The sequence below is a fragment of the Bacteroides cellulolyticus genome, assembly GCF_025567135.1.
Taxonomy (GTDB): Bacteria; Bacteroidota; Bacteroidia; order Bacteroidales; family Bacteroidaceae; genus Phocaeicola; species Phocaeicola cellulolyticus.
In genome coordinates this window covers 1-57671 of record NZ_JAOQJJ010000014.1, presented here as the reverse complement: position 1 = coordinate 57671, position 57671 = coordinate 1, and the positions used below count along the sequence as shown (strand labels likewise).

Sequence of the window (57671 nt, the reverse complement as noted above, 5' to 3'; positions counted from 1 at the left end):
GACAATGCCGAGAACTCCGGACCATACGTAGTGTCAAGCACCTTACATGGGCTATACTTTACATAGAACCCTAAAGTATTGAAACCGAATGAAGCCTGAATATCAACTGTCACTGGAGTCTGATGAATATTATCATCCGTCAGTTTAAACTTTTCTCCATTCAGCTTGTAGCGTGTCTTCATACTGGCATGCGTATTGAAATTGATAATCGGTCCGAAACTGAAATTGAAGTTATTTTCCGTTTTATGAGTAAACATAACTGGAACGGACCAACTGAATACCTTGATACGAGAGAACTGAATATCAGCATCTTTAGGATAAGCACCGATAGACATATCCGTACCAGGCTCTTTTACGAAACGCTGCTTTCCGGTCATACGGTAATTACGCCAACTGCAAGCCACACCGATGGAAAAAGATGTATTTGTTCGCCATGGATAATATTCCCAACCAAACGAAGGAGTAGTAATTTCCCATGAAGAACCCATGGTTACATCCATATTGTCGGGAGCTCCCTGAACTGTGGAAAGTCCTATTTTGAAGTCCTTGACCACAAATGCATTCCGTTTACGTTTCTGTTCTTCTGTATGCTTTCTGAACGGGATATTGAAATCCCAGTCACTGTTACGTTCTTTTGTAACCGAAACATCCGAAGGGGATATTTCCACCTCACGGACATAACGGAAATCCGGATTGTCTTTCTTTCCGTCAATTTCTACCTTCATGCGGTTGTTTGACTCTGTTATTGTTACCCTATCAGGGTTATCAATACTCATTACATTCTCAACCTTCAATGAGTCTTTACTTTCAGCATACCCGCCTGCCGCAATCAGCAATGTTGCTACAAGCAAAATCATTTTCTTCATATCTTTATAATGTTTTATTTGTTTCTTCCTATTTAAACATCTGTTTCAGTTCTTCCAGGGTAACCTGTCCTTCCATATATACCACCGTAACTTCCGGTTTCTTTGTACCGTCAGAAACCACAGAGGTATTTCTGTAGAACAGATATCGGTAACTTTCATCCTGTGGCGGGAAACAATAGAAACCATAATACAACTGTGTACCAATTTTCCCAACTTCCTTGTCAACAGCCGTTTCCGCATCCTTTACAACAAGTGCCTCTATCTCATCCGACAATGCCGGAGCATCTGTTACTGTCAGACTACGGAAAAGCGTCAGATGATATTTCTTCAGTTCCTTACCTTTGATAAGAACCTCTACCGCCCTCTTGTCATGCTTGAAGCGACCGTCGAACAAGGTTTCCACATGCATACCCTTCTGTGCCGACATAGGCAGCACAGCCAGCATGGTAATTCCCAGTATAATCAATCGTCTTATCATATCTCATTATTTTTTAGTTTTCAACTGATGTTCCAATTGTCTGAAAGATGTCCGACAATTGTTCCTGAACTGTTTCCTGTGGCAAATCATGTCGCACTTTATCGATGGATTTCATAGCCTCCGAAAAAACTATTTCCTTATCAGTGTAACGCTCACCGTTGATATAGGCCACACAGACGTTAGTCCTTTCTGCCACCTGCCATACAGCAGTCAAGGCCAACACACCCGTAATAGCTGCGGCTGCCGCATAATATCTCAACCGTACTCTACGCGTACGCTGCCTGTTATGTATTGCACGTCCTGTAGCGACAAATCCCATTACGGCACGAAGCTCGTCGAACTCCTTCCCTTGCGAAGCCGGTGTGGCGAGAAAACGTGCCAATGCTTCTTCTTCAACATCTGTTGTCTGGGCTTCAAAGTAGCGTTCCGCCAACTCTTTCCACTGCTGATAAGTTCGTTCGTTTTCTTTCATCGTTCCATCTGTTTTAAATAACAATCCCTGATTTCTTTTCTTGCTCTCGACAGTTGCATCCGCACAGCCGGTTCCTGCATTCCGAGTATTTCGGCTATTTCATCATACTTTTTTCCTTCATACTCTTTCATCCGTAAAATCTGTTGTTGCAGAGGTGTCAGCCTGAGTTCTATGATACGTTCCAACGTGCGGAAACGCTCTTCTCTCTCAATACTCTCATCCGCCTGGTCGCAAACGGATTCATCTCTGTTCTCATCCAACTCTACAGTAGGAATATTGTTCCTCTTGCGCAGTGTGTCAATACACAGATTTTTCACCGTCACTACCGTAAGTGCCTCTGCTTCTTCGCGCGAACCGATCTTGTCAGCATGTCGCCACAACCGGAAGAAAGCCTCCTGAAGTGCATCGTCGGCATCCTCCTTATTGGGGAGGAAACGCATTGCAAGCCTGAGAAAATTCTTCCTCAGTTCTGTAAAAGTCGATGTCAGTGTTTCTTTACTCATGCTTTTTATCGGGTCCGTACTATTCGTTTTCAAAAAGGTAAACGTAAAGATATAGGTTTTGTAACAGAGAAGATGAATATTTTTTTATTTTTATCTGGGAATATTCGTTATTTAGCAGCAATTACATTCCTGATAAAAATATACTCAAAGCTTTGTCAAATTCAAGGAAAGAACATATATTTGCAAACGTAACACATTGATAATTAATATATTAAATATAATAATAAATAAAAATAAATATGGAATTAAAAGAGAAAATCAAGAACTTCAATTTAAGAGAACATGAAGGAATAGATAAGGATGACAAGAACGGTAAAATATCTGAAGCGTTCAAGCCTATAGCAGAAACTATATTGTCAGGCCATTTTAAAGTCACCAAGAACAACAGTGATTCTTATGTAACCGTCCACCCTACCTGTGTTGAGATGTATTACCATGAGGAAGGAGAAGGTGAGGATAAGATTAAAGACTATATTGTATATCATAGAGACAGTAATGATGGAAAAAAGATGCCTGTATTTCCAATAGGAGTATTACACAACCACGTTTCCGGAATAGACATAACTTTTGAAAAAGTAGTCGATAACTTGCCTGTTAGATTCTCCGCTTTGATAAAAGAATTTTGGATAGATAAGAGTAATAAGAAAGAGGAACAGACTGAAAAGTACGGTGAGGAAAACATCAAAGTATGCTCTGAATCAAATCCTGAAAAAAGATCCACTTACCTATATGAGGCATTATATTCTCAATATTCTGTATTTGATGGTTTTAGTGTGAAATGGGTTGACGGCAACGAGAATGACAGAAAAAAGATACGCTGTGTGAATACTAGATTAAATGTTGCTGAGTATGATCATTTTGAGAAGATACCAGCATCAAAGACTAAGGAACAACTAACAAAAAATAATAAATACAAACAATGCCAAAGAATGTGGAGATACTCAATAAACAAAGATTGATATGATACCCGATTACCAATGTAACGCAGTCTATTTCTCAGAATGGCTTAAAAACGATTATCCTGATATATACCATGGATTGGCAAGAATATTGAACAGGCATAATGTAGCTTATGACATCATTCCAAACACAAAGGATGTATGGTGCAGGGACTACATGCCGATACAGCTTGATAAAGAGAGATACCTATGCTATGAATATAAGCCAGACTACTTGATGAATAGCGCAAGCAATCGAAAATATATTACAGATTCACTGGACATATGCCGAGACATGCAATTAAAGATAAAGGACACTCCTCTAATCATAGACGGAGGTAATGTCGTTAAAGTTGGAAACAAAGCAATAATGACAGAAAAGGTCTTTGTAGAAAATCCGACAGTAAATGAGAATACTCTAAAAAATCTTCTGGAGGAACAGATGGAATGTGAAATCATCTTCATTCCTTGGGACAGAGCTGAAAAATATGGTCATTCTGACGGGATAATCAAGCCTATTTCCGACAATTCCATACTTATGACAAACTATCACGACTTTGACAAGGAATACAGCAATGAAGTGATAAATAGGCTTTCCGACAAGTTTGAGATAAAGATACTGTCCTATAACGTCAAAAAAACATCACCAGAAAGTTGGGCTTACATTAACTTCCTGACTGTAGGAAATCTAATTGTATTGCCATCTTTAGGGAAAGAAGAGGATGAGCAGGCATTGGAACAGGTTAATGCATATTACCCCTATTACACAATCGAGCAGCTCAATATTTCTGATTTGGTAAAGGATGGCGGTGGTATCAACTGCGTAAGCTGGTGCAGATATGCAAACGAACAGGAAACAAGATATCTGAAATTGTACAATAGCCTTGATTATGAAGACGATTCAACAAAAAACCGCATGTTCACCGATGAAGAGATAATCTTCATGTGTAAACATAACATAAGAAAATTTGCCGACAAATTCCCGGGAATAGCCGAATACTACATGAAATGTCTGGATGATTAAATCTTATTCTGTCCATATATAAAAAAATGAGTAACCGAAGCCTAGCAACAGTTACTCATTTTTTCGTTTCATGCTAACTCACTCAGAAACAAACAGATACAATTAAATCCAACTGTTTGGATATTTCATCAAATCGTTGGTTCAAATCAAGGGTTTTAACGAGAAATCGGTTTTTACCTATAACAACATCAAGTTCAGGAACTGTTTCCTCTTCCGTTTTTGCGTACAGCAAAACGCCTGAAACATTACCTGAATTATCACAATCCTTATTCTTAACATAAGTAAAAATCTGATACATATTTCCAGAATGAATAGTAGATTTACCAAACTGGGTTTGAGTCATACTACCATAATACTTGGTGTCAATTATAAGTGTCTTATCTCCATTATGTAATGATATATCTGTTTTCATTGAAGGCAAAAAATCAACAACAGCGCTTTCTGTATCATAAATATCCCATTCAACCATATCCGAATTTGCCTTCAAATATTTGTGATGCTTACGGTAATACTCCAACACAAAACGTTCAAAAAGCTTGTTCATGTGTTCATCAGTAAATGTAGCCATCTTAAACTCGCCTTTCTGAGTTGTCATCAAAACTCCATCAACAATAAAATAGCATATATTCATCAGCATCCTGTAATTCTGATTATTACGCTGAAATCTCAATAATTTCCATTTTACTGTCATCAGATTTAACTCATGAACATTTCCAAAGAATGGCAAAATAGAACGTAAACCTTTTTTATATTTATGACGTAAACTGTTATTCCTAATCAATAAAAGTATTGTACTTTTTATTATCTGATTGAAGATATTATCCTCTGACAACTCATCATAATCACATCCCAACAGACTTTTATGTTGTATCATACAGTTGATGGTATCTTCAATATCCAAACGTCCTTTCAACACAGGTAATATTTCATGACAATTTACATATTCTTTATATAGTCCTTGTTTCAGCTGCAACGAAACACCTTTATACAGAATTTCAGCAAATAATTCCAATATCTGCTCGAAATCCTCCTTTGCAATATCATCATAGTTGTTCTTACGTAATTCCTGAAAAGCATAAGTCAACATATAATAAATATTGCGAACCAATATGCCTTTGTCTCTAGTCATTCAATGCTGATTTTAATTTTTCAGACCATTCATTAACTTTATTCTTATTATCGAACCAATATTCTTCAAGCATTGGGATGATATCATACTCTACCACTCCCCTTAAAAAATCATCAGTAACATCCACAGGATTTTTAAAACATAAATAGCTGTGACCTATTTCAAATCCGCTTCCTAAAGAATCATCCTCTATTATCTTTTTATTAAGTTCTATTATTTTCCTGACAAGTTTTTCAAGTTTTGGATTTGTTACCAATGAACATTTCTTCTTAAAACCTTCTGTTTCAAATCCTGGTTTGATATTAAAGAAACTGAATCTTCGGCGAAGAGCATAATCTATCATAGCTAGACTTCTGTCGGCTGTGTTCATCATTCCTATTATATATAGATTTTCCGGAACATAGAACTTTTCGCCTGTATAAGCCAGTGTCATCTTATTCTTTTCGCCACGATAATCTTTTTCAATAAGCATAAGCAGTTCACCGAAAATCTTTGACAGATTACCTCTATTTATTTCATCAATTATAAAGAAGTAGTCCTTATCCCTATTATTCTTTGCAAGGGTGCAGAAATCATAGAAGATTCCTTTTCGAAGAATAAACTTATCTTCTACAGGTCTGTATCCCATTATAAAATCTTCATACGAATAATTTTGGTGAAACTGTATGAAGCATATACGACTGTCATCTTTAACTCCCATAACAGAATATGCCAATCTTTTAGCGCTGAACGTCTTTCCCACACCTGGTGCCCCTTGTAGAATTACATTCTTCTTTACTTTCAACTGGTGAGATAGTCTATCGTAATCCTTTTCATCCATGAATACTTCATTAAGGAAATCCGATTTACTGTATTTCTCCAAAGACACAACATCCGGCAACTTATTGCTTTCTCTGATAAGATCAATGATAATCTCATATTCAGCACAAGTCAATTTAAAGAAACTACCATTAGGATTAACAAGGAATTCCATATTTCTCAGTTCCGCTATTTCCTTAATAGTAGAAAAGTCTATAGGTGAAGATAATGTCTCTGTTTTCCTGAACATTATCTTTTCTCCATCATTGGCTTTTGCCACTTCGGCAAGTCCTAAAATCTGTTTTGTAGGATTTGATTCATAACATACTACAATATCACCTTCCTTGGCATCAATAAAATTCTGATAAATACGTCGCTTATTGCCGTTATCATTAAATAATGTATAGTCCTGAAGATCTCCTACCACCCATTCAGACATACTCCAGACCTTAGGGTTAGCATTAAGCCACCAATAGTTTTTGTTTTTTATGGGTACGGGAACAGATTCCATCACTTTATAATTATCAACATTAAAAATCTTCTTATTCTCACTTTTGCCAGCTATTGAGAACTTTATAGGCTTACTAATGGAATATACAAAATCGACTGTAGCAGTTTTCATATAGTGATCAGGATAACAATCACTTGTCATTACGTTTTTAAGCATATGACGCAAATCAGAATCGTACATCAACATTTCGGATATTTCATCATACAACTTATATACCATAATAACAGCTTCCGCTTTCTTGGCAAACAATTCTTTCCCATTAATTTCTTTGAATATTTTTTTCGCAACAGCCGGCTTGTATATATAATATTTATCAGGGAAACGAAGCCATAAATATATACTTATCACAGTATAACTCTGAAAATGATTTTTATTTCCATCAATATCCCATTTTGAATGAATATACTTAATTCCTTCTATAAATGACTCTATTCGTATAACCAAGTCTTGACTTTCATCATACAACATTTTAAACAACAAACGTACTTCTTCAGGATAAGATTCCGCATAGCTTCTTATCATTTTACCTGGAAAATTATTCATGAATGCCAATAAATTCCTTGTTCTTAATAAAGACGATTTTAACATTGAAGAAAAATCCTTAGCATCAATATCCCAATTATCCTGGAAGCACTTTACAGCCTTCCATTTGTATATCTCATATGGTATCGTATCATTAAATTTTTCTTTGTACTCGTGTATTAGTTCTTTCAACTTTAAATTATTCATAGTATTGATATTTAAATTTATTTATAAGGCCTTCCCCGCCAATAACGATTCATACTGATAACTTGTATTCTCATAATACATAGAACTATTATAGTCATCAATTTTAGTAATAATCCATGAATTATAGACTTTTATAAGGGCACTAATTATGTCTCCATCCGAATTATCAGCAAATTTAAGGATAATACGTTGTAGTACTTTACCAATATCCCAATGTGTAGGAATACCGTCTTCAGCCTTAGATACATTATCATAGTGTCCTAGAACTATACCATATTTATTAATAATTTCGTCTGTTACCTTATCAATATTCTCGCAATGATATACCTCTGCCAATTCATAATAATGCTCCAGTCCTTTCCGACCTAAAGCATTGACAATGACACTACGTTCATTTTTTGTTTGCCTTCCGATATATTCTATTAAACTGCATAAAAAGAACAAATCATTCTGTTTACTGTCTTCTCTTCCATTCATTTTTATTTCCTCATTATAAATGACTAAAATGCAATGTATTTCCAAAAATAATAAAAGAACTCTTTCCTTGCAAACCAAGAATAATTTTTTACCACATACATATGAAAAATGAGCAACCCAAGCCCCAGCTCCGGTTGCTCATTTTGCACATCCCGCAATATTAAAAATCAATGATTATGACACTCATGTCCGTCGTCACCATGATGACTGCATGCCTCGCCAGAGTCTTTCAACTCACCTTTGAGATAAGCCTCAACCACATCCATTACCAGACCGCTGCAACCTCTCACTACCTCGATTCCGCAAGAAGACAGTTTGTTGAGGGCACCCATACCCATATTGCCGGCAAGCATAAGTGTCACTCCGTCTTCCTGAAGCTGGTATGCTATGTTAGACTTACATCCGCATCCTTCAGGTGAAGGCATGATTTCTGTTTTTGCAACTTCATTATTGTCATTGACTGTTATAATCGTGTAGAACGCACAATGTCCGAAATGGTCGTCAATATTGCCATTTCTTGTCGGTAATGCTATTTTCTTCATATATCTATAAAATTAAAATAATACTTACATTTTTTCTCCATGACCGCACGCGAAGAACTCACTCAAAAGTTCCGGTACGGGCAGACCTTCGCATTTCAGTTTCTCCATACACTGCATGGCCTCCGTTGTGAGTGAGAAATAAATCTGACGTTTGTCTTTGTCGCCGAAATCCCTTATCAGAAATCCCTTGTCCTCTATCGAGCGAAGGACTTTAGAGAGGTGCGACGACTTGAAACCAGTGATTTGTGAAATCTCTCCTGCGGCAACTTTCCTGCTGCCAATGCTGCACATCACCATAGCCTCGTTGAGTGATATGCCGTAAATCTCCATAAGGCTATCCTCCAGTTCGGTGATAGCCTTATAAAGTTCACGCATCTTGCATATACATGATATTTTCTCCATGCGTCAGATAAACAGATTTACGTTAGACTCCTGTGCCCTGTCCATGTATGTGGCTACTCCGCCTATCGTTACATTGTCGAGCAACTCTTCTTTCTTCACTCCCATTACGTCCATCGACATCTGGCAAGCGATAAACTCTACACCATTGTCGATAGCCTGTTGTCTGAGGGATTCCAGCGATTCGATACCCTTGTTCTTCATGATGTATCTCATCATCTTCGAGCCGATACCGCCCATATTCATCTTCGATAGTTTGAGTTTCTTCGAGCTTGAAGGCAGCATCATGCCGAACATCTTACCGAAGATGTCTTTCTGAACACTCGGCTTGCGTTCCTTCTTGATGGCATTCAGTCCCCAGAATGTGAAGAAGATAGTAACCTTCTTTCCTGTGGCGGCAGCTCCGTTTGCCAGTACGAATGTGGCAAGAGCCTTGTCGAGGTCATCGCTGAAAAGGATGAATGACTTTCCGTCTGCCGAAGATTGCTGCTTTACTGCCTCTGCGGCACATGCCGTAGCCTTCTCGATTACTACCTTATATATACCTGCAGAAGGTGAAGAAGATATGAACTTATTACCCGTAGTGCGGCACCATGATTCAGCGTCTCTCGGGAAACCGGCATCTGTAGCCGATATCTCAAGTCTTTCTCCAGGTTTAAGTCCTTCCATTGTCTTTTTCAGTTTCAATATCGGACCAGGGCACTGCATACCGCATGCATCAACCTTTATGGTCTTTGCTTCGCTCTGTTCCACTACACACGAACATGCCTCTTTTGCTTCGGCAGCACACTTCATGGCATCATCGCCGGGAGTGCAGACTTTTGTCACGGCTGCCTTGTATGTCTTTACACCACCTATCAGATTGCGCACATCCTTGAACCCGTTTTCCTTCAGAATGTTCGATGCAAGATAACCTCTCAACCCTACTCCGCAATACAGGAACACAGGTTTATCTGTCGGTATCTCACCCATTCTGTTGCGCATATCGTCAAGAGGGATATTTATCGAGCCGTGTATATTGCCCAAAGAATATTCGTCAGGAGTTCTCACATCTATAAGAGTGACCTTAGAAAGATCCGCGTCACGAAGTTCACGCCAGTAAAGCGGAGTCATCTTGCCTGAAAGGATGTTTCCTGCCACATAACCTGAAACAGCTACAGGGTCTTTGGCTGACGAGAATGGTGGAGCGTACGCATGTTCCAGTCTTGTAAGGTCATATACCGTACCTCCGTTTTTCACTACCAAAGCATATTCGTCTATACGCTTGTCCACACCGTCATAACCCACAATCTGCGCTCCGTACAGACGACCGTCCTCCGGTGAGAAAGTAATCTTTATATCCATCTGCAACGCTCCGGGATAATAACCGGCGTGTGAGCCAGAATGTATTGTAGCCGAAAGATACGGTATTTCCATCTGTTTCAGACGCTTTGCTGGAAGACCTGTAGAAGCTACCGTAAGGTCGAACACCTTGGCTATGGCTGTTCCTATCGAACCTTCGTATTTAACCTTATTGCCGAACACCATATTGTCGGCCACAATTCTTGCCTGACGGTTTGCCGGTCCTGCAAGGAAGTTAAGCCAAGGCTTTCCTGTTACTGGGTGAGGGAACTCTATAGCATCTCCCACCGCATATACATCGGCATCCGATGTCTGAAGATATTCGTTCACGTAGATACCCTTCATCTCGCCCAACTTCAATCCTGCCTCTGCCGCAAGTCTTGTCTCCGCGCGAACACCGATAGAAAGTATCGCCAGTTCGGCAGTAAGCGAAATTCCGGACTTGAAGTTTACATCAAGCGAAGTGCCGTTGTCCTTGAAAGACTCAACCGCCTGTTCAAGATACAGCTTCACGCCCTGCTGCTGCAGATGTTCGTGTACGAGTGCCGCCATGGAATAGTCGATAGGTCCCATCACCTGATTTGCCATTTCCACTACAGCCACTTCCATTCCTGCATGTCTGAGGTTTTCAGCCATTTCAAGACCGATAAAACCGCCACCAACAATAACGGCACGCTTTACAGTGTTCTTGCTGATATATTCTTTGATTTTGTCAGTATCGTTTACGTTTCTCAGCGTGAATATACCCTTGCTGTCTATCCCCTGCAACGGCGGAACCACCGGCGATGCTCCCGGCGACAAAAGAAGTTTGTCGTATTGCTCACTATATTCCCTGCCATCCTTGGTACGCACAGCAACTGTCTTATTCTTAACATCGATAGATACTACTTCCGAGTTTGTTCTAACGTCGATGTTGAATCTCTTGCCGAAAGCCTCCGGAGTCTGAACGAAAAGTTTATTCCTGTCGTCTATCACTCCGCCGATATAATATGGCAATCCACAGTTGGCATACGAAATGTACTGCCCTTTCTCGAACATGATAATCTCAGCCTTCTCCGTGTTTCTGCGAATTCTTGCCGCTGCAGTGGCTCCTCCTGCCACACCTCCTACTATAAGATACTTCATAATGTATTATTGTTTTATTATTTTATTCACCACTTAAAATATTTTCCATTGGAAACTTTTGCAAAGAAATAACTATTTTCCCAATAAACAAAATGATTAACATTTATTACGGATGATATGGAAAGAATTAAACGCCCGGCAAGAAACTTACCATAGGCATGAAATAAAACATTTTTGATTTGACATTTTCTATAAATATAGATTACTTATATGTAAATACAACTTATATTTATATAGATACAACTTGTGTTTTTATAAATATAAGTTGTATTTATAGATTTTGTAAGGTTATTTGCATATTTATGACTTGAAACCATATAATAGAAAAGCCGCTGAAGAACTATCTCCAACGGCTTTAATCATATTTATCATTATATCTATCAATCTTCCATCAACTTGCGGTAACGTACCCTCTTAGGTTCCACATTACCCATGCGCTTCATCTTGTTTTCTTCGTATTCTGTGTATGAACCTTCGAAGTAGAACACTTCGCTGTTGCCTTCGAAAGCGAGGATATGAGTACAGATACGGTCGAGGAACCAACGGTCGTGACTGATTACTACGGCACATCCTGCAAAATCCTCAAGACCTTCTTCAAGGGCACGGAGAGTATTTACGTCGATATCGTTGGTAGGCTCGTCGAGAAGCAATACATTACCTTCTTCCTTCAGTGCCATTGCAAGGTGAAGACGGTTTCTCTCACCACCTGAAAGCATTCCGCAAAGTTTTTCCTGGTCGGCACCTGAGAAATTGAAGCGGCTCAGGTATGCGCGTGCATTGACATCTCGGTTACCCATGCGGATAAGCTCGTTTCCTCCGCTTATCACCTGATATACAGTCTTGTTAGGGTCGATATCCTTGTGCTGCTGGTCAACGTATGCCACTTTTACAGTCTCTCCTACTTCGAATTCTCCCTTGTCAGGAGTTTCAAGTCCCATAATCAGACGGAAAAGGGTTGTCTTACCGGCACCGTTAGGACCGATGACACCTACTATACCGTTAGGCGGAAGCATGAAGTTGAGGTCGTCGAACAGAAGCTTCTCGCCATATGCCTTAGCCACGTGCTTGGCTTCAATAACCTTGTTACCGAGACGTGGTCCGTTAGGAATGAAGATTTCAAGTTTTTCTTCCTTAGCCTTAACGTCCTCGTTAAGAAGTTTGTCGTATGAGTTAAGACGTGCCTTACCTTTAGCCTGACGTGCCTTAGGAGCCATGCGTACCCATTCAAGCTCGCGTTCGAGAGTCTTGCGACGCTTGCTGGCAGTCTTTTCTTCCATCTCCATACGTTTTGTCTTCTGTTCAAGCCAGCTTGAATAGTTACCCTTCCATGGAATACCTTCGCCACGGTCGAGTTCAAGAATCCATCCTGCAACGTGGTCGAGGAAGTAACGGTCGTGGGTAACGGCAATTACAGTACCTTCATACTGCTGCAAATGCTGTTCCAGCCAGTCGATACTTTCAGCATCAAGGTGGTTGGTAGGCTCGTCAAGAAGGAGGATATCAGGTTTCTGAAGAAGGAGACGGCACAATGCCACACGGCGGCGTTCACCTCCGGAGAGATTCTTCACCAACTGGTCTTCAGGTGGACAGCGCAGTGCGTCCATGGCACGTTCCAGCTTGCTGTCGAGGTTCCATGCGTCTGTAGCATCGATAATATCCTGCAGTTCTGCCTGGCGCGCAAAGAGTGCATCCATCTTCTCAGGGTCTTCGTAATATTCCGGCAGACCGAATTTATTGTTGATTTCTTCATACTCTGCCAGTGTATCTACGACCTGCTGAACACCTTCCATTACTACTTCTTTCACAGTCTTTGTATCGTCCAGCTGCGGTTCCTGAGCAAGATATCCCACTGAATATCCCGGAGAGAATACCACTTCGCCCTGGTAGCTTTTCTCGATACCGGCAATGATTTTCATCAAAGTTGACTTACCGGAACCATTCAAACCTATGATACCGATTTTGGCTCCATAGAAAAAGGATAGGTAGATGTCTTTCAATACCTGCTTGTTGTTCTGGAATGACTTGCTCACTCCGACCATTGAAAAGATAATTTTTTTGTCGTCTGCCATATTCTTTATTTATTTAATTGTTGAATTGCTTAGTGTTCTTTTCTGATAATATCTGCGTGTAAACAGAAGATAGCCTAACAGACCTGCCATACATATTCCGCCTGCCAGTGTCAACGGATCTGATTGATAATATCTGCATACAAAAAATCCTAATGCTACTCCCATCATTATACCTATTTCCCACATCAGCTGATATGTATGATATCCCGTACCGCGTTCGCAATGTTTCGGCAACTTTATCATTATCTTCAGGTACTGGCACATGGCGGAAGCCACACCAAGTCCCATCATTACTCCGGCAGCACAGAGGACTATATGATGCTGATATGACGAAACCAGATAAACTGACAATGTAATGAATATATATCCTGTCACAATCCGCACTATATCATCGGCTTTCCTCTTTATCTGCTTGGGGATGAACCAGAAGATTGCAAACCCAAGAACAATACAAAGATAGAAAAAATAATCGGGTTTACCGGCAACTACCGTTCCCAAAACAAAAGGTACAGTCATCATATTTATTCCCGGAGGGATATTGCGGAAAAGGATAAACCTGTCGAAAGAAAACAATGGTGGTTCAAGCGGGGCACGGAAACAGATTTCTATCATCGACACAAGAAACAATGCCACTCCGGCAAAGGCTGCCGAAATGTACATCATATTGTTCAACGAGAAAATGGAAGACAGATACAGTCCTCCAGACAACCCCAGCAACATACCGACTCCTCCCGAAAAGGCAAATACCCAATTGGCCTTGCTTCTGAACGAGCTAGGTGTGACATCAATTACCAGAGTGCTTCCTGTCACCATAAGCGCTATGGCAAACAATGCTCCCTGAAGGGCTCGCAAGGCATATACCATCCATATCTGATCAGCGTACGGATAAAGCAATCCGAGAAGCGCAAACAGCATTATGCTCCTTGTACATACACTTTTACGCTTAAATGTATCTACAAGGTAGTTGTTGACTGCTCCTGGTAAAAACAATGCTATGCCGAACAAAGATGACACCAAAGATGCACCTGTAGGAGAATATCCCCATTTGCCTACAATCCAAGTCTGCAACACCGGAAAGAGCATGTAAACGCTTATGTACAATAATACATTGGAAAGAATAAGAAGTATGAAGTTCTTATTCCAGAAAACCTGTTCCGAAGTATTGTAAGAAGTACTAAACATACATTATATCTTATAAAAAAACACAGGACCAATAAATGAAGATATCCAGCCTATGAAACAAGGCTTTACGTTCTTCATTTATTAGTCCTTTTCTTATATTTTAGAATTAGTATTGTTCTGATTCATTAGGGAAATCACTTGATTTCACATCACTTACGTACTGACCTATAGCATCTGTCATGACAGTATGAAGGTCAGCATAACGGCGAAGGAACTTAGGGCTGAAACCTTTTGTCATTCCAAGCATATCGGTAACTACCAATACCTGTCCGTCAACTCCACCTCCTGCACCGATACCTATTACAGGAATTGTAATTTCCGAAGCTACTCTCTTGGCAAGTTCAGCCGGAATTTTTTCAAGTACAAGTGCGAAGCATCCTGCTTCTTCAAGAAGATGAGCGTCGCGGATAAGCTTTTCAGCTTCTGCATCTTCCTTTGCACGCACTGTATATGTTCCGTATTTGTTGATAGACTGAGGCATAAGTCCCAGATGTCCCATCACTGGCATTCCGGCACCGATAATCTTCTTTACAGTGTCAATGATTTCTTCGCCACCTTCCAGCTTCAAGGCATCAGCATGGGTTTCCTTCATGATGCGGATAGCATTGCGCACACCGTCGTATGCATCTGCCTGATATGTTCCGAAAGGCATATCCACTACCACCAAGGCACGTTTTACGCCTCTCATAACAGACTTGCCATGATAAATCATCTGTTCTATTGTGATAGGAAGTGTTGTGACGTTTCCTGCCATTACGTTTGATGCTGAGTCTCCCACAAGGATAACATCAACTCCGGCTCCGTCAACAATCTGCGCCATTGTGTAGTCGTATGAGGTAAGCATAGAAATCTTCTCGCCTCTCTGTTTCATTTCTGTCAAACGGTGTGTGGTAACCTTACGCACATCACCTGATAAATATCCTGCCATACTTTCTTTTTAATTTAAGTCAGTTTAAAAACTCGGCAAAATTAGATGTTTTATATCATTTAACCAAATTAAGTGTGATTTTACTTGCTGATGTCACTTTTCAAGCAGTGAAATCATGTCCTTATAAGTAAAACCAGTGAAGTCAGGAATAACCAGATTACATTTGTCCTTTATAGCTTCCGCAGGATTGGTAGTACTCAATCCCACAACTGCCATTTGTGCCGATGTACCTGCCTGCAAGCCATGGAACGAATCTTCGAAAACCACACAGTTGGCAGGAACTGTTTCAAAAACCTCCGCACCAAGCAGGAAACAGTCAGGTGCCGGTTTAGAGCGGGTAAACATCTCTGCCGTAAGGATCCTGTCAACCAGACTCTTCAGTTCCGGATGAGCAGAATATACATTCGCCATCTTCTTTTCGTTGGAGCTCGTCACAATAGCTATCTTGACACCATTATTGCGAAGTTCCTTCATAAAATCCGCCACGCCAGGAACATACTCATATTTCATTTCACTTTCGAACTTGTTCAGTCCGGCAGTAATCTCTGCCTGGGCAGCATCCATACCTTTAAAATAACGGTCGTATATTTGCGCTAAAGTCTGACCTTTGATCATTAATCCGAAATTCTCCATTTCCGGATGATATATACGTCCTACTTCATTCCAATATATTGTATATTGTGATTCTGTATCCATCACCACACCGTCAAAATCGAAAAGTGCGGCTATAGTTTTAGTTTTATCCATCGTCCAGTTAAAATTAATCATTGATTGGTGGTCAATAATGTCTTAAAACGATCCCATCCTACAGCTTTATACCATGAAAGGGTTTCATAGTATGAGTTCCATTTTGAATTGTTAACTCTATAAGGAATATACATACCTATGCCGCAGAAACGGTCTTCATCTAACTTCAATATATCAACTACTTTATAATTATCTCCAAATAAACCTTCCTTCGCTATTATTAGATTGTTCATCAAGTTGTCCAGACCTTCAGGGGTTTCACCGTCATTGAGAGTCTTAAAGAAATCGACTACATCCAATGAAAAATACTTGAATGAACCTACTCCATACTGTTGGACATCATCCATATCCAAAGGCAACAACTTGTCTGAATAAACATCCAGATTAGCGCCTACCCAGTCTGCCAATTCATCCATCTTGCTGCAATCTACTGCCGCACAAGTTCCCCAAGCACCCAACTGTCTGCTATAATCTATATAATCCTTGCAAATATCACCATAAGGAACATCTTTCTGATATAATTTCGGCAATACAATATCGTATGGATGTCCATATACATGAGTCTCCACAACTGCACCTATCAAATAATCTGTTACATCCTTAAATTCATAACATACTTCCGCCGTGGCCATCATACATGCATCAAAAAGAACAAAATCCAGCTGTCTGTCACTGAATACAGTTTCCAATGTCTCAGCCATCTCAGGTATATTGATATTATATCCCGCATCATCTCCAAAAGAACGTGCTGCAATTTCATTACCCGGCATCCAGCTTGTTCCGTGTGAACCGAATATTATACCATAATTTGTAGAAGGTGACAGTTTTACCATCTGGTCCAACACACGTTCCATGGTTTTCATGTCCGTTGCATTATGATTTTTCTCAATGTACGGACTGCAATACGCTTCTGCAATAACTCTTGAAGGATTAAGATCTCCACCCTGTAAACTTCTTCTATTATTTATATTGCCCTTTCCGTCGGAATTATACTGCAGCAGGCTTGGTCCTTCCAAACCATCAGCATCACCATCATAAGGACGATAATAAACCAACAATGTACATGAATCTGTAGTTTGCGAAAGGCCTGAATACATATCCACAAGATTCTGTTTCAAGTATTTATCCAAGCTTCCAGATTTATTGTTAGATATTAAATATGCCAATACAGTCCTCCCCGACTTTACCGGTACTTTCTCTTCTGGTATTTCGTCCGAACATGATACAAAAACAAATACGGACAATAACAGTAACAACAGTTTTTTCATATCAAGATAAAACGTATAAAAACAAAAAAGACGTATCGCCATGCCTGACAAAAAAAGCAAAGCGATACGTCAATCACGAAGACTAATAAAGTTCAGCCTTCTCAAATTTAAATTCAGGGTTAACATCCTTCAAAACCATGTTCTTACCCTTGTTATATTTCTCTTTCAGTTTCTGCAATTCTTTCTGCAATTTGTTCTTTTTCAAATTAAAGAACATAAAGCATGTACGGTTCTTGCCGCCTTCTTTCGTTTCAAGATAATCTTTTAGCTGTACACTATACTGTGAACGACCGACAAGGAAACCTTTTCCGTCCACTAGGGCACTGTCCAAAAACTGGATATCCGTAAAATAAACCAAAGAGTCAGTAAACGAAGCCGAAACTCCTACCATATACACTCCATATTTATCCTTATTCTTTGATTTCTTTGCTGCTGCACCTACAAATACAGATACCGCAAACAAAAAACATAATAATTTTATATATCGCATATTCAATTGTTTATAATGGGACAAAAGTAATCATTTATAGCCAATATAAGAAAAACGAAGCAATTATTTAACATACAGAAACAAAAAACAGAACCAAACCATGTTCAAGTCTGATTCTGTTATTCTTTTCGGAAACCAATCTTTATCTTATCCTAAATAAGATTTGAGCAACTTGCTACGCGAATTGTTTCTTAATCTTCTGATAGCTTTTTCCTTAATCTGACGAACGCGCTCACGTGTAAGCCCGAATTTATCGCCGATTTCTTCCAACGTCATTTCCTGCGTGTTAATACCGAAAAACATCTGGATTATATCCTTCTCTCTGTCGGTCAGCGTAGATAGTGCTCTGTCGATTTCCTTCGAAAGTGACTCATTAACCAAAGAACGGTCCGCCATAGGCGAATCATCGTTCACCAACACGTCAAGCAGACTATTGTCTTCACCCTCAACAAAAGGTGCATCTACTGAGATGTGACGTCCTGACACTTTCAGAGTATCGGATATCTTATCTACAGGGATTTCAAGTTCGTCAGCAAGCTCTTCCGGTGACGGGCGACGTTCGTTTTCTTGTTCGAACTTAGAGAAAGCCTTACTGATCTTATTCAACGAACCCACCTGGTTCAATGGCAATCTTACGATTCTTGACTGTTCTGCCAAAGCCTGAAGAATGGACTGGCGAATCCACCATACGGCATAACTGATAAATTTAAAACCACGTGTCTCGTCAAATTTCTCAGCCGCCTTGATAAGTCCAAGATTTCCTTCATTAATCAAGTCAGGCAAACTTAATCCTTGATTCTGATACTGCTTTGCAACAGATACAACAAATCGCAAATTGGCTCTAGTAAGTTTCTCCAACGCTATTCTGTCCCCCTTACGAATACGTTGAGCAAGCTCTACTTCTTCTTCGACCGTAATCAAGTCCTCACGACCAATTTCCTGCAAATACTTATCCAGAGAAGCGCTCTCTCGGTTAGTGATACTTTTGGTAATCTTTAATTGTCTCATTCCTTAAAATCGATTTGGATGCAAAGTTATAAAATATTCAAGAATACGACAATTATTCTATTGATTATTATAACTTTTTATAACAACAAACGATAAAGAGAGGCGTATATGCTATTTTTCACATAAAACGCCTCTCATAATCTTTTACCTTAAATCAATACCTATTATAATAATATCCTTTTATTATCCTGTATTATGATTATTCAGCCTGTGACAAATCTACAGCATAGTTTGCACGTTTTCCTGACGGATATACACCAGTCATGAACAATACCTGATCAGGAGACTGAGATGCAGATTTCATAACATTTTCCAAATCCTGAACTGTCTTAAGCTGTTTTCCGTTAGCTTTCAGGATAATGAATCCCTTACGGATACCGCTGTCTGCCATTCTGCCGTCAGTAACGCCTGTCACCTGAACACCGTAACCTAAGTTCAACTGGCGTTTCAATTCTTCAGGTACTTCGCGGAATGCAGCTCCAAGCATTTCCATGTCGGCTTTCTTAACCACCTTGGTATTACCCTGTGCATTCTTCAATGTTATAGTAAATTCTTTTTCCTTCTTGTCACGCAATACTGTCACCTTAACCTTTTCTCCCGGACGATACTGCGCAAGCATACCCTGAAGATCGGCCATGGTCTTGACTTTCTTGCCGTTCAGTTCAAGTATAACGTCATTAACTTTAAGGATTCCTTCGGCAGAACCTCCTTCTGAAACTTCAACCACCTGAACACCTTCGTTTGCACCAAGTTCCTTTTGTTCTTTTCTGATTTCATCCGGATAAGTTTCATCACCCATATTTCTACCACCGATTCCAAGCAATGCACGCTGTACTGTTCCATACTGCTTCAAGTCTGTTACAACCTTAGTCATAATGCTTGTAGGGATTGCAAATCCGTATCCTGAATATGCACCTGTTGGTGAGAACAACATTGCATTGATACCAACAAGCTCACCACGGGCATTAACCAATGCACCACCACTGTTACCCTGATTGATTGCGGCATCAGTCTGAATGAATGATTCTACCTGATTTGCACCAAGACCTCTTGATTTGGCACTAACTACACCGGCTGTAACAGTAGAGCCCAAATTGAACGGATTACCAACTGCCAATACCCATTCGCCTACTTTCAGTTTGTCAGAATCCCCTACCGGTATTGCAGGGAAATCATCTCCTTCAATCTTAACCAGAGCAAGGTCGGTAGTAGGGTCCGTACCTATAACTCTACCCTTGAGTTCCCTGCTATCCTGAAGCTTGACGCTGATTTCATCAGCTCCGTCAATTACGTGATTGTTTGTTACAATATAACCATCCTTAGAGATAATTACACCAGAACCAAAACCTTTCTGTTCCGGAGTCTCAATCTGACGCTGACGTCCGCGACCGTCTCCGAAGAAATAATCGAAGATATCAGGCATCTGCTGTACCGTCTGCACCTTGCTTCTTTGTGTAGCAACAATATGTACTACAGAATTCAATGAACTTTCTGCCGCCTTAGTCAGATCAACAGGCTGCATGCTGTTTGAATCCATCGCAACGGCGCGAGTCAAAGGCATTGTATTGAATGATTCGTAAAAAGTCTTACTTTCTTTCGGTTGATTATTCTGAGAAACGACGTAAGCCGTAACACCTGCAACTCCTGCACTTACTGCAACCATTGAAGCTGCTCCTATCGCAAATTTAGTTACTGTTTTCATAATCTTATCTATATTAAACTGTTAATTTCACTACTTGTTTAACATTTCATCCGCTAAAGTATAACAAATTCCATACGGTTGTACTCCTAAGTATCAGTTTTTTCTCTCTTTTAACATTGATATTATGCTGATTAACCCGTGTTAACGAGGGAAACTGCCAAATTTACATTCGTTACGAGAGACTGACAACACAAATATCAAAGTATTTCTGCCAAACCTGCCGTTTTTTCGGTTTATTTCCCTACCTTTGCAGTAAGAAAGCAGCAGACCGGTCTGTCGCTGGTATTTTATACAAGAGGAAAGTCCGGGCAACACAGAGCATCCTACTTCCTAACAGAAAGCTGTCCGCAAGGGTAGAGTAATGCAGAAGAAAATAACCGCCCCTACCGGGGTAAGGGTGAGAAGGCGGGGTAAGAGCCCACCAGCCGAATAGCGATATCCGGGCTGTGCATCTTAGGAGTTGTAAGGTCATGTAAACCGGCATTAACGAGGGTTGCTCGCCCCACGTCGGAGGGTGGACCGCTAGAGTCTGTCGGTGACGGCAGATGTAGATAAATGACAGACACCCTGCTTGTCAGGGAACAGAACCCGGCTTACAGGTTTGCTGCCTTCTTTTTCATCACGATAATCACCATTACATACATACTATGCCAAAACTTCCAATTAATAAATGGAAAAAGTTTTTCCAGAAAGATCTATGGATAGCAGATGAAGAAAAATATCCCCCAATCCTAAGATATATAATAAGAATAATCAGAATTATAATCCTTTCTACAGAACAGTTCAACAACAACAGGATAGTAGTCAGAGCCTCTGCCCTCACCTACAGCACACTGTTATCAATCATCCCCATATTCGCGATACTTTTCGCCATAGCCAGAGGATTCGGTTTCGACTCGATAATGGAAGGCCTGTTCCGAAACAATATGAGCAGCCATCAGGCAGAGCTAGTCATTACATGGATAAATTCGTATCTACAGCATACCAAAAGCGGAGTGTTTATCGGAGTAGGTATCGTAATGTTGCTTTGGACTATACTTATACTTACCGACAACATAGAGCGAAGCTTCAACACAATATGGCAGGTAAAACGGCCGCGTTCCGTTTTCAGGAAAATCACCGATTACTTCTCCATGATTTTACTGCTACCGCTACTGATAGTTTTCTCCAGCGGACTATCCATATTCATGACAACGTTCCTGAAAGAAATGGAGACCTTTGCCCTGCTGGCTCCTATTATGAAGTTTTTCATACAACTCCTTCCCTACGCCATTATCTGGGCAATGTTTATCGGCCTGTTCGTATTCATACCCAACACAAAGGTCAAATTCAGCCATGCCATAATACCAGGGATACTGGCAGGCAGCGCATTCCAGATTTTCCAATACATATATATAAACAGCCAGATCTGGGTATCAAACTACAATGCCATATACGGAAGCTTTGCGGCAATACCTATGTTCCTGCTTTGGACACAGATATCATGGAGCATATGCCTTTTCGGCGCAGAGATGAATTACGTAAGCCAGAACCTTGAGTCGTTCAAGTACGGAAAGGAATCAAAAAACATAAGCCGCAGATACCACGACTTTTTCTGCACAATCATACTGTCGAAAATCTGCAAAAGGTTTGAAAATGGCGAAGACCCCTATTCCGCCGAGGAGATAAGCAAGGAAAACAAAATACCGATCCGTCTCACAAAAGACATCTTATACGAGCTGCAGGATTTACAACTCATATACGAAGGTGTAAAAGAAAAAGGCAAAAGCGAAGAAGTGTGCTATCTGCCAGGGATGTCAACAGACAAGCTCACACTTGGAGTAATGCTGAACAAACTCGACTCAAAAGGTTTCGAAGATTTCAATATCGACAAAAGCCAGTATTCTTCATCATGGGATGCCATGATAAAAGCAAGGCAAGAATATACATCACACAACAACCAGATATTACTGAAAGATATATAATACGCAAAAACGGCTTCCTGACAATGATTGTAACAGGAAGCCGTTTTTGTGTATTACGGACTTTTATTTTATTTTGAAGTCAACTGCATCATTCTGCTAAGATACTTTCCTATAATGTCGAATTCAAGATTTACAACACTTCCAACCTTTATTGTATGGAAATTTGTATGTTCGAAAGTATAAGGGATAATAGCGACCTGGAATGAATCCTCAGTAGGATTGCATACAGTAAGACTCACACCATTTACAGTCACCGAACCTTTGTCAACAGTGAAGTAACCCCTTTTTGCCATTTCCTTGTCAAACTTGTATTTGAAAGTGAAATACCAGCTACCTTCAGCATCATCCACTGCCACACAAGTAGCGGTCTGATCGACGTGTCCCTGTACGATATGACCATCCAGACGTCCGTTCATCATCATGCTTCTTTCCACATTGACCTTATCTCCGACTTTCAGCAATCCGATATTTGAACGCTCTATTGTTTCTTTCATAGCTGTAACAGTGTATGTGCCATCCTGAATACTGACTACAGTAAGACACACTCCGTTATGAGCCACACTCTGGTCAATTTTCAGTTCGTCCACAAACGAACACTTAAGCGTAAGGTGAAGATTCTCCTGATCTTTTACCACATTTACCACTTCAGCAAATTCTTCTACGATACCTGAGAACATAAAGTATATATTTTTAAAAGTTTACCAATAAAATCAGCTTCTGTTATTCCGGAATAGGCTTGCTCCATACTGTTTCGCCGTCAGAATCAACTACAGAAATAGTTCCTCCCGCATACTGTTCAGTAAAAGCATTTCCCTTTTCCAGCATATCTTCGGCCATATGTATAGCCTTCTCCATAGTTTTTAATGAGAACCCTTTATTATCATAAGAGTCGTCATCTGAAAAATAAATGTCATAAGTTTTCATGTAAGTCAGTCTTTATTATTTTGCGTGGCAAATATACTGAATGCCTGACAAAAAGAATAGATTTAGCCGACTTTTTTCTCTGACACCATGAATTATTTTCGGTAAGGGCACAAAAAAAGAGAAACCAGCGTAAACTGATTTCTCTTTTAGAGCGGAAAACGAGACTCGAACTCGCGACCCTAACCTTGGCAAGGTTATGCTCTACCAACTGAGCTATTTCCGCAATTGTTATTTGGTGAAGGAAATGAGACTCGAACTCACACGACATAACTGTCACTACCCCCTCAAAGTAGCGCGTCTACCAATTCCGCCATTCCTCCATTCATCCTTTAAGATTTGTGCCCAGAACAGGACTCGAACCTGCATGCCTCTCGACACACGCACCTGAAACGTGCGCGTCTACCATTCCGCCACCTGGGCAAAACGCAAACCTCATTAGATTTGTTCTTGAGCGGAAAACGAGACTCGAACTCGCGACCCTAACCTTGGCAAGGTTATGCTCTACCAACTGAGCTATTTCCGCATCTTGTTCAAAATGTCAATTTTTCTTTTTTTTTGAGCGGAAAACGAGACTCGAACTCGCGACCCTAACCTTGGCAAGGTTATGCTCTACCAACTGAGCTATTTCCGCATTGTTTTTTTCAACCGTTAGTTGTTTTCCCGATTGCGAGTGCAAAGGTATAGCTTTTTTTGAAACCACCAAAACAATTGAACACTTTTTTTATTATTTTTTTCTCGAAAAGTTACAAGTTATTGAGTATCAATACATGTAAAAAAAGAACGGTTTGCAATGAAATTATGAGTTTCACCGCAAACCGCCTAAATCAGCACATTCTGTCTCTATAATCTTCGTAACGGAAAGTCTTATAAACTTCCAATTCCCCGTCAGAATGAAGTATAGCTATCGAAGGATGATGAATACCGTTGAACATATTTGTCTTAACCATTGTGTAATGTATCATATCTTCAAACACTATTCTTTCTCCTACGCACAATTCATGATCAAATTTCCAGCTGCCCATATAGTCACCGCTCAGACAACTGTTGCCGCCCAATCTGTAAACATGGTCTTCCGGCGAAGATATTTTCACCGCATCAGCAGGAAGCGACTCAGCTCCGCGAACAGCCGGCTGATATGGCATTTCCAGACAGTCCGGCATATGACATGTGAAACTTACATCAAGTATTGCTGTGCGTATTCCCTTACTTTCAACCACATCAACAACCGAAGCCAAGAGAGGCCCTGTCTGCCACGTAAACGCAGATCCCGGTTCAAGTATTATCTGAAGGTTAGGATAGCACTGTCTAAGTCCCTGAAGCAGGCCTATCAGATGATTTACATCATAATCCTTGCGAGTCATCAGGTGTCCTCCTCCCAAATTAAGCCATTTCAGCTGAGGGAACCAACGTGAGAACTTCTTCTCGATATGCTTTAATGTCCTTTCAAGTTCATACGAACTGGACTCGCAATGACAGTGACAATGAAATCCTTCAATTCCCTCCGGCAACGTTTCCGGAAGCATATCTGCAGTCACACCAAAACGTGTACCCGGAGCACACGGATTATATAATTCCACTTCCACCTCAGAATATTCAGGATTTACACGTATTCCCAATGAAACGTCTTCAGCCGAGGCTTTAGCCATAGGATAAAAGCGGTTGAATTGAGAAAGCGAGTTAAATGTTATATGACTGCTGTATTTCAGAAATGCAGGAAAATTTTCCTCAGTATATGCCGGCGAATAAGAATGAGCCTTACTTCCGAACTCTTCGAATGCCAGGCGTGCCTCATACTCCGAACTTGCCGTAGTATAATTTATATATTCGCGGAATATGGGAAATGATTTCCACATGGCAAATGCCTTGAAAGCTAAAATAATCTCCACCCCAGCCTTGTCGGCCACACTTTTTATCAGGCTCAGATTTTTCCTGAGCAGATCTTCCTCCATTACATAACATGGAGAAGGCACCTTAGTCAAATCCATAATCTTAATTATCCAATAATTTTAAAACGTGCAAATTTCAATAACAGTTGCTTGTCGCCGGCATTTTCAAATCTTACAGTCGCCTTACAGTTGTCGCCGCTGCCTTCCAGCCGCACAACCTCTCCCCTTCCGAAACGTTCATGTTCTATCAGACGACCAACTTCCACACCGTGCGTATCAGCTTTACCCGGCTCAGCACTACGGCTTACCGCCGGATTTTGTGACACCGGAACAATCCTTTTAAGATTTCTCGGAGGCACAGGTTTGACAAATCTCACCGGTTCCTGAGGCATCTCACCACCATCGAACATCGAAGGTCCGCTACTCCTGTAAGTTTCATTCCTTTCATAGCCACGCTCATAGTTACGTTTTGTATATCCTTCATTACGTACGGGAGTAAACCCACTATCAGCAGGCATCTTCAGAAAATCAGGGTTTATGTCCTTGAGGAAGCGGCTCGGATTACAGAACTCCGGCTTACCATATTTATACCTGTTCTTTGCATACGAAATGAAACAGTTCTCCTCGGCACGGGTTATGGCCACATAGAACAATCTTCTTTCTTCTTCCAAAGCCCTGGGAGAATCTGAAGACATAGGTCCCGGGAACAGGTTTTCCTCCATTCCTACGATAAAGACATTTCTGAATTCAAGTCCCTTGGCCGAATGGATAGTCATCAAAGTTACTTTCGGGACACTGTCGTCCTTTTCTCCATCCTGGTCGGTAAGCAATGAAACTTCCGAAAGATAATCAGTCAGAAACATCCTTTCATTACCTTCCTGACGGCGTATGTCACAAAAATCGTACATACCGTTCACCAGTTCGTCTATATTCTCACGTCTGCTCAAACCTTCGGGCGAAGTGTCCTGTATTATATCAGCCATAATACCTGACGCTCCAACAATCTCCTTTCCAAGATCATAGGCATTATATGTATCAACCTTACTTACAAAATCCGCTATGATATCCCTGAAGCCCTGCAGTTTGGCATGAGTACCTTTATTTATATTCAGTCCGTAATCAAGAGGAGACGAAATGACAGTCCAAAGACTCACCCCTTCCTGTGCCGCTGTAGCAATAATCTTATTCAGAGTAGTATCTCCTATCCCTCTGGCAGGATAGTTTATGACTCTTTTCAGAGCCTCCCCGTCATGCGGGTTTACTGCCAGACGGAAATATGCTATCACATCCTTAATCTCCTTACGTTGATAGAACGACAAACCACCGTATATCCTGTACGCCACAGCACGCTTTCTCAGTGCCTCCTCAAATATACGGCTCTGTGCATTTGTGCGATACAAAATAGCAAAATCACTGTAAGGACAACCATCCTTCACGTGCATGGAAGTAATCTTGTTCGCTACAATCTCTCCTTCCTCTACATCGCTGTATGCGCTCGTCACGGTTATAGGTTCCCCCACCTGATTTTCCGAGAAAACCTCTTTCCTTATCTGTTCACGGTTCTTCTCTATAAGGCTATTGGCCGCTTTCACAATCAATTGTGTAGAACGGTAGTTCTGTTCAAGCTTGAAGAGGCGGGCATCATTATACAGCCTTGTGAACTTCAATATATTGTCTATATTCGCGCCACGGAAAGAATATATACTCTGTGCATCGTCACCCACCACACATACACGCTGATGCTTGCTTGTCAATTGCAAGACTATGCTGTGCTGTGCAAAGTTAGTATCCTGATACTCATCCACCAATACATACCGGAACCTTTCGGCATATTTATCACAAATGTCGGTATGATTCTTGAATAAAAGATAAGTATTTACCAGAAGGTCGTCAAAATCCATGGCATCACTCTGTCGGCATCTTTCGCAATACCTTACATATATATCCCTCATTGCAGGAATTTTCGCCTCGGAATCAGCTCTGTAGAACTCTCCGCTTGCCGCATAAGCCTCCGGCGAAACCAAATGATTTTTTGCATTACTTATCCTCGCCTGCACCACTCCCGGCTTATACACCTTTTCATCCAGGTTAAGTTCCTTAAGGATAGATTTTATAAGACTCTTTGAATCGGATGAATCATATATAGTAAAATTCGATGTATATCCCAACGCCGCACCCTCAGTCCGCAATATCCGTGCAAAAATGGAATGAAAAGTGCCCATCCATAAATATTTTGCCTTTTCCATACCTACAGCACGTGATATACGTTCCTTCATCTCGCGCGCCGCCTTATTGGTAAAAGTCAGTGCCAGTATAGACCACGGCTCATAACCATTGTCCAGCAGATAAGCTATCTTATATGTAAGCACCCTCGTCTTTCCGGAGCCAGCCCCGGCTATTACCAGCGAAGGTCCGTCGTTATAAAGCACAGCGGCACGCTGGCTTTCATTCAGTTCATCCAGATAATTAGTCATCTTATGATATTATAGATAATTCGATATAATTTTCAGGCTGCAAATATAGACAAAAACTACAAAACTCACAGTCATCCAACCATCCATTCCTCTATCGTTCCCGTTTCAGACGAGAATACGGCTCCTACCTTATATAGTTTGCGGCTGTCAGATTCATATTCACAAGCATAACCTTTTTCTTCTATCTGTCGAACCGCCTCCTCTGCAGTACCGTCAAGTTTGAATTCAAAGATAAAAACATAATCCGATGTTTCCACTATGCAGTCCACACGACCGTAACTCTGTACCTTCTCCGTATAGACAGTATAGACACTGATAAGTCGCAGTATCAAATAGAAAGTATAGTGGAAATATCTTTCCTTCTCACGCTCGTTCTCTTTACGGCGCATTGTGTATGGGATACTTGCAAGGAAAGAAGTCATACCTGTAAGAAAGTCGTCTATCCTGCCTTCATTCAACTGATCTACCGCATTGTCAATCCATGAATTCACACTCTCTCTTGTATTGAAATAACTTGAAGCTATTACTGACAGGAATCCCTTTTTCACCTCACAGTTAGGGTAATCCAACAAAAACTTATTACGCCTCAAATCAAATTCCTTTATAGTTAGATAGCCGCTCTGATATATCATAGGCAGTGGTTGTTCCACACACGCCTTGTAATCAATAAATTCCTCAGGAGAATAGAACTTGCCTGTTATCTCGTTCATATTTTCGTTTGAATGCGACAACAGGCGAACCAGATATGTCGGAGTACCGCTCTTGAACCAATAATCATAAATTCTCCCGGAATCAAACGCATTAAGCAAGCTGAAAGGATTATACACATCCGTCATTCTGTCGCTGAAATGATAACCGTCATACTGCGCCTTCAACTTATTCATCATTTCATCTAAAGAACATCCGTAAACTTCCGCCATCTGCCCTACAGGCTTCTTGAAATAACTTTCCAATTCCTCCTGCGATATACCGCAAAGCGTCTCATACTTAGCGTGCATGCTTATATCCTTAGGCTGGTTGAAACCGCTGAACACACTGACTTGCGAAAATTTTGTTACACCTGTAAGAAATACAAACTGTAGATACTCATCAGCCCCTTTGAATGTGGAATAGAATCCTTTCAGGATATTGCGGTGTTCTTCCTCCAAATCCTTGTCATAGTCCAGAACATCAAGTATTGGCTTGTCATATTCGTCAATAAGTACCACCGCACGCATTCCGCTTTTATTATAAGCAGTCTCGATTATCTTCTTGAATCTGAAGCCAAGGTTAAGTTCTTCGTCACCACCTTCTATTCCATACAATCTTTCCCAGGCAGTAATATAACTTAGAATAGCACTTCTCAATGCACCTTTACGTGTATATTCACCTCCATTGAAATCCATATGAAACACAGGATACACATTCCAGTCCTTTTCCAGCGCATCAATCTTCAACCCCCTGAAAAGTTCCTTTCTACCGAGAAAATAGTTTTTAAGTGTTGACACAAGAAGACTCTTGCCGAAACGGCGAGGGCGGCTAAGGAAGTAAATTGAGCCTTCCGTCACCAGACTGTAAACCAAATCAGTCTTATCTACATAAACAAATCCGTCATTTATAATACGGTCAAAGCTCTGTATTCCTATGGGGTATTTCATGTAAATCAATTAATAATTAAAAATTAATAATTAAAAATGCAGTGCATGCGAATGTCACAAAGATAGTGCAAACCGAGAGAAGTACAAAGTGAAAACAAAGTTTTCAACTTTTAATTCCAAGGTGAAGCCTATCTTATCTAAAGATAGTGCAAACCGAGAGAAGTACAAAGTGAAAACAAAGTTTTCAACTTTTAATTCCAAGGTGAAGCCTATCTTATCTAAAGATAGTGCAAACAGAGAGAAGTACAAAGTGAAATATACGCACATAAAAATCCCCCTGCACAATCACTTGCACAGAGGGATTGGATTTATCAGATAAAAAAGTTGTATTTACTTGCTGCGAGTGATTACTGCACGACTCAAGCGAGGATCATCATAGAACATATTGTCCACACCACCCTTGTAGTCAATTTCAAGCTGCGATTCTGAAACACCGAATTCGTTAACCAGACAGTCACGAACAGCCTCAGCACGTTTCTTACTCAAGCGTTCGTTAGTCTTCTTGCTACCTGTTCCGGCATCAGCATAACCTGTAATTGTATATACCGCATCTGGATCGCCTGCCTTGATAGCCTCAGCAAAGAACTGAAGATTTACACGAGCTTCCTTCGACAGTTTAGCTTCGCCAATACGGAAAGTCAACAGATTGCCTGATGTAAATTTCTTGACAACTTCTGTAGGTCTGTTCTTTGCATCAGCAAGTTCACGCTGCAGACGTGCATTCTCAGCATTCAGTGCATCTATCTGGTCACTCATACGTTTCAGCGCACCGTCGTTGTTGCGTGTAATAGTCTTGCTTCTGTCCCATCCGCGCTGTTTGAACTTATATGTAAGTCCGAGAGCAGCAGTAAGCATAGGTTCACCGCCACGTCCGCCTACTTCACCGTCGAACATATCGTTGATGAATGTAGCGCGCAGGTCAAGGTTAAGATCAACAGCCTCACAAAGTCTGAAAGAGTTCATAAGTCCAAGATGACCAGTTATTTCAGCATTCTTCGGTTTAGATGTTACTCTGGCTATACCAACACCGGCATACGGACTCAGGCTGTAAACACGTTTTTCCTTGTAGCCGCCTATAATGTTCATTAGGTTGAACATAGCGTCCATGTGGAAGTTATAGAATTTGAATTTCTGTTCGTTCAGCCAGTATCCATCCCATGGTTTTCCGCTTATTGCACCACCACTCTGATATGCACCGTTCTGAGTAGCACCTTTTGCAGAAAGGCCTGAATACATAAGGCGTACACCTATACCTGGAGTGAACCATTTACCCACTGCTATATCCAGTGCCGGAGAGATACGTTCACCAAACTTGCGCTGGCGGTCATGGTCACCAAAGTAAACCTGTCCTCCTGCACCCGCGCTGATAAACCAGTTACTCCAGAAACGGTTGGTTTCCACTTTGTACTTGTCTGTACTGTATTCCACAGTTTCAGTGAAATCACTGTTGTTTTGCTCTGTCTGTGCAAAAGCACATCCACCTGCCAAAACCATGGCTGCGGTAAAAATTGTTTTCTTTATCATAATTCTCAAAAATTAAGTATCCTTTTTAATTTAACTATCATTTCGCATTAGTTACAAAATTTCCACCTATGATATTCGTGTTCATCCATTCCAAACGTTCAGAATAAGCTTTCTTCATAGAAGATATAGCCTCGTCAAAAGTCATATCCTCATCACCGTTGAAAGCAGAACCTACAGACACTTTTAATGGTGACAGCGGCCACATAGCATAATTATACTGATCTGACACTTTATTCTGTGTGGCAAGCTCATCAATCTTAGTTGCTACACTCAACAATTGCGGATAGATAACAGTCCAACGTTCCTGAACTCTGGTACGGAAATTCGCGTCTTTAAACAGAAGAGGATACCACATATAGGGCATGTCGTTTACATAATCATAACCGCCTCCCTGCCACCATGGCTTCTCTTCAGCCAATTTCGATGCACCATACAGCCATTCATTCGTATTGCGACAAGAATAAGTACCGCCATACTTGCTGTTCATGGCCTGTACCTTGTCATAATTGATAAATGTCTGCCAGTCGAAATCCCATACCGGGCCAGCAGTCAGCTTACCATCACCGTCAATAAGCATGTATACACTCTTCGGATGCTTGTATTCATCGTTGAATGTCAATTCCTGTACAAAGAAATAGTCTATCACAGAATTTATATCAAGATCGTTATAAGCAGCCTCATAGTTTCCAGCCTCCAAATTGGATTCTACGGCTTCTATTCTGGCCTTCACCTGATTGTAAATATCAGAACTATATTTACTAACCTCATCCTTGAACATACACGGCAATCCACGACCGGTACGGAACTTGTCCACTTCATCATAATTGTCGTCAAATTCAAGCAAATAACCGCAGTCGGCCATCGTTGGATTTGTATTGCCATCTCCTATGATGTCTTCAATACAGTCTTTAATATCTACACGGTCGCCGTCAATCTTGATTTGCTCACATAAGAAATAATTTCCTACATGGCGTCCGTCCATAATAACTTCCACACTATATCCGTGAGGATTCCATCCAAGTCCATCGGCATATGCATTTTCTGTCTGATGAGCTACTTCAAATGCTACAGCATTGCGCAACATAGTACGGTCCATCCAGTTAGCCAAAAGTACCCAGCGCTTGTGTTTCGGCATACCTAAAACAGAAGCCTTGCTAACCAGTTTCATGGCAAACGGTTTCTTTGGGAATTTTTGTGTAGAGTTTCCGCGCAAACGTATCCCGCAAAATGCCTCTTCCATATCCACAGAACCATCAGCGTTATATACCGCCATTTTATCTGTTTCCACCCAATCAGCATCTTTAGAGCGTACGTTAATACCAGCCTCTGCCCAACTTTCACTTCCGCCACCACTCTGTGTCAACACCACAACCGGCAGACCGGAATTAGTGACAGTAACAGTAAACGTTTTTGTTTCTTCTCCGTTAGAAAGCGTGTAAACCACAGGGTTGCTGAAATCAACTTCACTTACACCACTTGTCTGCTCTACGCCATCTATCTTAACAGTAGTACCGTCGTTCACTGCAAAGGTAGGCTTCAGATTGAAGTTATATAGATAAGGAATACAACCGGTTATCGTCTCACCGTCAACAGTCAACTCCTCCGAAGCACTGTCTACAGGCCTTGTAGCACTGCCATTGAATACCAGTTTCTTGTCCAAAATTTTGCCAGCATTATTCTTTGCCTCGAAAGAGAACGATGTAAATACAGGACGATTAGTTACCTCCATGTCGCCTTCATAGTTCTCCAGCGAAAGCGGGAATGTGTAGCAGGTGTTCGCGGCAAAATCAACCAGCGCTGTGCAGGTAAATTCAGCCTTGAACTTCTGTGTCAGGATAGTAATCTTTATCTGGTCTCCGGTGCGTATTTCTGGTGCACAGGTGATATAGCCTGTATAGCTCTTTCCGCTGGCAAGGGCAGGAGTGTCACTCCAGTTCATTGTCAGTACATTGGTTCCGGTCACATCGTCGGTCCATGTTACGGCTTTCGATGTGGCATCGAATGTGAATTCGCCTCCCAGACGTCTGCCTTCAGGCAAAGTCAGAATGATGCTTTCAAGTGCATCGCCTTCGAGTGCCGTTCCTGTAGCGTTGATGTCGAACTTGAGCAGAGAGAACAGGTGTTCGAACTCGAACTCGTATCTGCCTTCATAGGTTTTGAAAGTGGGTGTACCCACCTTATAGTCACCTTCCAGCTTGCCTGTTGTCATGTCGAAAGTCTGTGTCAGTTTCAAATTACCTTTCAGAGCGGTCACATCAGCTGCGGCATTGCTTGCGCTGTACGGATAGTAGGCATATGTGGGATATTCTCCCGCTGCCATCGTACCGTTGAATTCAGCCTCGGCCACATTGCCAGTGTTGGCAGATTCAAACATAGCGTTCTTTGTGCCTTTGTCACCATATACACCAATGATATCTTTCGGTGACCACAATATACCGGCCACACCGTCGGGTGAAGAATTGTCCACGCAGGTGCGTGTCTGTACATCACCGCCCATGTGACCGACAATCGTTACATTTCCCTTGCTTTCGTTCTGCACGAAAGAATCTTCCCTACAAGCTTCTAATCCTAACATGCAGCAGGACAAAATAGCGTAAAGTATGAAGTTGTTTTTCATTTATTGTTCTTGAGTTTTCTTTCCTATTTTTCAAAAAGGTACTTCACGGTAATACTAACCGCGAAGTACCTTTATATTCAGTGAGGATTATTCATCCCAACCTACTGCATTTCCACCATTGCTGTAGCTGGCATTGTAAGATTTAGTTCCTTCTCCACCTCCAGAAGTAGTTTTCTTACGCAAAGCAAACTTGAAGTTGTTGTCGATAATAGTCTGTAAAATCAAGTCAGACTGGAACTTCTTACCTTTTTCACCTCTATTGGCAAAATTCATAAAAATTAATCCCATACCTGCATTTTCTTCACGTTTTAGTAATTCATTCAAGCATAATTGATTAAGTTCAGCTGCTGTATATTCTATACCATTAGAATACTGAATGCCATCACTATAATTACCCCTATTGTGAGATGTCGTTCCAGAGCTAACATCTGTTTTTTCACCACCAATATCATTCATCAGCCATGTATCATGACTTTCTTTCCTATACAAGTCAACTCCCATACTAAACTGATTTGTAATAGCATCCACTTTCGACTGGAAAGTTGCTTCTGCATCACTACCTGAATCACTTGTAGTAGTCACTTCCTGATAATACCATCTTAGCTTTGAATTACCGGCGCTATTTCCATCATAAGCCTGATAATTCTGCCAATATAAAGGCATACCCCCAAACTTATCTTGATAATTAATTCCTGAGCCTTTACTAGTTTCAGGTCCATAAGGACCTTCCCATAAAGAATAAAGTATTGGAGCTGTAGCACCTGTTGTCACCATATGGTCAGAATTCACATTAGCCTTGACAATAATACGACCTCTAACATCTTCTATCGTTGTTTCTGGAGTGACTTCACTATCATAAATACGATATGATGGATCATCCGCCATTTCACTTATCTCTTCTTGAATACCATTAATCCAAATCTCCTGTTGAATCGATTCAAGCAATCCATCTTTTTTATATGTAACCATTACTAAAGCAAACTCATTCGAAACTTTTCCTTCTTTTGCAAATGCTGTTTCTGCATTCTCCAAATATTGTGCAATCTGTTTAAAAGATTCTTTTAATGTTCCTGCATTATTAACCGATACAGAATAATCCCAATGACCTTCAAAAAAACCGTCAACAACCCAATTACGTGAAGCTTGTGTATGTAAAATAAATGCACGAACGCCATCTTTATATTGCTGTTCGGTTCCGGTTGGTTGGTATGAACTTGTATTGGTAAATTTACTTCCTGGAATAGAAAGTTCAGTCAGATAAATATCCGGATCAAGCGAACTCATCCAATAATTAACATTATATTGTGTAGGCAACGTAGGTAGAGTAACACGGCTCACCTTATGTGGCAGAATTTTGAACGAATTATCAGAAGTTGTCAAAGTCTTGTGTACCGTTCCTCCACTTGTTGCTACCGTAATTTTGATATTACTACCATCTATCTCGTTTTCATTAGGAATCAAAAATGCACGAACTACAAGCTTCTTACCAGCCGCCAACTTCACATATTCAAGTACTCCTTGCTCATTTATCCACGAACAAGGTACTGAAATATTGTCTGTTACCACACCGCTCATATTAGTTTTGCACACAACTGTACTTTCGTAAGACTCCTCAGTATCACTTCCCGGATAAACTTGAGCTGTAAAGTCACCAACAATAGAAGTGCCATCAGCTTCCACATTGATATTTGTCAATGTGATAGGCTCCGTAATATTTCCAGGTGCTGAAACTTCAATCTCCAGAATAGTCGAAAGCGGCTTAAACTGCAAATCTATATCAGTTCCAACAGGTGTCTTACTTTTCTTCTGTCCACGATATGCATACATGATTGCAAACTCCGGATTGCTTACAGCCGTATAGTTACCCTCTGCATCTTGCTCAAAACGTAAGGGCCGCTGCTCCACCGGAAGAGTTAAATCAAAAAGTCCTGTTGACTCTGTACCCTTTACAAATTTAACTGGATAAAATCCATAAAATTTATGCAAATCTTCACTACCCCATTGCAAACCGGCATCACCAATTTTAGTCACTGTTTCTGCTGTAGAAGATGTACTATTAGATACTCCAATAGTATAATTTACCAACTTACTAGCCGGCATAGATGCTTGTGGGCAATAAATAGCTATTTCATCACCATTCTCCCAATATACAGGGAAAGCATCTAGTTTTTGGTCATTATCAGTATCTATTGGTGTACCATAAGCAGTACGAGTTTCTATGCCATTTTGTGGTAACGACATTCCAAAGCTAATTTCATCTCCAGTCTGTGCTGGATTATCTATAGTACTAGTAACAGTATCATCTTGACATCCAGCAGCAGTTATCATAAGCGTTAAAGCTATCAAAGAGTAAAAAACTTTTTTCATAATTATCTAACTTTAATCAAAGTGTTATATTATCCCATTTATCATCTGTAAAATCGTGAGTCTCACCAAATTCATGATTTTGAATGGTTACTCCTTTATCATGTTTACCATCTGGTTCAAATACGGAAGCTTTATTCATAATTCCTTCTTCCATTTCTACTTCCACATGCTGTGTCTGTGGAGTCTCGTAAAGTTTTTTCTTCATATTATACCTCGCTTTCAATTATTAGTTAACAATTAGTTTTTCCGTTAGTAATTTCATTTCTTTAAGTTGTCCTTTCATTTTTCCATATCTTTAATCTTTAAATTATACTCTTATTTATTTTTATTATTTCCATAACCATATCCATAACCGTAACCATAGCTTCCATATCCGTAACCATGGCGTTCCAAGTCTGCACCATTAAGAATCAAAGCCATGTTGTTAAGGACTTTCTCCTGATACAGCTTCTCTATATCAGGCAACTGACGTTTGTCAAGTCGTCCGGCACGGACTACGAAAATTGTAATATCTGCTATACGATTGGCAATAGTGGCATCTGCTACAAGGCCTACCGGCACATTATCCACTACTATGTAGTCATAACGCTTGCGCAACTCTTCCATCATACTATCCAGACGGCTGTCCATAAGAAGTTCGGCAGGATTAGGTGCTGAAGTTCCGGCATTTATGAAATCATAATCTTTACCACAATCGTGTATAATGTCATCCAGTGCTATGGTTTCGTCTGCCAGATAGTTTGTCATACCTACCCCATGCTTATGCATTCTGTGGCTGAGCGATCCTTTTCGTATATCAAGGTCTATCAGTATCACTTTCTTCTTGGTATAAGCCAGACTGTCTGCAAGATTAAACGCTACAAATGATTTACCAGCACCGGAATTGAACGAAGTAAATGTAATAACCTGCAACGGTCTGTCCTTCTTGGCCATAAAAGACATGTTTGTTCGCAAAATCCTGAATGCCTCAGTCACTACATTATCACCATATCCATATGCATTGGCCGCACCTTTACGTGATGATTTATAGTTCTTGTCAAGAGGAATCTCGCCAAGGAAAGGCACACTCACAGCACCCAGTATATCCTTACGGCTATGAATACGCGTATCCATAAACATTATTACAAGGAATGATACGGTTGGTAAAGCCAATCCCAACAATATACCAAGTGCAAGAATCTTGTTTCTGTTTGGTGATATCGGATACTTTGTAGCCTCTGCACTGTCTATAACCCTGGCATTATTATCGGCCATAGCCTGCGATAACGCATTTTCCTCACGTTTGTTTAGCAGGAAGAGGTAAAGAGACTCCTTTATTTTCTGCTGACGCTCTATTGAAAGCATCTGTCTTTCTTTTGTAGGCATAGCAGACAAGCGTTCCTGTACCCTCATCTCACGGTTCTGTGCATCATTGCGCTTCACGTTGATACTTACTATCATATTATCGACCGCACGGATAATACTCTGTTTCATTGCGCGCAGCGATGAATTCAGTTCTTCCACCACAGGGTTCTTGTCACTACTGTCAGAAATCAGTCTGTCTCGTTTCAACTTGGCTGCATTATACATACCTATCTGATTTTCGATGTTCATATCGCTGATTCCGGTATTTGACGGTATCAGATCGGCTTCCTTTTTCGGATCAGTAAGATATTCCTTTATATATTGCGCCAATCGTAGCTGAGTTTCAAGTTCTAATGCTGAAGAATTATATTTCTGCGACTCTCCCATATACATACTTGCCGATGAAGAAATATCCAGTGTCTGATTTTCACGTTTGAATGATTCCAGATCGGACTCCACATCACCAAGTTCCTGACCGATAATTATAAGACGTTCATTAATGAAGTTAGCTGTATTAACAGCCACCTGATTCTTATCCCTTATCGTTTCCTCATTATATACGTTTACCAGCATATTCAGTATATCCTCTGCACGTTCCGAGGAATTGTCCTTAAGTGCAAGAGTAAGAATAGAAGATTCTTCTTCCTCCTGCTTTACCGCAATACTGTTTCTGTAAACGGATACAACTGCATCAAGAGGCATCTTACTGACTTTTACCGGCACACCAATCCATGATTCTGTCATATAATTGGTAGGAACTACCACAACTTTTCCTTCATTTAGCGAAATTGTATCATTCAGTTCCACAACCTGACGTTCACCATTTTCAGCCATCGAAAAATCTGTAATCTCCACCGAATCTTTATTCAGCAATGTTACTGTAAATGCCACATACTGTTCAGGCAACATATCAGCAAAACTGACTGCGACAGGCGATTTCGTATAAAGTTCCACATTTCTAAGGCCGTCCTTCATTTTATAACTAACATCGGCATGTGTCCTGCTTACTACTTCACGTATCAATCTTTTTGAGTTGAACTGAAGCATCTCGTTTGCCACATTCACTTTGTTTATGAAATTGTCAAAACGGTCAAGTCCCGTTGTCGTCGTCTTGCTTGAAGGATCCTTTATTATGACTGTAGCCGAACCAAAATAAACCAAAGGTGCGGTAGCATACTTATACCAAGCTATTCCCCCGAAAATCAGGACAGACATAATGAACCACTTCCACTTGGAAGCCAAGTACATAAGCAAATCCAACAGATTTATGTTCTGATCGTTTTTATTTGATTGAATATTATTCTGCATTTTTATATAAAAGATTATTTAATTACCCACAAAATAGAAGTTACCAGACTTGCAAGCGATATCAACATAGTTGTAATCTGCCATCCTCTGTCCTCAGCATCTTTCTTTCGGTATTTTGGTTCCACATACACTATATCATTCTGCTGCAAATAAAAACAAGGCGACTGGAATATGTCTGTACTTCTCAGGTCGTGTACAAACATCTGCTTTTCATTTCCCACTTCACGTATCACCTTTACCCTGTCAATCCTTGCCTTAGGTAAAAGATCTCCAGCATTGGCGATAGCTTCCAGTATAGTTATGCGGTCACCATTAACGGTAAATGTACCGTTCCTGCCCACTGCTCCTAGCACAGTATATTTAAAATTCAAGAACTCTACAGCCACCAACGGATCCTTAATATATTCCCCCTGCTTGATACGTGTCTCTATAAGTTTTTTCACCTCACTTATCTTCATTCCATCTACATGGAGTTTACCCAAGATAGGAAAATCAATATCACCGTTTGCATCTACGCGATATCCCTTCTCGTTTACTGTAGCCTCAGAAGGACTTACACTGCCATCCGCATTTACTCTGAAATTTCCTCCCTGAATATTAAAAGGAATGGCCAATTCAGGATTCTTACAACTAACAGATATACTGAGACGGTCATCACAATGAACTTCAGCCTCATATTTCATATCAATAGGGTACTTCTCGCCCATCTCCATATCATTCAGATATACAAAATCCTTACGCGAAGCACATGAAGCCAACAGCCATATTGACATCAAGCCCAAAAACAAAATTTTCTTATTCATTTATCATTAATTTTTTCTATTCCATTTCTACATACATTAGCCGCCTCCTCATCAGGCAGACATTCCATCACTCCTACCGTAACCAGTTCAGACACACGGGCCAAAGTTCTGTGCATATCATTTTGCAAAATTACACTTTTTCTTATAACTGAGCACCCGGAAAGCACATTAATAAAAGCCTGAAACTCGTCACAAGTTAAAAAGATATTAAATTTGGCCTGTTTTAACTTAACAATACCTCCTACCGGGGCTATAACGTCTTTGTAGCAAGGAGTTTTTCCACTCCACGGAGTTCCTGCTGCCATCACTATATCATTGCTTATCAGTATAGTAGGATTGTCATCATTCATAAGTTGACACCCTGGAAAAGACTTAATCCACAACCTCGAATGAGTACTCTTTCCTGTTCCGCTTTTTCCCATAAAAAGGTAAGCTTTTCCGTCAAGTATCACCGAAGAAGCATGAACAGAAATCCCTCCATGAGGAATGATAGCCTGCGAATATACCATACGCAACAATGAGCTCACCACATCACCGGAATAACTGTCTTCCTTCTTTATATAAGCATCAGTTCTCTTGAAACAGCTATCCGAAATTGCACAATGCTCCATTTCATCATTTCTGAAACTGATTCTTATGTAATATCCTCCGCTGAATGAGTACAGTCTTACTCTACCCATATCGTTCAGCGACTCATCCAAGAACTCAGTATCAGGCTTTTCTGAAAGATCTTCGTAATGTACATAAAACATGAACAATGGCTCCTTTTCCAGCGTTTTACTATATCGAAACGACCTGAAAGAAGGAAGCATCTTTTCAATATCTGTTCCTCGCGGTACTGTCACTCCGAATACAAATCCTGCCACCTTAAAAAAATATTCTTCCATAATCACAATTGTCCTTTAACCAGTCCGGCAAATGTCCAAAATCCTTCTGCCGGTGCATATCTCAGTGAAAAGCCTACATTATTACAGAACGCCCCCATAGTATTAAACTTTCTCATAATTTTAGATTTTCCTTCCGTTTTCCTATCATCTTTGTCCATACCGAAGTTTCCGCTTTCTAGTATAATATTTTTCAGAATCACAGCCGACTTTTCCCTTTCATCGAAAAGCATACATTTTTCATCCAATCCAAGGAAATCAGCCATAAAAGCATTAAGCAACCGTGTCCATTTGGTCAGCCCCAGTTTCTTACAATAATATCGCATATCCTCCCTGCTGTACGAACCATTCAGGCTATGACATGCCATAGCCATATCACACAGTTGTCTGACACCAATTCCCCAGCCAAGCGCATGCTTCAATATATGAGTATTAAGCAGCAACAAATTTACTAATGGCGATGCTACATATATCTCATTTTTACAGCCATTCAGACAGATTTTCTTATATCCTGATGAATTTTCTATCTCCTTAATATACCTTCTTTTAAAAGGATTGGCTATATCAATCAGGAATGGATGTATCTCAACATCTGTATTACGAAATCGGAAATTATAACTTCCGTCAGGCATTTCAGACACTTTACCACCATGCATACGCACAATATTTACAGCTTTCTGCATCTCACCTCTACGCGGAAAATACAAGTCTATATCTCCGGATTCTCTTGATAAAGGATTTTTATAAAACGAAGCTACCCCCTGACCTTTCTGTAATACAGGCTCCGCTCCATTCCGAACAAAGACACCATAAAGCCCATCCAAACATCTGTTCATTCCTGCGTTCAGTTTTTCAATAGCATCAACGGCAGATACCCACTTCAACAAAAGATCCTGCGGAGGGAAAAAATCTTCAGGCAAAAGGCATACTCCCTGATATACGAGTGCTGTGACAGTCTGTTTTCTTGACATGACGAACAAATTCTCCCATTTATCCCGTGAAAGCGGAAATACCGAGAAACAGTCCGGCTCCTTTTCCCAAAGACCGGCCCTCAACAGAATGAAGAATGCCTCCACCACACTATCCGTCTTTTGTACGGTCATAATCTTATTATTCTATTAATCCGAATTTTCTCCACTCATCAATCTGCTTCTCCACATCCTTTAAGGCAACATCAATATCTACATCATATTCACCGCACAACCATTCGGCAATTTCCTGTATAGAACATTCACGTTCACCAATCTTCTTCCATATCATGGCTGCAGATTCATTCATGCAATACACGTCGGACATGTCTGTCCTTCCATCGCGTGTGTCAACTATAAGATACTGCTTTCCAACCTTTCTCAATACCAAATCCTCTTTCTGTCTCATCATTGATTTTTCTTAATAATTAGAATTTTTTTCCCGACACTATGGAATAAACCGTCAGGAATATAATTTTCGTATCAAGCCACAGCGTATGTTTCTCCATATACGCCAAATCCATATTAAGTCTTCTCAACATTTTCTCCATCGTATCCGTATAGCCGTTATACAATGTTGCCGGAGAGAATAATCCCGGACGCAAACAATACAGCAGCTCATAATCCGGATTCACAGAAATTATTTTATCCACAAAAAACTTTCTCTCAGGACGCGGTCCTACGAAACTCATCTCACCTTTCAGTACATTCCATAACTGAGGTAGCTCATCCAGATGATGTTCACGCAGGAATTTCCCTATCTTTGTCAGTCTTTTGTCTTCTTTTTGACATAGAGCAGGTTTACCGTCAGCTTCAGCTGTTATTGTCATAGATCTGAATTTATAAAGCATAAAAGCTTTACCTTTATACCCGATACGTTCCTGCTTGAAAATAACCGGTCCACCATCTTCCCTTTTTATGCAAAAATAAATCATCGCCATAAATGGAGAGAATACAATAAGACCTATCAGGCTCGCAACAAAATCAAAGCCTCTTTTCAAGACTCGTCCATAAAAAGACAATGCATCCTTCCTTCCCTGTTTTCTGCTCCTAACCATTTCAGCAGAATTAGAACAGCTTAAAACCTTAACATTTGTTTCATTCATATCCATATATCTTTAAACATTTTTCTATCATTCTCTCTTTAGTAAAGAATTCCCTGAATCTTTTACCTGCATTTTCAGAATATCCGGCATAAACGTTATCATCCGATGTTATTTTCATTATCGCCTCTGCCAGTCCTCTGGCATCCTCCGGCATCACGTTTATTCCCGATTTTCCATCCGCATTAACCCAAGCTACTCCAGACTGAGGAATCTTTGTAGCAACAACCGGTTTTCCACATGACATCGCCTCTATCTGAACAATACCGAATGCTTCCGTTTTCTGTACACTACTCATACAGAAAACACTACAAGCCCCGTAATACCCCGGCAAATCCTCATCTGAAACTCGTCCAAGCAATTCAACTTTTCCGGAAAGTCCTTCACTTTTTATCTGCTCCTGCAATTCTTCTCTCAGCGCTCCTGTCCCACCAATCAGTACCACATATTCATCTTTCAGGAATTTGGCTGCTTCAACCAGATAGCGGAATCCCTTGTAATGTACCAATCTTCCCAATGAAAACACTATCTTCTTCCCCTTGTATCTGTTCCTTATCAATTCTTCCTTTCCATAATCACGAGCTACAGGTTCCACACCTATAGGCAGACATACTGTTTTACCCTGAACATCTTTCAAATAAGGCGATTCCTTGAGATACACAGGAGTAGTTCCTACTATGCGGTCGGCACGTTTTAACAGCCAGTTCTGCAAAGGTTTATACAGTTTCAGCAACATCTTTTGTTTCTGTATGTCACTGTGCCAATGCAATATAACCCTTCCTTTATATCCCGAGCAAAACAAAGCCAAACATGCCATGGGGTCAGGATGATGCACATGTATTATATCATAATTCCTGCAAACCCTCCATAACCTCCATATCATTGCAGGTGAAATCATTGTAGCAGCCTTTTTTGTCCATGTAGGCGTGCATATAAGATTTGCAAATTCATTTATTTTTACTGTTATTCCATTCATGTCCGTCGCGGCGCATAGCATATCGCAGTACACCCCTTTTTCCGATATACCGGTCATAAGGTCGTACATAACCTTCTCAACACCTCCGCCAATCGGATAGAATTTTCCCAGTTGAAGTATCTTCATTCTTATCTATTTTTTGCTTAATGTCAGTTCATCATACAGACGTATATAATCCATATACCTGTCTTCCTTCCTAAAATTTTTCTCTGCAAACTCACGACAAGCTTTAGTATAGCTATCCTTTCCGCGTTCCTTTATTCCCCTTGCTGCTTCAAGCATTGCATCCACATCACCGCGTTCTACTATTCTTCCGGTTTCCTCTGTTATCGCCTCTATACTTCCTCCCGTACGGTATGTAACCACCGGTGTACCGCAAGCTATCGACTCAAGATTTACCGTAGGATAGTTGTCCTGCCATGTAGGATTCATGAAAGCATCAGCAGCCGAATACAGTTCAGCCAACTGCCTTACATTCTCCGTACGCGATATACCTACAATACCGTCAGGCAACGATTTCTTCTCTTTCTCTTTCAGACCTACCAGCACTATAACCTCATCATCCCTTAACATTCCCGCCATCTTTTTAAAATCATCAAGTCCCTTTTCACGGCTCCATATACTCGCCACTCCCAGGAATATATTTTTGCCTTGAAGATTATATTTCATACGTACATCAGCATCATCATATACATTGAATACATCTGTATTTATTCCATTATGTATAACCTTGAAACGATAATCTTTCAGAAACGATTTTCTCATCTCACCCTCTATCCATTCCGATACTGGTACAAATATCATCTTATCATACGGAACAGATGTAAACGCCGCTTTCTTATCCTCATAATTTCTTTTAGAACGATCCATAAAGAAACTGGTCGGAAATTCCTTTTTCTGGGGACAATCATGACACCCAGTCTGCCATTTGTCACACCCCACATACGAATAATAATAACAGTGTCCCGTATAAAGCCAGCAGTCATGCACAGTCCATACAACCGGAATACCGCATTTGGAAAGATATTCAAATAAAATCTTGTAATTAAGGAAATACCCATGTATGTTATGAATATGGATAATGTCCGGTCTCAGTTCCTCTATTCTTTCTACAAATTCCCTTGTTGCCGTATCAGAGGCCAGACCATGTCTGTCCATTATCCTTGTCTCAATGCCATGCCACGCAGTACTCATAAAACTACCCACAGGTATAAGCCTTGAGCTGCATGGCTTTATTCCATCCCTTTCCATGCTGTAGGCCACATAACTTTCCCATCCGTTCTGAATGGCAAGTTCACCTATCTCCTGCATTATACGCCCTGTGGAAGTATTGATTCTTATCACTGGATTTATCTGTAAAAGTTTCCTCATTTCGCTGTCAGATTATTGAAAAGACCTATCCATTTGTCCATGACAGCCTTTTCAGAATAAGTATCCACAATTTTTCTCGCATTCTGCGACATCCTTTTCCTGCATTCATCATCCCCCATAAGTCTCATCATACCTTCGGCCAAAGCCTTTATATCACCGTTACGTATTATCAATCCGTTCTCTCCATCACCGATAATATCCTTCGGCCCACATTTAAAGTCGAAAGCCACCACCGGCAATCCGCAAGCCATCGCCTCAATCATCACCATCGGGAACCCTTCATAGTTTGAACTCATCACCAGCATTGAACTTTCAGAATATTCCCTGCCTATACTCTTTGTCGGATTATTAATAAACGCACTGTTGGTGAGCCCTTTTTCATCTATCATCCCTTGCAACATCTCTTTCCATTCTCCCTGACCGAATATGTCAAGTCTCCAGTCATTGTATTTACCGGACTTACATACAATTTCCCAGGCCTGTATCAGACGGTCAAACCCTTTCTGATAGTCAAGTCGCCCTACAGCTATTACACGTTTATTTGATACATCGGAATACCTGTCAGCCACAAACATTGCCGCATTTGGAATTACCTCTATGTTCGGCAATTTTCCCCAATATCCCCTATCCTCGTTTGTCAGCACCACAAATTTATCGAACCGCTTTACTATCCTTTCATCCTGCCATGTTCGCCATCTGTCTATAGCTCCCAGCAGTCCTTTTCTTCCATATTGTAAGCGGAAGAACTTGCAGTAATGTATTTCCAGTACCTTTTTACTGCCATCCTTTATATCAGGTATAAACGAAGATTCCGACGGATAAAGAGAAACTACTATATCAGCCTTTTCTTTTATAAGCAGTTCTTCAAGAAGTTTTCTGTGTCTCCTTCTCTTTTTCAGATATCCGCATATTTTACCGAAAGCCCCTTTTACATTATCTTCCGAATAGTTAATGCCGAGATCAATCATCCTGACACTTTCAGGAAAAGGATAGAACGTAGGTCTGTCGTGCTGATCTGTTGTAACGACTGTAACATCCAAATGCATCTGTTCTAAAAGGTATTTCACTTTATTATATAGAACACGCTCCATTCCTCCAGGATTACATGTAGAATGAGTGCAATAGATTATTTTCATTATTCAGCCTTTTCTAATAGAATTCTGTTATTATATTCATCATTTTCTTCCTTACTAATACATAGGAATAAAGCGAAAACAAGAAATATATCTGTAGCGACTTTGAACCAAACAACAAAATTCACTGCCAATATCAATAAAAACATTATCCTCAATGATGACAGATTTTTAATACAAACTTTCGCTGCATAACAGAAATAAGTCATAAAAAGAATAAGACCAACTAGTCCAAAATAAAAAATAAAACGTAGGTAACCTATATCAGTACCCATATAATATGCAGTACCCATTTTACCAGTATAATAAGGATCACTTTTCAAAGGATTATCAAAATATCCATCACCAATAATCCACGTCTTCAGCGATTCAGGGAAAACAACCATATTCTGCAACATATCATTAGAATGTACATTCCATTCACCTTTTTCCACAAGACTGAAGAAACCTTCAAAAGCAAAACGAAGGTTCTTATATATCACATCATTGTATCTGTAAAAATAAACAATCAGCGGGATACTTAATGCTATCACGATAATCATCCACCTCCAAAACCTAGTTTTGGACTTGCTTATTTCTTTCTTGTCCATATTAAAAACGACAAAAAGGAGATAGATCAATGATAATACAACTCCCACGGTAGTGGTACGTGATATCATATTTCCTATAGTAGCAATAATCATAAAAGACAAGCCATAAAATATAAGCCATTCCTTTTTTAACACCTTACCATAAGCAATACCGATACATACTATCATACATAAAACAGCCGAAAACCTTGTTCCAGCAATATCCAAACTTGCCCCTATACCATACATTCTATCATGTTCCTCATAATAAGCGCCTCCAGAATACACGCTATCAACCAATGACTTGACCATAGAATTCATCTCAACTCCCAAAGCAATAATACACTGCAATGCACATACCGCAATCAGATAATTAGCTACTAATACAGCTGAAGCCTTTCCATGAACCAATTTTATAAGTTCAATAACAAAATAAGCTCCTCCTAACCAGACCAACATAGACACCAAGTATGTAGCGTATGTTGTGTCATTGGTATCATTATACCACATAGAAAGAAATCCACTCAGTGAAACCAAACCGGCAAACAATGACAGAAACAAGTAATCCTTTTCAAGATATTTTTTCCTTTGTGCTAACTGAACCATAAAAACGACTAACCCGAATCCAGCCATTATCATTTTGGAGTTTACTCCAGTAACAATATCTATAGGAAAGAAATATAGACTTGTCATTATTATGGTAAATATAATAGAACAAAACTGTATCATGACTATTTATTATCTTCCTAATCTTAATATTTTAATATATGTATTTTTATTTTTCTCCCATCTTATAAGATCTTTAATGATAAATCTCAATTTGTCTCTATACCATCTAATATCTTTATGAGCAGCACTTATTTTCAAATTTTCTCTTAAGGCATAAAAATACAAATTTTTAGATAACGAATCTGTCATATCATCTTTTGCGAAAAAGATAGGAATGTGCTTAAAAACCTGTTCACCCTTATCAAAGTATAAGTTATAAAAGAAATCATAGTCACCTGCAATTTTATATTTCAAGCTAAAAGGTCTTTCTTTATGAATTGCCGTACGTATTAAGCAGCTTTGATGGCAAAAAACCATTTTATACGTAATATCCTTTAATCCATTGCATACAAATTTCTCTTCATAATCTCCACAGTCATATATAGCATCACAATAAATAACACAGATATCATCTTCAATCGGTTCAGACAATACATCCATAAGCACATTTTCTGAAACAAAACAGTCACCTGAATTCATAAAATTAATCCATTCTCCAGTAGCTTTCCTTATACCTTTATTCATGGCATCATAAATTCCTCTGTCTTTCTCACTACACCAATATGATATTCTTGAAGAATATTTCTCAATTATTTCCTTGGTGCCGTCTGTACTACCACCATCAATAACAATATACTCTATGTTAGGATATGTCTGTGAAAGTACACTCTGTATAGTCTTTTCAATAAACTGTACACTATTATAACATATAGTTACAACAGATACTTTCGGATTATTTATGTTATTATTATCCATCTTTCACTTATATATTACCCCGTAAACAAATTTAATCACTATATAATAATACAATTGCAATAACCAATACTGACGTTTGCAAGCCAACAATTGCAGTAATCTTGTACGCAAAGATATGTCTTTATTATACATAATACTATCATTTGCTTCCGGAAACCATTTCATCCATTTCTCATAATCCGCAGCAGAAGATGAGATCAACAGCGGTAACTTGATATTCAGTTTCAGAAATTTAATCTCTTTATCAAACCTGTTACCATAATTAGCTTTCACATATCTCTCCACTTCGTGAACATTTGCAGTAATCTGATCCATATATCCCTTGGACCAGTTTCTCGTCAACGAATCAGAATTTGTCTGTATATAATGATATAGAGGAATGTTCAGTATGGAAACCTTATTTGCATACAACGCAAGTTTCAACATCACCATCATATCCTCCCCCATATTCATCTTCTCTGTAAAACGGATGTTACTATCTTCATATAAAAACCTTTTTACCATGAAAAGCCACAGATTCCATCGTGCCACACCTCTCGCCATTTTTATGAAAAGTTCCTCACCGCAACTGACTTTTGGCTGAACCATATAACGTTCGTTCTTATTAAATGAAAGAAACCATTCACATCCTATAATATCAGCTTCTGTTTCATCAGCCTCCTTATATAATAATTCCAATGTATTATCTTCAATATAATCGTCTGCATCAAGATAATATATATACTCTCCTGTAGCATTATCAAGCCCTGTATTCCTAGCGGCAGCAACTCCTCTGTTATATTCATGATGAATACACTTTATCTTCAAATCAGCGACCTCACGTTTCTCCATAAAGAGACGGATACAAGCTTCAGAACCATCATTACTGCAATCATCAACAAACAATATTTCAAGATTTCTGTAAGTCTGTCTGACAATAGAATCAAAACATCTGTTCAAACAGTCAGCTGCGTTATATACAGGTATTATAACAGAAATCAATCCTTTATACTTATTATCCATAAATTAAAGATTACCAAACAGAACCTTCTATCTTTTTCCCTCTCCATCCATATAAGACATTATAGAAAAATCTTTTATATAATCGTCCTATAGCAACAGGCATACAATAATGCAAATCCCTTAATAAATAAGGAAAACTTAAAATACCCTTTCTAAATACTTTGAATGGAGATATATAACTTAAAGAATAAAAATCCTTGTAATATTTATTATATAAACCAATTTCTTTCTTCTGTAGCAATGAATACATTATTCCGCATTTCTTTCCTTCAATGATAGTGTATTCATTCTTTCCTAAAGTCCTGTCATCTTTTTTTACAAAATCAATAATCCTTTCAAAAGCCTTCAAATACACTGTGATATCCTTTTCTATAGACATACTCGTCATTATAGAAGAACTCCTGACCAGATAATTATAAGTCTTTTTATTTACAACATACATTGAATCAGCCTTACAAGCCAGCTTAAAACTCCATATCACATCTTCATGCAGATAACCTTCCTCAAAAAACAAGTTATTGTTTATCAGAAACTCCCTCCGACACAACTTATTCCAAGCCATAACGTACCACAAGCCATTAGTATATGCATCAAGAATTGAAGCATTTCCAATAAGCTCACACTCCGGCAATTTTAAATCTGAAGATACGCTATCAACGCCAACAAATTTATAATCGGCAAGAATAACATCATAAACCTTTTCTTTTAAGGTTTCTACAAGAACACTTAAACAATCATCACTAATACTGTCATCACTATCCAGGAAATAGACATATTCTCCCTTGGCATTCACCAACCCTGTATTCCTGGCTGCAGACAATCCTCTGTTTCTTTCATGAGAAAGGATATTGACATAAGAGAAAACATTCTTTTCCAGATATTCCAGAACAATACCCATACTGTCATCCGTACCGCAATCATCCACCAGTATCACTTCAAAGTTCTTATATGTCTGTCTGAATACAGAATCCAGACATTTTGCGATATATTGCCTTACATTATATATAGGGATAATTATTGAAATAAAAGGCTTATACATTTTTATTGCTTTTTTGTTTCAACGTTTCTGTTATTCTGTTCACTACACCCATATATTCAGACGAGAACTTTCTGGCAAACAAACGGTCTGAACTCATAAGTTCATCATAATCTTCATCTCTCCACACATACGGTCTTCCTCTACCCCAGTCTATTTTTCTCATATGTCCCTTATAATCAGCAGACAAATCGTATAAATTATTCCTAAAATGAGAATTCCAACAAACAGTTTGCATCACTACCTCATCAGGACAAAACGTATGAGTATATGTTTTTCTTATTTCCTCTTTATTTTCCAATAAATATTTAACAAAATCTGCTGTAATACTTACCCACTGAGAACCTTTCTTAAATTCTATGTTTCTGTTCCTTTTAAAACCTACCATGATTTGAACACGAACAAATATAGCCCTAACAAATCTGGTAATAAATGAAAAATTACTTGAATTCTTAAAATCAAAAGGAAATAAATGCCATAATCTCATCTTCCTGTCCATTTCTCCTGATACATCCGCAAGACAATAGTCTATAAACTCCTTACCTATGTTTTTATTGAAAAATTCATGAATATAATCCTGGGTTTTAAGAGGCATATCTACCCCGGAAAGAAAATGATAATAATCATATTTTCCTTTAATAAATGCCTCATGCATCAGTTCATGCTCCACCTCTACAAGACTAAAATCTGCCCAGTGTACATTAATACGTTTATCTATAATATATAGGTTTGAATGTTCTGTATGCAGACTTGGAATATCTTTCAACTTTGAATCATAATGGATGTAGATATCATTACGTTCATCATCCAATAATGATACAAGATTCTTCAATAATTCAGGCTCATTATGAACTATAATCAGATATGCGTGTTTCATTGTGAAATGTGTAAATTATAGGTTACGGCGTATTAAAGCCATGACTTTCAAAATATAAAATACAATAAAAGACGGTAGCTTTAATGCCATACGTATCTTTAAAGGTAACGTTTCAATAACACTTGAATTATTCCTAGCTGCAAACCTATACCTTAATAACTTCTCTTTACAATTTGAGTTTTTTTTCAGGAAAGAATCAAACAACGATCGAAATAATATTTTTAAATAAAATCTATATGTTTCAATTATCGGATGAAGCTTATTTATCTTATCTATTATTGTGAACACAATATAATTAGGCTCAAAGTTATCTGCATTTGTATATTTTATATTAAAATCTGGTATCTCATAATAATACCCTGATTCCTTTGTAAATATTATACTTTCAATATATTGTAAATACATGTAATTAAATACTTCATCCTCTAAAAATGAAAAACATTCACTAAACCGAATATTATATTTATTTATTATTGAACACAAATACAATTTGTTCCACACATAGCCTATGATATCCTTGTCGTAGAATTTCTCAATAAAATCAGCTGTACAACCTACAAAATAACTAATATTACTACCAAAATTATTATAATTTTGTACTACCAATTCAATATCATTTCTACAATTTCTTAAATATATATCAAGCCATTTAGGACTGACATAATCATCAGAATCACAAAAAGTCACCCATTTACCTTTAACATTACCCAATCCTAAGTTTCTTGCTGAACTTACCCCTCCATTTTGTTTATGAAATACTTTTACACGATTATCAATCTTAGCATAATTATCACTAATCTCACTGGAAGAATCAGAACTACCATCATCAACAATTATCAACTCAAAGTCAGAAAAAGTTTGTGATAAAATACTATCAATACAACGATTAAGAGTTTTCTCTGAATTATATACCGGAACTATAACAGATATAAGGCACATATTAAAATTATATTAAGTCATATACTCGCTTCATAGTTTCCTGTACATTAAATGTTTTAGAAAAAGCTACAGCATTTGCAGAACATTCCTCTCTAAAAGACTTATTATCTATCATCTGTTTAAGGCCATTGTATATATTGTCAATGTCCTCATTAACTATTATTCCTCCTCTTGACTTTCTAATAAGTTCAGTAGGACCAGATGTACATGTTGACACAACTGGCTTACCTAAACACAAAGCCTCACAAACAACTAATGAGAATCCCTCAGATTCAGAACATAAAAATAATATATCTGCTTGGTTGATATAAGAATACGGTTGTTTAACAAAGCCCAACAACAAAAAGCTATCATGAAGACCTAACCTGGAAATCTCATATTCTAATTCTTTTTTAAGTTCACCGTCACCCAATACCCAAAATTCTAAATCATACCCATTCTTTTTTAGTTTATAGGCAACTTCTAAAGCCCGATCATATCTTTTTTGCTGATTTAACCGTCCTACCATACAAATGGTAAACTTCTTCTTCTCTATAAATTTATATTGTGATAATCTTACAATCTCATCACGATCAATTAAATTGTAAATTACTTTAAATTTATTTTCATTAATCTCAAATAACTCTTTAAATCTATCCTTAGTATCTTGAGATACAAAAACGATATTATCCATTTTTTTATAACAATTCAACTCTTCCTTTTCATTTGTAAAAAAATCAAGTGACCAATGCTTTTTTTTCAAATCAATATGGACCCAAGAAATATTCTTGCTAGCTTTATGGTAAATATAAGAATGCATCTTTACTGACATTCCTTCCATAAATGAAATTATGGTATCAAAATACATTCCCCTTAAATACCATAACAAAGGTAATTTGCATAAAAAGAAATAAGCAAATTCCTTACATCCAAACATTGAAAGATAGCGGTATAGTCTCTCTATCCACAAGTTTTTCTTATGTAAAGATATAAACCTTACTTGTTGCGGAATATCATCAATATAAGGACCATCCTTAGTTTCCAATAATAATGTAACATCATATTTTGAATAGTCAAAATTCTTCAGGATATCTATTAAGACTTTCTCTGCACCACCGTTAAGCATGGCAGGCATAAGAAAAATAATATGTTTCATATATTTCATTATAAAGCAAAATAACAGACTATAATTTTCTTCCAGTTACAAAACCAAGAACAGACGGCATAAACCTTTTCATCAGTTTATACACTAATAACAAAGAAACTACCGTAACAAACACACTTAGTATATATACAAAAACATAACCATATTCACCACTAGGATGTAAAATCATATACATGAATTTTGTCGCTCTTTGAGTTATAAGGACATGGCTAATATATATGAAAAAACAAGCGGAAGATAAAAATGTACTATGTTTAACACCATGCTCTAACAGCCATCTAGATATATTATAAGCAAAAAATAAAAATCCTAAAATACTGATAGTCTTCAATCCAAAAGTAAATTCATTATATCCATTCCTTACAGCATAAAAATATAATATTGATGAAACTGGATAGACCAACACAGAAATAACTTTAAGTGATTTTATTTTGAATATAATATCTCTTTTATTAATACTAAGATATGCTCCAAATGAAAAAAACAGAAAAGCTTCTGAGAAACCATAAGAGCCAAAACGCAATTCAGGAAATATCCAAATCAAAGCCAATAATAGTATAAAATAAAATTTAGTACGACGCAGCAGATAATACAAAACTGGAGAAAACAAGACAACGATCATCAAATCACGAACAAACCATAATGGTGTATTTATGGGATCACGCCCTGGATATGTTATAAGTTCAATACTGTTGACAACTGGGACAAACAAACGCCCATTATAAGTCCAAAAGCAAGATAAAATGTTTTCAAATGTAAGATTTAGTTTTGTTCCATATGTTGCAAATTCATTCACATTATTAAAGCATTTCAATAAACCTACAATTATTTCCATTAAGTTCCATATTAAATATGGAATCAACAATGTTTTTACACGGTTCCTGAGTTTTTTTACATATATCTTATTTGTAAAATTTTCTATACCATAAAAGAAGACATATCCGGAAATAAAGAAAAAGACCGGTACACTTACTCCTCTGACAAATGATTCAATAAACAACATCATATCTTCAAACAAACTTATCTCGTCCGGATTATATGTATTCCCTCCAACAATAACCTTATTACTATTAAACACATGAACAGTTACCACAAATATAGCAAGTGGAAATCTCATAAAGTCAAGACATTTTGACTGTATATTTCTTTCTGCCATTTTATTTCCTTTTTACTATCACATTTAATTTATTATAATCAGTACTTTTCAAATATGATAAAGCATCTTTAATTCCTCCTATAAATGCCCTAAAAGGTTCTTTATTTCCCATTATAGCATTTAATGAATATTTAAAAGTCTGTATCCCATAAGCATAACATATTGCAAAAACAGAAAATATTTTCTTAATTATATTTTTTTCCGGCATATATATAAAACGGCACCAAAAAACAAGTTTATTTCTATATTCCGAATAAATAACTTTACATGTTCTGTCTTCATTGTTGGTTGATGTGCCTGCATCCAAATGTATTATTCCTGAGTCGTAGGATGTAAGAATTTTTAGACCATTCAAATACATTTTATAAAACATTACTTGGTCATCAGGAAAAGCGTACGGAGTTTCATCCAACCATAGTTCATCTTCATATTTTATATTTAAGAAGTCTTCTTTTCTGCATAAGAAGCATGGTCCTGCATTTGTCTGAGATTTATAAACAGTTTTTGTCGGATTATTTACGTACGAAAATCCAGCTGTGGGTAGTACTTTATATCCCCATCTGTTTCCAAATATTCTACATACTTCGCGTCCTAATATTGATAATCTAAGTTTCGAGGCAAATGGTTTAATATGATTGTCAAACAGATTTGGAGCTATTACATCACCTTTAAATTCTTCAAGTTCACTAAATAGCTTTTCTACACCATTAGAAGGCAAATAAACATCATCATCAAGAAACAGAATATACTCAGTCTGCACTTCGTCATATTGTAATGCACGCTGGGCAACCATTCCTTTCTTCACGTAAACATAGCGCTCTACTCCAACAGTCTCTGATGGCAAAGGATATCCTTCAGCTATATATATAATAATTAAGGAAGGCTTTACTGTCTGGCTAATAATGGAATCCAATGTTCTCTGGTAGTATTCTCCACTTTTCCCCAATGTTCTTATAACAACCGAATATTCATTCATAGATTTGAAGAAAAAATATAAGTAAGGAACTATTCTTTAACGTCTTAATATATAAAACAATAAGCTTTTAAATTTATAATTAAATTATCTAATAAAAATACGTTTAAGTTTCAAAAAACAATATGGCATGAACCATAGTTTATATTTCAAACAAAAAAAAATAAAATTATCTTTTCCATTCTTTACGTAAGGCATACGATTTTTGTAAAAAAATGCATTACGACTCCATTTTTTTAGAATATTTTTCTTATTGAAATATTTTATTGATTCACACCCATATAGGCCTTTTATATAAAACAATAAATCTTTTAAATATTTATCAAAAAGAGTTTTGTTTAAATCATTGTTTGCAAAATCAAGAATAGCTGCTTGCCAATTTTCTATCTCAAAAATTCTATTTTCTGTAAAAGTATGACAAAGAGACCTTGTGTTCAAATTATTATGAAGATAAAATGTCTCAGTTATAAAAGATATACGATGACATTGCTTCAAATAGGACAAACTGAAAATCAGATCTTCTCCAAATGATATATTCTCTGGATAAAGATTTTTAATCAAACTTTTCTTATATAATTTATTGACAGACGAACTTAAAAGTTCTGTTGACAGCCAATAACCAAAATCTTTTTTTAAAGCATTAATTGAATCATAGTCTTTATTTTGAACTGCTGTCCATATATTTCCACTACTCTGTTTAAAACCAAATATTATGCAGTCTGCATCTTTATTTTCAGTCAAAACTAAAAGTTTTTCACAGGTTTCCGACTCCAAAGCATCATCACTGTCCAGCATTAAAATGTAATCTCCAGTTGAACACCTTATTCCCTCATTCCTTGCAGATGAAACACCACCATTTTTCTTATGAATGACTTTAATATGTTTGCTTTTCTTTGCCCATTCATCACATATTAATCCGGAATCATCAGTCGAGCCATCATCCACAAGAATTATCTCTATGTTTTGATATGTTTGGCAAAGCAAACTTAAAATGCAATCGTCTAAAAATTCCTGTGCATTAAATATAGGGACAATAATAGAAATTACAGTATTCATTATACTTATTTACATCAAATTAAAGTTAAAGAAAACACTCTCATCAAATATTAATATTAGAAATAATATAATAAATCATAACTAAATATATGTAATTGATATCTCTTATTTTAAATATTTTGAAAGGTCATATTTACCCAATAAAAATACAATATGATGTTTCATCTTGTATAAACTCCATATAAAATTGTTTTGTTGCTAAACCAATATTTTGAATTGATTTTAAAATCATCACTAAATAGCCATCTATAAAATTCATATTGACTACGTTCTAATTCTATTGAATTAATATTTAATTGCTTATAAAAATGAAATATCTGAGATAAAATATAAATAGCATCATCTAAATTTAATTTATATTTATTCTAGGAAAAATATGATTCATGTCAGACATAACAATAATAATTCAAATTTAATATTGGAAACTTACTAAAATTCTCGCATAACCAATCATCATAATATATAAATGTTACCCATTCTTATTTACTATCATCCAATCCCAGATTTAGTACAGAACTCTCCCCTCCATTCTCTTTATGCAAAACGTGAACACGAGAGTCTTTCGCAGCATATTCATCAAATATATCTTATGATCTATCTGTACTCCAACATTAATAAGTAGCAATTCAAAATCAGTAAATGTTTGCTGTAAAATACTGTCAATTCGTCTATTAAGAGTCTTCTCAGCGTTATATACTGGGAGAATAACACTTATCATAATAATAGTAATCTATTCAGTTTTTTTGAAGTTTCTGTTTATAAATGTACTTCAGAGATTATTACCTAATCCCCAAACTTTGTTTCAACCAGTTAAGACTTTTATTTTTTTCTATTTCCATATAATTAAATGCATCAGTAAAATCTATTTGTAAAGGAGCAGAAAGATAGTCATTAGGTAATGAGAAGTTTCTGTTTTGTAGATGTGTTATTTTCAGAAGATTTGAAATACGATTATCTTTCATGCCGTTAAGAACAAAAAAACTTTTCTTGAAAAGAATAGAAAAAACAACAGCATGAAAAGAATCACAACAAATAATCGAAGCATTCCTACATAAGTTTAAAAATTCTTTAGGACCTACAGACGCGTAAATTTTAAATTTTCTGCCCCAATCCAACATCTCTTCTTTTGTTCTCAACCCCTGTGATAATACTACTTTTTTATGATACTTTTGTCCTAATCTCCAAGCCATTTCATATACCTTGTTATTGAAATTGGGAGAATATATCAATACATATTCATCTTTTATTAATGGTTTATTATCAATAAGTTTGTTATATTCATCAATATTCAATAACGTAAGCATTCAGTAAACCCCGTCAGAACTCAGTCTTGATTCTTTATATTTTTGTACCCATAACCAATATTGTACAAAAATGAAGAATATG

General features: G+C 38.4%; 51 protein-coding genes, 5 tRNA genes and 1 other RNA gene (1 of these 57 running past the window's edge). 4 read left to right on the top strand and 53 right to left on the bottom strand.

Features of this window, described 5'->3' with window-relative positions:
• The 4 genes in view from OCV82_RS11845 to OCV82_RS11830 are tightly spaced (at most 28 nt apart) and all read right to left on the bottom strand, a layout consistent with a single transcriptional unit that may run on beyond the window.
• A protein-coding gene (locus OCV82_RS11845) for a hypothetical protein (RefSeq protein WP_154044577.1) crosses the window boundary here: on the bottom strand, positions 1-866 show its 5' portion. It extends 22 nt beyond the left edge of the window; only the first 866 of its 888 coding nucleotides appear in the window; the start codon lies at positions 864-866; the stop codon falls past the left edge of the window.
• Positions 867-894: 28 nt separating this feature from the next.
• A complete protein-coding gene (locus OCV82_RS11840) occupies positions 895-1344 on the bottom strand; it encodes a DUF6108 family protein (protein ID WP_262543629.1) in 450 nt (149 codons plus the stop codon).
• A gap of 13 nt (positions 1345-1357) precedes the next feature.
• Positions 1358-1816, bottom strand: coding sequence for a hypothetical protein (locus tag OCV82_RS11835; protein ID WP_154044576.1), 459 nt, complete (start codon positions 1814-1816; stop codon positions 1358-1360).
• Positions 1813-2319, bottom strand: coding sequence for an RNA polymerase sigma factor (locus tag OCV82_RS11830; protein ID WP_154044575.1), 507 nt, complete (start codon positions 2317-2319; stop codon positions 1813-1815). The genes OCV82_RS11835 and OCV82_RS11830 overlap by 4 nt, the downstream gene beginning before the upstream one ends.
• A gap of 239 nt (positions 2320-2558) precedes the next feature.
• On the opposite strand from OCV82_RS11830, the gene OCV82_RS11825 reads away from it, so the two are divergent.
• Entirely contained in the window at positions 2559-3278 is a 720-nt protein-coding gene (locus OCV82_RS11825; protein ID WP_154044574.1) for a hypothetical protein, read from the top strand.
• Position 3279: 1 nt separating this feature from the next.
• Positions 3280-4281 carry an agmatine deiminase family protein gene (locus tag OCV82_RS11820; protein WP_154044573.1) on the top strand — a complete coding sequence of 334 codons (1002 nt, stop codon included), beginning with the start codon at positions 3280-3282 and terminating at the stop codon, positions 4279-4281.
• An 82-nt stretch (positions 4282-4363) separates the two neighbouring features.
• Here the strand turns inward: OCV82_RS11820 and mcrC are convergent, their stop codons facing one another.
• The 14 genes from mcrC to OCV82_RS11750 all read right to left on the bottom strand — a co-directional run bounded on the left by mcrC (position 4364) and on the right by OCV82_RS11750 (position 20726).
• Positions 4364-5410, bottom strand: coding sequence for a 5-methylcytosine-specific restriction endonuclease system specificity protein McrC (mcrC, locus tag OCV82_RS11815; protein ID WP_154044572.1), 1047 nt, complete (start codon positions 5408-5410; stop codon positions 4364-4366).
• Positions 5403-7448 carry an AAA family ATPase gene (locus OCV82_RS11810; protein ID WP_154044571.1) on the bottom strand — a complete coding sequence of 682 codons (2046 nt, stop codon included), beginning with the start codon at positions 7446-7448 and terminating at the stop codon, positions 5403-5405. Before OCV82_RS11810 ends, mcrC begins: the two co-directional genes overlap by 8 nt.
• Positions 7449-7469: 21 nt before the next feature.
• The gene (locus OCV82_RS11805) at positions 7470-7925 is read right to left on the bottom strand and encodes a hypothetical protein (protein WP_258321716.1); all 456 of its coding nucleotides are present in this window, start codon (positions 7923-7925) and stop codon (positions 7470-7472) included.
• 167 nt (positions 7926-8092) lie between these two features.
• Complete coding sequence (locus tag OCV82_RS11800; protein WP_154044570.1) at positions 8093-8467, bottom strand: NifB/NifX family molybdenum-iron cluster-binding protein; 375 nt, start codon at positions 8465-8467, stop codon at positions 8093-8095.
• Between the two features lie 24 nt (positions 8468-8491).
• Positions 8492-8869: a MarR family winged helix-turn-helix transcriptional regulator gene (locus tag OCV82_RS11795; RefSeq protein WP_154044569.1), complete on the bottom strand. Its 378-nt coding sequence runs from the start codon at positions 8867-8869 to the stop codon at positions 8492-8494.
• 3 nt (positions 8870-8872) lie between these two features.
• Positions 8873-11332, bottom strand: a complete 2460-nt coding sequence (locus OCV82_RS11790) for a DsrE/DsrF/DrsH-like family protein (protein WP_154044568.1) — start codon at positions 11330-11332, stop codon at positions 8873-8875.
• Positions 11333-11712: 380 nt separating this feature from the next.
• Entirely contained in the window at positions 11713-13401 is a 1689-nt protein-coding gene (ettA, locus tag OCV82_RS11785; RefSeq protein ID WP_154044567.1) for an energy-dependent translational throttle protein EttA, read from the bottom strand.
• 9 nt (positions 13402-13410) lie between these two features.
• Positions 13411-14583, bottom strand: a complete 1173-nt coding sequence (locus tag OCV82_RS11780; RefSeq protein ID WP_154044566.1) for an MFS transporter — start codon at positions 14581-14583, stop codon at positions 13411-13413.
• A 106-nt stretch (positions 14584-14689) separates the two neighbouring features.
• The gene (gene panB, locus OCV82_RS11775) at positions 14690-15511 is read right to left on the bottom strand and encodes a 3-methyl-2-oxobutanoate hydroxymethyltransferase (protein ID WP_154044565.1); all 822 of its coding nucleotides are present in this window, start codon (positions 15509-15511) and stop codon (positions 14690-14692) included.
• Between the two features lie 93 nt (positions 15512-15604).
• Entirely contained in the window at positions 15605-16258 is a 654-nt protein-coding gene (locus OCV82_RS11770) for an HAD family hydrolase (protein WP_154044564.1), read from the bottom strand.
• A 17-nt stretch (positions 16259-16275) separates the two neighbouring features.
• Positions 16276-17526, bottom strand: a complete 1251-nt coding sequence (locus OCV82_RS11765) for a clostripain-related cysteine peptidase (RefSeq protein WP_262543623.1) — start codon at positions 17524-17526, stop codon at positions 16276-16278.
• Between the two features lie 82 nt (positions 17527-17608).
• Positions 17609-18016 (bottom strand): hypothetical protein, encoded by a 408-nt coding sequence (locus OCV82_RS11760; RefSeq protein WP_154044562.1) that lies wholly within the window; start codon positions 18014-18016, stop codon positions 17609-17611.
• Positions 18017-18163: 147 nt separating this feature from the next.
• Positions 18164-19024: a sigma-70 family RNA polymerase sigma factor gene (locus OCV82_RS11755; protein ID WP_154044561.1), complete on the bottom strand. Its 861-nt coding sequence runs from the start codon at positions 19022-19024 to the stop codon at positions 18164-18166.
• A 199-nt stretch (positions 19025-19223) separates the two neighbouring features.
• Entirely contained in the window at positions 19224-20726 is a 1503-nt protein-coding gene (locus tag OCV82_RS11750) for a Do family serine endopeptidase (RefSeq protein WP_154044560.1), read from the bottom strand.
• A 260-nt stretch (positions 20727-20986) separates the two neighbouring features.
• On the opposite strand from OCV82_RS11750, the gene rnpB reads away from it, so the two are divergent.
• Together rnpB and OCV82_RS11740 are read left to right on the top strand one after the other, a co-directional pair.
• An RNA gene (gene rnpB / locus OCV82_RS11745) (RNase P RNA component class A) lies at positions 20987-21338 on the top strand.
• A 35-nt stretch (positions 21339-21373) separates the two neighbouring features.
• Entirely contained in the window at positions 21374-22690 is a 1317-nt protein-coding gene (locus OCV82_RS11740; protein WP_154044559.1) for a YihY/virulence factor BrkB family protein, read from the top strand.
• Between the two features lie 68 nt (positions 22691-22758).
• Here OCV82_RS11740 and OCV82_RS11735 read toward each other — a convergent pair whose 3' ends face one another.
• The 35 genes from OCV82_RS11735 to OCV82_RS11565 all read right to left on the bottom strand — a co-directional run bounded on the left by OCV82_RS11735 (position 22759) and on the right by OCV82_RS11565 (position 57589).
• On the bottom strand, positions 22759-23367 hold the full coding sequence (locus tag OCV82_RS11735) for a riboflavin synthase (protein WP_154044558.1): 609 nt from the start codon (positions 23365-23367) through the stop codon (positions 22759-22761).
• A gap of 43 nt (positions 23368-23410) precedes the next feature.
• Positions 23411-23614 carry a hypothetical protein gene (locus tag OCV82_RS11730; protein WP_154044557.1) on the bottom strand — a complete coding sequence of 68 codons (204 nt, stop codon included), beginning with the start codon at positions 23612-23614 and terminating at the stop codon, positions 23411-23413.
• Between the two features lie 150 nt (positions 23615-23764).
• Positions 23765-23837, bottom strand: a tRNA-Gly gene (locus OCV82_RS11725).
• 10 nt (positions 23838-23847) lie between these two features.
• Positions 23848-23934, bottom strand: a tRNA-Leu gene (locus OCV82_RS11720).
• Between the two features lie 19 nt (positions 23935-23953).
• A tRNA-Leu gene (locus OCV82_RS11715) sits at positions 23954-24034 on the bottom strand.
• A 30-nt stretch (positions 24035-24064) separates the two neighbouring features.
• A tRNA-Gly gene (locus OCV82_RS11710) sits at positions 24065-24137 on the bottom strand.
• A 35-nt stretch (positions 24138-24172) separates the two neighbouring features.
• Positions 24173-24245: transfer RNA gene (locus OCV82_RS11705), tRNA-Gly, on the bottom strand.
• A gap of 193 nt (positions 24246-24438) precedes the next feature.
• Positions 24439-25599: a carboxynorspermidine decarboxylase gene (gene nspC, locus OCV82_RS11700; protein ID WP_394802661.1), complete on the bottom strand. Its 1161-nt coding sequence runs from the start codon at positions 25597-25599 to the stop codon at positions 24439-24441.
• An 8-nt stretch (positions 25600-25607) separates the two neighbouring features.
• Entirely contained in the window at positions 25608-27974 is a 2367-nt protein-coding gene (locus OCV82_RS11695; RefSeq protein ID WP_154044555.1) for an ATP-dependent helicase, read from the bottom strand.
• Positions 27975-28045: 71 nt separating this feature from the next.
• Positions 28046-29611 carry an ATP-binding protein gene (locus OCV82_RS11690; protein ID WP_154044554.1) on the bottom strand — a complete coding sequence of 522 codons (1566 nt, stop codon included), beginning with the start codon at positions 29609-29611 and terminating at the stop codon, positions 28046-28048.
• Between the two features lie 330 nt (positions 29612-29941).
• Positions 29942-31135 carry an OmpA family protein gene (locus OCV82_RS11685; RefSeq protein WP_154044553.1) on the bottom strand — a complete coding sequence of 398 codons (1194 nt, stop codon included), beginning with the start codon at positions 31133-31135 and terminating at the stop codon, positions 29942-29944.
• A 37-nt stretch (positions 31136-31172) separates the two neighbouring features.
• A complete protein-coding gene (locus tag OCV82_RS11680; protein ID WP_262543618.1) occupies positions 31173-33710 on the bottom strand; it encodes a CotH kinase family protein in 2538 nt (845 codons plus the stop codon).
• Between the two features lie 129 nt (positions 33711-33839).
• Positions 33840-36119: a PI-PLC domain-containing protein gene (locus OCV82_RS11675; RefSeq protein WP_154044551.1), complete on the bottom strand. Its 2280-nt coding sequence runs from the start codon at positions 36117-36119 to the stop codon at positions 33840-33842.
• 16 nt (positions 36120-36135) lie between these two features.
• Entirely contained in the window at positions 36136-36324 is a 189-nt protein-coding gene (locus OCV82_RS11670) for a hypothetical protein (protein WP_154044550.1), read from the bottom strand.
• 110 nt (positions 36325-36434) lie between these two features.
• Positions 36435-38771, bottom strand: coding sequence for a GumC family protein (locus tag OCV82_RS11665; RefSeq protein ID WP_154044549.1), 2337 nt, complete (start codon positions 38769-38771; stop codon positions 36435-36437).
• A 14-nt stretch (positions 38772-38785) separates the two neighbouring features.
• Positions 38786-39574, bottom strand: coding sequence for a polysaccharide biosynthesis/export family protein (locus OCV82_RS11660; RefSeq protein ID WP_154044548.1), 789 nt, complete (start codon positions 39572-39574; stop codon positions 38786-38788).
• Positions 39571-40461 carry a phosphoenolpyruvate carboxykinase gene (locus tag OCV82_RS11655; protein ID WP_258321699.1) on the bottom strand — a complete coding sequence of 297 codons (891 nt, stop codon included), beginning with the start codon at positions 40459-40461 and terminating at the stop codon, positions 39571-39573. The genes OCV82_RS11660 and OCV82_RS11655 overlap by 4 nt, the downstream gene beginning before the upstream one ends.
• A 2-nt stretch (positions 40462-40463) precedes the next feature.
• The gene (locus OCV82_RS11650; RefSeq protein WP_154044547.1) at positions 40464-41561 is read right to left on the bottom strand and encodes a nucleotidyltransferase family protein; all 1098 of its coding nucleotides are present in this window, start codon (positions 41559-41561) and stop codon (positions 40464-40466) included.
• Between the two features lie 7 nt (positions 41562-41568).
• Positions 41569-41838 carry a PqqD family protein gene (locus OCV82_RS11645; protein WP_154044546.1) on the bottom strand — a complete coding sequence of 90 codons (270 nt, stop codon included), beginning with the start codon at positions 41836-41838 and terminating at the stop codon, positions 41569-41571.
• A 16-nt stretch (positions 41839-41854) separates the two neighbouring features.
• Positions 41855-42484: a sugar transferase gene (locus OCV82_RS11640; RefSeq protein WP_262543632.1), complete on the bottom strand. Its 630-nt coding sequence runs from the start codon at positions 42482-42484 to the stop codon at positions 41855-41857.
• A 40-nt stretch (positions 42485-42524) separates the two neighbouring features.
• Entirely contained in the window at positions 42525-43631 is a 1107-nt protein-coding gene (locus tag OCV82_RS11635) for a glycosyltransferase family 4 protein (protein ID WP_154044544.1), read from the bottom strand.
• Between the two features lie 6 nt (positions 43632-43637).
• Positions 43638-44876, bottom strand: a complete 1239-nt coding sequence (locus OCV82_RS11630; RefSeq protein WP_154044543.1) for a glycosyltransferase — start codon at positions 44874-44876, stop codon at positions 43638-43640.
• On the bottom strand, positions 44873-46012 hold the full coding sequence (locus OCV82_RS11625; RefSeq protein WP_154044542.1) for a glycosyltransferase family 4 protein: 1140 nt from the start codon (positions 46010-46012) through the stop codon (positions 44873-44875). Before OCV82_RS11625 ends, OCV82_RS11630 begins: the two co-directional genes overlap by 4 nt.
• A complete protein-coding gene (locus OCV82_RS11620) occupies positions 46012-47271 on the bottom strand; it encodes a hypothetical protein (protein WP_154044541.1) in 1260 nt (419 codons plus the stop codon). The genes OCV82_RS11625 and OCV82_RS11620 overlap by 1 nt, the downstream gene beginning before the upstream one ends.
• Positions 47272-47316: 45 nt before the next feature.
• On the bottom strand, positions 47317-48102 hold the full coding sequence (locus tag OCV82_RS11615) for a glycosyltransferase family 2 protein (RefSeq protein ID WP_154044540.1): 786 nt from the start codon (positions 48100-48102) through the stop codon (positions 47317-47319).
• Positions 48103-48105: 3 nt separating this feature from the next.
• Complete coding sequence (locus tag OCV82_RS11610; protein ID WP_154044539.1) at positions 48106-49104, bottom strand: glycosyltransferase family 2 protein; 999 nt, start codon at positions 49102-49104, stop codon at positions 48106-48108.
• 10 nt (positions 49105-49114) lie between these two features.
• Positions 49115-50143 carry a glycosyltransferase family 2 protein gene (locus OCV82_RS11605; protein WP_154044538.1) on the bottom strand — a complete coding sequence of 343 codons (1029 nt, stop codon included), beginning with the start codon at positions 50141-50143 and terminating at the stop codon, positions 49115-49117.
• Positions 50136-51017 carry a beta-1,6-N-acetylglucosaminyltransferase gene (locus tag OCV82_RS11600; RefSeq protein ID WP_154044537.1) on the bottom strand — a complete coding sequence of 294 codons (882 nt, stop codon included), beginning with the start codon at positions 51015-51017 and terminating at the stop codon, positions 50136-50138. The genes OCV82_RS11605 and OCV82_RS11600 overlap by 8 nt, the downstream gene beginning before the upstream one ends.
• Positions 51018-51032: 15 nt before the next feature.
• Positions 51033-51956 carry a glycosyltransferase family 2 protein gene (locus OCV82_RS11595; RefSeq protein ID WP_154044536.1) on the bottom strand — a complete coding sequence of 308 codons (924 nt, stop codon included), beginning with the start codon at positions 51954-51956 and terminating at the stop codon, positions 51033-51035.
• A gap of 7 nt (positions 51957-51963) precedes the next feature.
• On the bottom strand, positions 51964-53091 hold the full coding sequence (locus tag OCV82_RS11590) for a glycosyltransferase (RefSeq protein WP_262543606.1): 1128 nt from the start codon (positions 53089-53091) through the stop codon (positions 51964-51966).
• A gap of 28 nt (positions 53092-53119) precedes the next feature.
• Positions 53120-54256 (bottom strand): acyltransferase family protein, encoded by a 1137-nt coding sequence (locus OCV82_RS11585; protein ID WP_154044535.1) that lies wholly within the window; start codon positions 54254-54256, stop codon positions 53120-53122.
• 1 nt (position 54257) lies between these two features.
• Positions 54258-55232, bottom strand: a complete 975-nt coding sequence (locus tag OCV82_RS11580) for a glycosyltransferase family 2 protein (protein WP_154044534.1) — start codon at positions 55230-55232, stop codon at positions 54258-54260.
• A gap of 84 nt (positions 55233-55316) precedes the next feature.
• A complete protein-coding gene (locus OCV82_RS11575) occupies positions 55317-56285 on the bottom strand; it encodes a glycosyltransferase family 2 protein (protein WP_154044533.1) in 969 nt (322 codons plus the stop codon).
• A 505-nt stretch (positions 56286-56790) separates the two neighbouring features.
• Positions 56791-57003 (bottom strand): glycosyltransferase, encoded by a 213-nt coding sequence (locus tag OCV82_RS11570; RefSeq protein ID WP_262543602.1) that lies wholly within the window; start codon positions 57001-57003, stop codon positions 56791-56793.
• Positions 57004-57064: 61 nt separating this feature from the next.
• Positions 57065-57589 carry a polysaccharide pyruvyl transferase family protein gene (locus OCV82_RS11565; RefSeq protein WP_154044532.1) on the bottom strand — a complete coding sequence of 175 codons (525 nt, stop codon included), beginning with the start codon at positions 57587-57589 and terminating at the stop codon, positions 57065-57067.
• Between the last annotated feature and the right edge of the window lie 82 nt (positions 57590-57671).

Coding starts and splice junctions, on each gene's coding strand:
- OCV82_RS11840 (WP_262543629.1), bottom strand. CDS start 1,344: ATGATAAGACGATTGATTATACTGGGAATTACCATGCTGGCTGTGCTG.
- OCV82_RS11835 (WP_154044576.1), bottom strand. CDS start 1,816: ATGAAAGAAAACGAACGAACTTATCAGCAGTGGAAAGAGTTGGCGGAA.
- OCV82_RS11830 (WP_154044575.1), bottom strand. CDS start 2,319: ATGAGTAAAGAAACACTGACATCGACTTTTACAGAACTGAGGAAGAAT.
- OCV82_RS11825 (WP_154044574.1), top strand. CDS start 2,559: ATGGAATTAAAAGAGAAAATCAAGAACTTCAATTTAAGAGAACATGAA.
- OCV82_RS11820 (WP_154044573.1), top strand. CDS start 3,280: ATGATACCCGATTACCAATGTAACGCAGTCTATTTCTCAGAATGGCTT.
- mcrC (WP_154044572.1), bottom strand. CDS start 5,410: ATGACTAGAGACAAAGGCATATTGGTTCGCAATATTTATTATATGTTG.
- OCV82_RS11810 (WP_154044571.1), bottom strand. CDS start 7,448: ATGAATAATTTAAAGTTGAAAGAACTAATACACGAGTACAAAGAAAAA.
- OCV82_RS11805 (WP_258321716.1), bottom strand. CDS start 7,925: ATGAATGGAAGAGAAGACAGTAAACAGAATGATTTGTTCTTTTTATGC.
- OCV82_RS11800 (WP_154044570.1), bottom strand. CDS start 8,467: ATGAAGAAAATAGCATTACCGACAAGAAATGGCAATATTGACGACCAT.
- OCV82_RS11795 (WP_154044569.1), bottom strand. CDS start 8,869: ATGGAGAAAATATCATGTATATGCAAGATGCGTGAACTTTATAAGGCT.
- OCV82_RS11790 (WP_154044568.1), bottom strand. CDS start 11,332: ATGAAGTATCTTATAGTAGGAGGTGTGGCAGGAGGAGCCACTGCAGCG.
- ettA (WP_154044567.1), bottom strand. CDS start 13,401: ATGGCAGACGACAAAAAAATTATCTTTTCAATGGTCGGAGTGAGCAAG.
- OCV82_RS11780 (WP_154044566.1), bottom strand. CDS start 14,583: ATGTTTAGTACTTCTTACAATACTTCGGAACAGGTTTTCTGGAATAAG.
- panB (WP_154044565.1), bottom strand. CDS start 15,511: ATGGCAGGATATTTATCAGGTGATGTGCGTAAGGTTACCACACACCGT.
- OCV82_RS11770 (WP_154044564.1), bottom strand. CDS start 16,258: ATGGATAAAACTAAAACTATAGCCGCACTTTTCGATTTTGACGGTGTG.
- OCV82_RS11765 (WP_262543623.1), bottom strand. CDS start 17,526: ATGAAAAAACTGTTGTTACTGTTATTGTCCGTATTTGTTTTTGTATCA.
- OCV82_RS11760 (WP_154044562.1), bottom strand. CDS start 18,016: ATGCGATATATAAAATTATTATGTTTTTTGTTTGCGGTATCTGTATTT.
- OCV82_RS11755 (WP_154044561.1), bottom strand. CDS start 19,024: ATGAGACAATTAAAGATTACCAAAAGTATCACTAACCGAGAGAGCGCT.
- OCV82_RS11750 (WP_154044560.1), bottom strand. CDS start 20,726: ATGAAAACAGTAACTAAATTTGCGATAGGAGCAGCTTCAATGGTTGCA.
- OCV82_RS11740 (WP_154044559.1), top strand. CDS start 21,374: ATGCCAAAACTTCCAATTAATAAATGGAAAAAGTTTTTCCAGAAAGAT.
- OCV82_RS11735 (WP_154044558.1), bottom strand. CDS start 23,367: ATGTTCTCAGGTATCGTAGAAGAATTTGCTGAAGTGGTAAATGTGGTA.
- OCV82_RS11730 (WP_154044557.1), bottom strand. CDS start 23,614: ATGAAAACTTATGACATTTATTTTTCAGATGACGACTCTTATGATAAT.
- nspC (WP_394802661.1), bottom strand. CDS start 25,599: ATGGATTTGACTAAGGTGCCTTCTCCATGTTATGTAATGGAGGAAGAT.
- OCV82_RS11695 (WP_154044555.1), bottom strand. CDS start 27,974: ATGACTAATTATCTGGATGAACTGAATGAAAGCCAGCGTGCCGCTGTG.
- OCV82_RS11690 (WP_154044554.1), bottom strand. CDS start 29,611: ATGAAATACCCCATAGGAATACAGAGCTTTGACCGTATTATAAATGAC.
- OCV82_RS11685 (WP_154044553.1), bottom strand. CDS start 31,135: ATGATAAAGAAAACAATTTTTACCGCAGCCATGGTTTTGGCAGGTGGA.
- OCV82_RS11680 (WP_262543618.1), bottom strand. CDS start 33,710: ATGTTAGGATTAGAAGCTTGTAGGGAAGATTCTTTCGTGCAGAACGAA.
- OCV82_RS11675 (WP_154044551.1), bottom strand. CDS start 36,119: ATGAAAAAAGTTTTTTACTCTTTGATAGCTTTAACGCTTATGATAACT.
- OCV82_RS11670 (WP_154044550.1), bottom strand. CDS start 36,324: ATGAAGAAAAAACTTTACGAGACTCCACAGACACAGCATGTGGAAGTA.
- OCV82_RS11665 (WP_154044549.1), bottom strand. CDS start 38,771: ATGCAGAATAATATTCAATCAAATAAAAACGATCAGAACATAAATCTG.
- OCV82_RS11660 (WP_154044548.1), bottom strand. CDS start 39,574: ATGAATAAGAAAATTTTGTTTTTGGGCTTGATGTCAATATGGCTGTTG.
- OCV82_RS11655 (WP_258321699.1), bottom strand. CDS start 40,461: ATGGAAGAATATTTTTTTAAGGTGGCAGGATTTGTATTCGGAGTGACA.
- OCV82_RS11650 (WP_154044547.1), bottom strand. CDS start 41,561: ATGACCGTACAAAAGACGGATAGTGTGGTGGAGGCATTCTTCATTCTG.
- OCV82_RS11645 (WP_154044546.1), bottom strand. CDS start 41,838: ATGATGAGACAGAAAGAGGATTTGGTATTGAGAAAGGTTGGAAAGCAG.
- OCV82_RS11640 (WP_262543632.1), bottom strand. CDS start 42,484: ATGGTTAGGAGCAGAAAACAGGGAAGGAAGGATGCATTGTCTTTTTAT.
- OCV82_RS11635 (WP_154044544.1), bottom strand. CDS start 43,631: ATGAAGATACTTCAACTGGGAAAATTCTATCCGATTGGCGGAGGTGTT.
- OCV82_RS11630 (WP_154044543.1), bottom strand. CDS start 44,876: ATGAGGAAACTTTTACAGATAAATCCAGTGATAAGAATCAATACTTCC.
- OCV82_RS11625 (WP_154044542.1), bottom strand. CDS start 46,012: ATGAAAATAATCTATTGCACTCATTCTACATGTAATCCTGGAGGAATG.
- OCV82_RS11620 (WP_154044541.1), bottom strand. CDS start 47,271: ATGACAAGTCTATATTTCTTTCCTATAGATATTGTTACTGGAGTAAAC.
- OCV82_RS11615 (WP_154044540.1), bottom strand. CDS start 48,102: ATGGATAATAATAACATAAATAATCCGAAAGTATCTGTTGTAACTATA.
- OCV82_RS11610 (WP_154044539.1), bottom strand. CDS start 49,104: ATGGATAATAAGTATAAAGGATTGATTTCTGTTATAATACCTGTATAT.
- OCV82_RS11605 (WP_154044538.1), bottom strand. CDS start 50,143: ATGTATAAGCCTTTTATTTCAATAATTATCCCTATATATAATGTAAGG.
- OCV82_RS11600 (WP_154044537.1), bottom strand. CDS start 51,017: ATGAAACACGCATATCTGATTATAGTTCATAATGAGCCTGAATTATTG.
- OCV82_RS11595 (WP_154044536.1), bottom strand. CDS start 51,956: ATGTGCCTTATATCTGTTATAGTTCCGGTATATAATTCAGAGAAAACT.
- OCV82_RS11590 (WP_262543606.1), bottom strand. CDS start 53,091: ATGAAACATATTATTTTTCTTATGCCTGCCATGCTTAACGGTGGTGCA.
- OCV82_RS11585 (WP_154044535.1), bottom strand. CDS start 54,256: ATGGCAGAAAGAAATATACAGTCAAAATGTCTTGACTTTATGAGATTT.
- OCV82_RS11580 (WP_154044534.1), bottom strand. CDS start 55,232: ATGAATGAATATTCGGTTGTTATAAGAACATTGGGGAAAAGTGGAGAA.
- OCV82_RS11575 (WP_154044533.1), bottom strand. CDS start 56,285: ATGAATACTGTAATTTCTATTATTGTCCCTATATTTAATGCACAGGAA.
- OCV82_RS11570 (WP_262543602.1), bottom strand. CDS start 57,003: ATGATAAGTGTTATTCTCCCAGTATATAACGCTGAGAAGACTCTTAAT.
- OCV82_RS11565 (WP_154044532.1), bottom strand. CDS start 57,589: ATGCTTACGTTATTGAATATTGATGAATATAACAAACTTATTGATAAT.